Consider the following 57,671-nt stretch of genomic DNA (forward strand, 5'->3'; position numbering starts at 1 on the left):
AAGAATATATGTTGGCGGCCGCGTTGATTTACGCGCGGATTGCGGTGATTTTTTTATTTTTGCCTTTTTTGAATAATAACGTACTCGGACATATGGTAACGCGTAATGCGGTGATTCTACTGTTGATATTCGGGTTGTGGCCTCTAGTGGGGGTCGATGTATCTCAGGTGAATGGGGGGGATTATGCGGTACTGGCTTTAAAAGAAGCTGTAGTTGGTTTGGCTCTGGGTTGTATGGTGGCTTTTCCATTTTGGGTATTTCATGCGATTGGTGCTTATATCGATGTGGCGCGTGGGGCCACTATCAGTAGTTCCATTGATCCGGTGAATGGATTGGAGTCGGCAGAAACCTCCAATCTGTTGAACTTATTTGCAGGGGTGATTTTTTTAGAGGCTGGCGGTATGCAGCTCTTGTTATCGCTGTTAATAGATAGTTATCAACAAGTCGGTTTGCTCAATAGTATCGAAATCCGTTTAGAAACCTTGATCCCCTATTTAGGGCGCTTAGTGGCAAATAGTTTTATGTTGGCGGCTCCTGTATTGCTAACGCTTATTTTGTCTGAAGTGTTACTGGGTTTGTTGTCGCGCTTTACTCCGCAAATGAATGCCTTTTCAGTATCTCTCACGATTAAGAGCATGATTGCCTTTTTTATTTTTATGATTTATTTCGGTCCCGTATTTCCGGGTGAAATGATGAAGATGATGGGCGACTTTGCTGGTTATGAATTATTTGTTAGGGGTGGGCGTTAATGGCAGGGGAAAAAACTGAAAAGCCAACGGCTAAAAAACTACTTGATTCGGCTAAAAAGGGTCAATCTTATAAAAGCCGCGACATGGTCGTGCTGTGTATTTTGGTTGCAGGAGTCGGTTTTACTGCAACGCGCTCTTTTAATACGGTAGTAGAAATGTATTGTGGTTTTATTGAGAAGGGTTTTAAAACACCTCCGGCGGATGCGGCACGAGAGCTTGTTTTTGCATTTCTAACCCTCTCCTTGCCCATTATTTTGGCCTGCGTGGTTGCCACTGTATTGCCATCGTTATGGCAAAGTCGCCTTGTGCTTGCAACTGAGGCAATCAAAATTGATTTTAGTGCTTTGAATCCGGTTGCAGGCTTTAAAAAGCTATTTAGTATGAAAACGGTAAAAGAGTTGGTAAAGGCCGTTTTATATTTATTGCTAACTATTGCAGTGGCTTATGCTTTTTGGGTTTTTCAAAGGCATATGCTGCTAGCTCAACTCTATGTTTCAACTACAGAGGCAGGGGCGGCTTGGGTTAAAGCGGGTGTGATTCTTGTGTTCTATTGCGTAGCGGCCTTTATTTTCATCATTGGCATGGATGCCTGGGTAGATTATTTACTGTATATCAAAAACCTCAAGATGGAAAAGCATGAGGTAAAGCAAGAGTATAAGCAGGCGGAAGTGAGTAGTGAGGTGAAATCACGGCGTCGTGAGGTGCATGAGGAATTGTTGTCCGAGCAAATAAAAAGCGATGTGGCGCAGTCACAGTTTGTGCTTGCTAACCCGACCCATATTGCAATTGGGGTGTATATGGATACGGAGTCGCTACCACTGCCCTTTGTGTCTGTACTGGAAACAGAGCAAAAAGCGCGTGCGGTGATTGCTTATGCAGAAAAAATTGGGGTACCTGTGGTGCGTGATATCCGTTTAACTCGTGCCATTTTTAAAGTGGCAACGCGCTATACCTTTGTACCCTATGAGCTGGTCGAAGAGGTGTACAAGGTACTGTTTTGGTTGCTAGAAGTCGAAAAGGCCCGCGCAGGAAATGGGGATTCTCCTACGTTAGAGTCATGATAAAGGTCATGAATGAGGGGGTATTTGCCTTAATTTAGACCTGCATCATATGCATGACAAAGCTGGGTAAAAAATAAGGGGCTTTTTGTTAAAGCATCTGTCCCAAATAAAAGAAGGCCAGATGGGACATGCTTAGCAAGATGGTAGGTTCAATGCAAGGCATCTCTCTCGATGCAAATCTGTAGATCAAAAAAGCAAAGTTCATTCAGCGCTAGCGCTCGTTAAATCATGCTTGCGTTTTTTTGCTTCGTATTTTTATGAAAGTTTATCTTTTAAAAATTTTAATTCTTTTAAATTATAACGGATACCTCATGTTGAACATGAAGGATATGGGCTTTGCTGTCTGCAGTTTAACTCTTCAATTTAAATATACCTTTTATAAATTAGAAAAAATTTCGTGATTTATGTGAAATAGGTTGTATAGCTTACAAGCTGTGCTTGCTGGTTTAAAGATAGTTCGCTAGAGATGTCTTGGTAAATAAAAAATATAGTCTTTTGCATTAACCCCTCGTATGTACTAAGCGTTGCCTTAAGTAAAAGGGGGCGTGGCTGTTTATTGAATTACTTTCAGGAAGAGGGGGAGTGTCGTTTTTTAATAGTGAGCAATATATCTCCGTGGTTTAATTAACACCGTCAGCCCAGTGGTAAATGGCGGATTAAAGGAAAGCAAGATGAATCGTATGAATGAAAACTTAATGGATGAAGGCGCTGCTGAGGTCTTATGGGAGGCAGTACTTAATGGTGCGTCACTTAAAGATATTCAGGGCATTCCTAGTAATGTAATGGAGGGGATTTATGCCTATGCATTTGAGTTTTATCAGCAGGGGCGCTTGGATGAAGCAGAAACATTTTTTAGGTTTTTGTGTTTGTACGATATGTATGACCCAGACTATGCGATGGGCTTAGCGGCCATTTTTCAGATGCGCAAAGAGTATCTTAAAGCGGCTGGTGCATATTCACTTGCTTTTGCTTTAGGAAAAAATGATTACCGCCCGATGTTTTATGCGGGTCAGTGTAATTTGCATTTGAGAAAGGTAAGCAAGGCAAAGCAGTGTTTTGAGACGGTGCTGTTGCATGGGGCGAAGGGGACATTAACCGAACGGGCACAAGCTTATTTAAATGCTATGCAAAATGTGCCGTCAGAAGCTGAAGTTGAGCCAGAAACTGAGTCTGAAAATGAAATGAAGGAGTTTTTCAATTATGAGAGAAATACTGATCCAGCCAAATCGTTATAGCGTGAATCCTGAGGCGTTAAAGATCAGTCAAGATTTGATCAAGGGGCCGATGGAAGCAGTAGGTGCTATTCATGATTCTTTGGTCAAGATGGAGCTGCTGGCACAAAGTGCGGATGTGGATTTGGGGGCAACCAAGCCTTCTGGGTCTAGTAAAGTTCCGCAATTGACGCCGCCACGTGTATCGGTGGCGCAACGTCAAGCAGAGCCTGATTTGTCGCTTGTTGCGGTAATGGCGCAATTGATGGAAATCATGCAAGACATGTCAGTGAATGGCTTGAAGACCAAATTAGAAGCTTTTAAACAAAGTGCGGATGCGCGTGAAGCTGCTTTGGCGAAAATAGGTTTGGCTCTGGGCGAGGCACAAACAAAGGCCGATACGTTGAATGCTAAGGCAAAAGATCTGGCGAGCAGCCTGCCAACAGCGGCGCAAGTAAAGCAATTTGAGGCTAGTTTGCAGCTTGCGGTTGAGAATAGAGAGCGAGCAAAAAAAGAGCTTTCAAATGCGCTGGAAAATCTTAAACAGGCATTTATTGAGAAGTATGGCCCAAATACACCGTTTTCGGGCGATGCAAGTAAACCAGAATCCCTCGCAGATGGAGCAAAGATTCTCAAAGCCTCAAAGGCTTTGGATGAGGGTATGCGTGGTTTGACAAAGGTTGAGAATGAAGCAAGGGCCGCGTGGAATACAGCTAAAGAGCAATTTCAGCTGGTGCTAAATGCGGGCTCTGCTGCACAGCAGGCACAGGCTGATCTCATCTCTTTGCACTCACAATTTAAAGAGAAGGGGGGTGTGCGGGCGGTACAGAATTTGGGTCAGGTACGCACTGGGGCTGCTGAGCTGACTTTTCTGTTGGGCGTCTTGCAGGACATCATTGGTCAAACTAGCGAAACAGAAATGCAAGATAAATTGGCGTTAATGAAGGCGCGCCAAGCTGAAGTAGTCAAGGATTTGGAAAAAAAAGCGGAGGAATTTGCCGCTGAGCAGCGAAAGGCAGAAGAGCTTAATCGAATTATGGGCTGCGTAGGTAAGATTTTGGGGGCTCTATTGACCATTGCAGCCGTGGTGGGGGCTGTGTTTACTGGCGGAGCCAGCTTAGCTCTGGCAGCGGTTGGCGTTGCACTCATGGTATTGGACACGGTGCTCGAAGCCGCTACAGGAAAAAGCCTGACTGAGCGAGTGCTAAACCCGGTGATGAATGCAGTGGTTAAGCCTTTGCTGGACGCCTTGACTAAGCTAATGAGCGGCCTTTTACAGGGGCTCGGCGTGGATAAAAAGATTGCCGATATTGTTGGAACAGTGCTTGCTGCGGCGGTCTTGGTACTCGCGGTGATTCTTGTGGCGATAGTTGGCAAGGGGGCGGCAGCAAAAATGGCTGAAAAATTTGGTACAGCGATCTCAAATACCATTTCCAAGATGATTCCTGCACTTATTAAGCAGTCCGCAGCAGCGGCCAAAGCTGGCTTTAATGGGCTAAATAAATCTGTGATGCAATCCTTCGGGAAGCTGGCCAATCGTGCAGGTATCAACGTTGGAGATGTGGCTATGAATGCCACACGTTTTAAAACGGCGCAGGTAGTGGCTGGTTTTGCTCAGCAGAGCATACAAGCTGGCGGCCAGATCGGCGTTGGGGTGCACCAAAATAATGCGAGTGATGCGCTTGCAGATATCACTTTTAGCCGTGCTAGCCAAGATGTATTTAAGCGGGCTATTACTGACGCGATTAAGCAAATGAGTGAGCAAATGTCGGTTGTTAATGACTTGATGAAGCAAATGTCTATGACGAATGAGCAGCAACATACCACTGCACAATTTATTTCGCAAAGAACACGTGCTGCTTAAACATTGCATATTTTTTAAATGAAATAGGGCAGCTTTGTCCTAAGCAGTAATTTAGTTTAAAGGTGATTTTATGACGACAGCGATTTCAGCAGCTAAAAGTGCCCCTGTATTTTCTACTTCCGCAGTAGTCCTAAAAAGCGTGGCGGATGTAAAAGGGACTGCCGAGGGCAAAACCCTTAATGCGGCGTTCGAAGCAAAGGCTGCAGCACTACCTAATGCGGCTCCCCGTAGCAGCATCATGGCAGGTGCCCCTGATTTACGCGTGCCGGAGTTGGGCCTAGATGCCGCGGCTACCCAGCAAGTTATTGATGCTTTGGATGTTTTAGCTGACGTACCGCAAGGTGATAGTTTTGCGCTACAAACCTTATTTAGCAGCGACAAAATGCGTGGCGTACCCATGGATAGCGATTTATTACTCGCCTTAATTGTGCAACTGAAGGCTTTGCAACTGGAGCAAAGTGCGAGTGAACGTAACCTAGGGGGGAAGCTCACCGCATTGAGCTTTGATGGCTCTAAGGCAATGGCTGATTCGCATCGTTTATCTGGTAATGCGGCGCTTGGAACGGCCATTAGCAGTGCCGCTATAGGTCTTGGTTTTGCAGGTTTGTCGTTACAAAAAGGCGTGAAAGCGCATCAGACCAATAAAAACTCTTTGATAAACAATCAAGGTAAAGCGAATGAACTGAGGGTGTCGGTAGAGAAAAGCCAATTGCAACTTCGTAATCATCCAGACACACCCAATGAAGTCAAAAAAGCTGTTGGCATGAAAAATGAGGCTAGGCTGGGTGATGTTAATCGCTTGGAGCAAGCACATAGCAAGGAAGTAAGCCGTTCGAGTAAATTGTCTGGCCAAGCCCAAGTTATTGCCACTCTGCCCGTAGGGACTCTCGTTGATGGGGTGGGGCAAACTGTACAAAAAAATGAAGACGCATTGCGTACCATGGGTGATGCAAGTGTGAATGTAATCAATCAGGCGAGCAAAAATACGGATGATGTAGGTAATGGCAGCTTGGATTTAGCGAAGCAATTGCAAGCCATGCTGCGTGATTATGTGCAAAGCAAGCGTGATGCGTTTGCCGCTGTGGCCAGTAAAGTTTAAGCCGATCCGAGGTTTATGGTTTGTACGGCCAGAAGGAGTGAAATTTTACTTTTGTGCCGTGCACCCCTTTTTTTAAAAGGAAGCATGATGTCCATAATGAGTGCTGTGGAGTTAAGGCGGAATGCCTCCTCACTTTCAAGCCAGCAAACACACATAGAAAAGCCTGTCTTTGATACGCCTCTGGCGCAATTGGGGGCGGTGGAAAAATGGGATGCCAGTGTTGCTCGTGTACAGCAGGCTTTGCACAATATCGTTGTACGGCCAGAGGGCCTAAAAGTGGCCTTAGAGGAGCAGGCTTCTGCAGAACAGGTGCTGCAGAGCAAGGTTCGAGAAGTAAGTAGCCAGTTGCCGCTTGAGAGTGCTCACCTTCGTGATAATTTGCCACCTGAGTTTCTGGCATTGCAGCACCAAGTGGGGGGGGGCTTGAATACCGAGAGCACGCTCAAGTTTATGAGTGATCGGGAAATTCTGGCGATTGTTAGCGGCAGTATGGTCGATATAAAAGAAAACTATCAAAAAATATTTGCGAGTGCAACTAGCAAATATGCTGATTTCTTTAAAGATTTTAGTGCAACGATTACCAAGCTGGCTGGCTATTTTAAAGCAGATGGTACAAATGATATGAAGGTTGATGTTGATTCATTGCAAAATGATTTATTAGCCGTTATGTCAAAGCACAAAAACGTGGCCTTAGTAAGTTGTGATACAGAGCAAGAGGCAAAGTACTGGGCTAAGGAGTTGGGTTTAGCTGCCGATGCAGATATTTCAGGGAGCTCATGCCCAGCATATATAAAAATGAAAGATGGAAAATGGTGCGTGTATCCTAATCTGGAGCCTTTGGTGCAGATTCTTGTGGCGAGTAATTATAATAACGCTGGTGACAAGGTTAAGCTTGATCTTTCTCCGAGATATGGTGAGGCGGGTGATCCTGCTTATACAAAGAACAGTGGTGATTGGGCGCGGAGCAGTGGCGCTAAATTAAATAATGCCATTTTTCAGGCTTGGCAAACGTCTCATAGTACTCAAAAAGAACAGATCCAAAGTACGGTGCAAGTTTTGGCTGAAAAATTTGGGCGAGCTAACTCAATATACGACAATATTGTTAAAGTATTGAGTAGCATGACTTCTTCTTTGGAGGAAGCTGCAAAAAATGCTTTGCGGTTTTAATTTCTAGCTGATTGTTTTGTGAGGCGTGCTAGAAAATATACGAGCAGGAAGGTTCGTGGATAAGTTTATGGATATCTTAAACTTTACAAACAATATATATCTTCTGTTAAGTGCGGTGGATATTACAATGCATATGCTTATTTAAAGAAATAAGCATATCGACAAGTTTACATTTTTAATGTTTATTTTTTCATGTTGAAAATGAATGATCCTGTAAATATTTCTGTGTAAATGCCTTTGGAATTACTGGTGGCATTACTTAATATCTGCATATCGGTTAATGCTTTGAGGTGAAGGATCGATTTGATCCGGCTGATACAAATGTTGATATTGCGTTTTTCTAACAAGAATAGCTTCATTACGGCGGCCTTCCAAAACGTTCCTTGCGGTATTGTTTTTGGTAATTAACGTCAATAGATATTTTTCATTTTTTAATCGCGTGATATTGGAACCTATGGCGATTGATAGCATCTCTTTATTTGCAAATGGCGTGTAAAAAAATCCCTGCTTAGGACGGGCACGCTTATTTGTATTAAAAATTCCTAGTAGCCTGCTTATCAGGTTTCGTCTATCTCTTCGCTCGTTTGTGCCAAATAAATACTGCGCTGTATTTGTACAAATTGATATTAACGTTGTTTCTGATATATCCACGCCACGCCACTATTTTAAAAACGAGAGTGCCATTTTAAGTTTTACTAGGCATTTATCGCTATAAAAAAACGATTACTGATTAAATGGTGGCAATCAAAAAAATGGCGATCAAAGGTGAGTAAGTGCGCTGAATATAGAGTTAATCCTATCAGCCCCCATCCGGTTTAGTACCGGTCTGATATTTTTTTCTTGGTTTGGAAGGCACAATGAGTAATCAGTGTGGCGTGTTGAGACAAGGCGATGTTTTTGTCTTGAGATGGGGCGCTAGCTCAGTCCACCAGTGCAATAAACGATCGGGTTTAATGTGCATTAATTAACTTAATAAATTAGGGCAATTCGTGAGTTTTACTTTCAAAGCCTTGTCTGGTCCGTTGAATGGGGTGGAATTTTCTCTAAGTCGTGAGGCCTATTGTATTTGTGTAGGGTCTAAGGGAGAGGAGGATGCCCAGTTGGCTGCGAGTTTGGCACTGACTGAGCGCACCTTGTTTGTTCTGGCTAGTGCACCGCAAATTAATTTCTCGCTGCATTTGGATGAAGATCTCGCTGGGGATGCTTTTAGCGTTACGGTGTATCACCCGGCACAGCATGAAAAAATTCAGCTTAAATACAATGAAATACAGGCGGTTGGGGGCTTGCGTTTTGCAATTAAGCGTTCTGACGAGCTGTGGTGTGATGAGGTATTGCAAGGGAATGGGCTGCAGTTGCTGGTTAGTGAAGCTGCCGCTCAGCCAAGCAAGCTTGTTTGTTCGCCTGCAACGGGCAAGACTGCTTGGGCAGCTTTGGTGCGGCGCCTAGTTGGGGGGTGGGGCTTGGTTGTATTGCTTACTCTCCTTCTTTTGTTGGGTGGCGGTGCGTTGGCTTGGAACGCCCAATCATCAACTCCCAAGATAGAGAATATACATAAAATTTTACATGGTTCGAGCAATGCCTATACGGTGAGCTTCGGGCGTGATCAGATATACACGGTGTTTGCACAGACTGAGCGTGACGCATTGTGGGCGCGCCAAGCTTTGATGCGCAGTAGCTTGCACACTGCTTGGAGAGTGACCACGGCTGCGGATGAAAGAAGGCGTTTAAGCCCTTTGCTGGAGCGCGAAGGTATTCTGTTCTTTACCCTACGCTTTCAAGCACCGTTGCAGCCTACTATATTATTGAGTAGTACTCGTATGAGTAATGACGCCAGCACCCAAGCACGTGTGCGTAGTCTGCTTATGCAGGTCATGCCCTATGCCGAGCAGGTGAGCATGGAGTGGCATAGCGACACAGTCGTTGCGGAGGCCGCACAAGACAGTCTTAAACGGATAGGTTTTGAGTATCGCCTACAGCAGGGTGAAAAAGAGATCGGTTTAATTAGCTCAGTATATGCAGGTGATGTACGTCTGGCTGAGTTTAAGCGTGTCACTGAAGCGTTTTACGCTACTTGGGGCGATCGCTATGTTCATTTTAATGCTGAATTACGTGATGACTGGCTTAAGGATAAATCATTTAAATATGGTGAAGAGGGTTATGTGCGCATGAGTCCCTCGCACTGGTTAATTGGGGAACCAGTAGATCATTCAAGTTAGAAACATTGTTTTCTAATCACGAGGATAATCACCGTCGTTTGTGATTAATATTATTAGTTTAAATTTGGCCCTATATTAGGTGGGGCTTTCTCTGTGAGTGTCCGTTGTTTGGTGCACCTGATTAACTTAATTGGAGTCATAGAAATAGTAATTTCTAATTTTGGTCACCGTGGAGCAATTTTAAATAGATATGCTACAGCAGAGGTCACTACTAAAAATATTAATACGACAGAAAACCTAAGTAGTGAATTGGCTAATTGTTTTTTAGAAAATGTAGTCACCTTTGAAGCAGAAGATTTGAAAGAGCAGAGAGAGAAGGTAATTCAAGATACATATAAAAAATCGTATAAGAAACGCTTTGCAAGTTTAAGGCTCGGTAATTCTATGGATTTTGAGTTTTTTACTGCAGTGAAAACCCCAGAAGAGGTTGCTGCTAATAATGCGGTTCCCGGCGAAAATACAGTGTAACTCACCGATGAGAACGGGCTTTTTTTCTGAGCGCCCTTGGTTTGGCGCACCTTATTAATTTTATTGGAGTAATAAACATGGCAATTCCAAATTTTGGTCACAGCGGTTTGATTTCAAATAGTCAAGCAATGGCAGATGTTGCAACTGAGAATCTTAATGCGGCTAAAAATCCAAGTAGAGCATTGGCTGATTATTTTTCAGAAAATGCAGTGACACTTGAAGCAGAATCTTTGAAAGAGCTGAAAGAAAAGGTATTTCAAGATACATATAAAAAAACTTATGATGAAAAAATAGGGGCTGGTCAATCAGAGGCTGAAGCAAAAAAAGCCGGTGAGGTCGCGGCTAAAGATGCAGTTTCTGGTGACAAAATCAATAATAAACACGCTGGTTATAACGAGGTGTTATTGGCAGTAAAAAGCACACATGTACAGTCCTTTCAAGGTGCCGAGTGGAGTGGTTTTGTTGATACGCTGTCTGCTGGTTTTAATGAGGGTGTGCAGAGTTTGAATAAAGCATTATCTGCAGCGACATCTGGGCTGCAGAACGACCCTACCGACCCATCCAAACTTGCCAAAGTACAATCTGCGCTGAGTGAATATACCATTTACCGTAATTCGCAATCGAATATGAGTAAGGCCTTTAAAGATATTGCATCCTCTGCTGCGCAAAACTTACGCTAGTGTTCGGTTGTGGTGTATGCCTACTACTTACCTAGCATGGTATCTCTCAATTTTTGAATTAAGGAAAAATCATGGCAATGCCTAATTTTGGCCATTCAGGCCTGGTCTCCAATGTTGAAGCTGGCGTTAATGCTGGCAACGGTGCGAAATGGGCTGGGTTTGTTGATCAGCTATCAGGTGAGTTTAATACCGGTGTAAAGGATTTAAACGCAGCTCTTAGCTCGGCGCTCAAGGAGCTTACCGCTAATCCGACCGACCCATCTTTGCTGGCGAAGGTGCAATCGTCTTTGAGTGAATACACAATTTATCGTAATGCACAATCCAATGCTTCTAAGGCTTTTAAGGATATCGCTGCGGGTACTGTGCAAAACTTCCGTTGATACAATGTTTTTAAGGCATGACGGATGTTGTTGGACGATAAGAAAATTTACGCACTCCCCGTTTTTTTGCCGAGGAATGTGAGTTATATGGCCTGTGGAGGGTAGAGCGATGACCAGATTGGCCCCTTCCCTTTTATAAGTAAAAAATACAATGAATATAGTACCTATTTCGCCTGTATCGATGTCGCTTGATAGCAGTATGTCTATTGCTGAGCCTAGTATGGGCTTGGCTGAGCGTGCTAGCCAAGCCTTTGCCCGTATGAGTGTGGATGCTGATGTACGTCGTGGCGCGGTGACTGATGGCATCAATAGTGCTGCTGTGACTAATCCTGCGCAACTCTATGAAATGCAAATGGCGATTGCTAATTACACCCTCGATATTTCACTCGCCAGTACGCTGGCTCGTAAGGCGGTGAGTACTGTTGAAACGCTGGTAAAGGCACAGTAATGTTTAATTGTTTACGTGCCTGCTTGTTGGCGTGTTGTGTGCTGTTGGCGGGCTGTGAGCAAGAGCTATTAAAATCGCTAGATCAGCGCCAGGCCAATGAGGTGTTGGCTGTCTTGCAGCAGGCCAATATAGCAGCAAATAAAAAAGATGCGGGCAAGCTTGGATATGCCATTTTGGTAGATGAAAAAGATTTTAGTGCTGCAGTTGATCTGCTTAAAACGCGAGATTTGCCATCAAAGGCACGTATTGAAATCAGTCAGTTATTCCCCGCCGAATCACTCGTTTCTTCCCCTCGGGCTGAAAAAGCGCGGCTGTATTCAGCCATTGAGCAGCGTCTAGAGCAATCTTTGCTTACGATGCCCGAGATTGTTTCTGCACGCCTGCATTTGAGTTATGACGTGGAAGGGGCGGATACACGTAAGCAAGCTGGCGGAGTGCATTTATCCGCCTTGGTGATTTACCAAAATGATGTGAATGAATCCTTATTGATAAATGAAATTAAGCGATTTCTGAAAAATAGTTTTCAAACTGTAAATTACGATGATATTTCTGTGGTGCTTGCTAAAAAGCCGATTGCTCAGCATTCCTCCCCTTTGGTGAAAACAGCGCTTTCACCTTGGTTGTTGGTGGGGCTTTGTGTGCTTTTTCTCGGGCTAATTAGTGCAGTTCTAACGCTGTGCTGGATTAAATTCGGACGGCGCTTATATCAGTCGAAGCGGGAAGCGCAGCGATGAAGCAGTTATTAAGTGTGCTTTATGCGCCTGCTGATTATATTCATCCTCAGCGTTTTAAATCTCTAGGTAGCCCACAAGGGACAGCTCAGCAGCAGTTGTTAAATTCGCATTTACTAGCCCATTTTGGGTTGTGTAGTGATTTGCCCACTGCTGCTACCAGTGTACTGATGCGTACATTGGTCAGCAACTGGAGGCATTTAAGAACGGCGGCTACTTTGCTTGGTTGTAAGCTTGGGCGGGCTGATTTCGTGCGCAGTGGACAATTGGCCTCACTCAGCTTGATGCAGCAGCGTTACTTGGGATTGCCAATCATTGCTCCTCAAATCGCGCTCCCTGATCAAGGCTGCGTGCAAACCCGTGCGCAAGCACTTGGGGCAAGTTATTTGCTGTTGTTTGTACCGCAATTACCTAATGCGCTTGCGCAGAGGCTGCCGCTGCTGTTTGCACCGGAGCAGCTCAATATTGCTATGCCGTCCGGCCTTGAGCCTAACTACACTTTACTGAATTTTGCCATCGATTATGCCAAGACAAATTACTCTTAATCCACATAGTCACATTCAGCAGGATGTGCTTATACGGCGGCGCCAGTTGGTCGATAGTGAACGCAGCCATGCTACCGTAAGCGAGGCTCAGGCACGTGCTAAAAGCATATTGCGTGAGGCTAGTGAACAAGCTCAGGCAATTTATCAGACGGCCTATACCGATGGATTTAGTACGGGCTTGGTACAGAGTCTAGATGAGGTTTATGCGTACTTGCAGGGGAGTGATCAGTTACAAGCACACATTGAAAGCAGCATTAAAGATGATATGCGTAAGGCTTTGAGTAATGCTTTGGATGTGCCTTCTTTGCTTTTGCAACTTTTGGAAGACTGGCTAAGCAAAGCGCCCAAGGTAACTTCGCTCCGTATTGTTTTACCCCAGCGTGGCAAAGGCCAAGCTCTTCAAATGGCGCGGCGGGTAAGGGAAGTACTGGGGTTTGAGCCTTGTATGCAAATCGATACGGGTGAGCGTTTTATGCTTGAATATGGTGAACATGTACAGGAGTTTTCACCCGCGCATGTGTTGAATGAGATGGATAATAAACTCAAGCAAACCCTAGAAAGTTTGAGCCTAACAGAGCGTTGTGAAGCGCTTAGGGTGAAATCGACGCAAGCCTGGCTGTATCAGCTAGAGGAGCACAAAGGTGCTTCTCAATTAGCGGAAGGAGAAGCCTATGTCGGGCTTTAAAATTATGCCTATAAGCTTGCAGTCTTCGTCTATGCAAGTTATGCCAAGCGGTATTCAAGACCTTGCTGGTCGTGCAGCTGCTTGTTTGGCAAATGTGGCGCAACCCCTTTCCGGTATTCACATTGGCTCAGCAGGCAAAGCGGGCGATGTGCGTAGCACAATCACGGCAGAGGGCCCCAAGCAGATTTTACATGAGAAGCTTTATGCAGAATTAGAAAGCAAATTTGCTGCGGCAACGAAGCACGGGCGGCAGCTTACCTTTAGCGAGATGATCAGCTACGCAAAGTCGATGCAGGGGGGGGATGGACAACTTGCCTTCCCTCGCACTGCTGATTTACAAGCGGCTTTTTCATTTTGTAAGGGCCGTGCTAAGGCAGGTGATGGGCAGAAAGTGCCTATGACCCAGCTGGAAAGTTTATTTCTGGGGGCATGCACCCAATTAACAGCTACAGCTTACTTTTTTGGCCGTTTCTCTGACATGACTTTTTTTCCGGATGAAGACAATGGTGGCACTAAGCTGGAATCTGATTGGTAAGTGCTTTTTCAGGAGTATTTATATTGTTTTGTATCAGTAAAGTTATGTTTTTTGTATTGATGTTTTGGGGTAGTTCGTTAGTACATGCGGGGATTTATGCCTATGTGGATGAGAATGGGCAATTAAGCCTTAGCGCTGAGGGGGCGGATTCACGATTTAAACGCTTCAATCCCCACAAAACGTACCGCTCAATTGTTGTTGAATCAAAGCGCTCTGTTAGAGTCATTAAGCTTTCTGAACAGAAACGTCAGTTATTTCCCATCATTGATGCAATTGCACAAGAAGAGGGGGTGGATCCGCGTTTATTACATGCGGTTATTCGGGTTGAATCGCAATATGATCCAGAGGCTCGCTCGCCTAAAGGGGCGCTCGGTTTAATGCAATTAATTCCTGCCACTGCCAGTCGTTTTGGAGCGAGTGATGCATTGGACCCGAGGGCGAATGTGCGCGCAGGAGCACGCTACCTTAAGTGGTTAAATGGTGCATTTTTAGCTGATTTATCATTAGTCTTAGCCGCTTATAATGCAGGTGAAGGGGCGGTGCGCAAATATGGTAACGCGATTCCTCCTTACCCAGAAACCCAAGCTTATGTACGTAAGGTTTTATCATTTTTGTAATATCCGCAAATGGCCGGGTAATTTTTTGTAGACGCCATAGTGCATCACCAAATTAGGTTAATTAGTTTATATTTAAAACCTCAGCATGTTTTAAAAATAAATAAAATTTATAAATAAGAAGGTTATTGTTTTATTTAATTAATTAATCATTCAATGAAATAGAGGGTATAATAAATTGTCAAGCTCTAATAAAAATACATAGTTAGTTAAGCCTACTTTGGTAGCCCCCTAAAAGACTGCGAAAAAATTCTACTTAAAAATGAGCTGGTTTTTTTGTATTACTCTACAGTATCTAGATTTGCTCTTCGTACAAGTCAGGTCTAATTGAGTTTAATTTAGTATTTATCCAATATATTCTTCTCGTTTTATTCGATAAGCTTGATTTTTAAATTGTTTATTAATTTAAGAACGATTGTTGATAGAGCAGGGCTGTATGGCAAGAAAAAGTTTGTATGACCTTATTTTATTTATTTTATCTAGGGTAGTAATCTGAGCCAGATTAATTCACAAGCTCGGAGGGAGCCATACATCTACGCAGAAATACAGATGTGGATTCGTTCTGCCTGTATCTTAACTAAGCTATGAAATATTACGGTAGTGATTGTGGGGAATAGGAAATTGTACTTTGAGATGAACGAGCTATGGCTAGACTGGAAACTTAAAAATTTCTCTGACGCTAGACGGGAGTTGGGTGTTGTTGAGCGTGTTAAAGCTGGCTTTACCAATTACTGATCCTGATTCTGGAATTGATAAAAAATATACGACACTTGATGTGTACTCGATTTTTACAAGGAGCGTAGATATGGCTGCGTTTGGGATTGATATTATCATTGCAGATGATCATCCTGCCGTTTTATTGGGCGTAGTCGCGAGCTTAGGCGATGCTCCCAGCATTCGGGTTCAAGGGTGTGCAAGTAATTCAACGCAGATCGCTCAGTTGCTTGAATTACATGACTGTAGCGTTTTGGTGAGCGATTACTCAATGCCGGGTGGTGCTTATGGCGATGGGAGCAGTATGTTGAGCGTTTTGAAGCGCCGCTATCCTAAATTGGGCATCGTGGTGATGACTTCAGTGAACAGTAGTTTGGTATTGCGTAGTTTGCTTTCTCAGGGAGTGCGCTGCATTGTGAGTAAGTCTGATGATTTATCTCATTTGGCTCCGGCTATTCATGCTGCATATAGTGGCGGTAGCCATTTCTCGACAACAGTCGCCCGAGTTTTGAGCGAAATTAATGCTGAGACAGCGAGTTTTGACAGAGTGCCTGTGCTGACGGATAGAGAGGTTGAAGTTGTACGACTATTCGTAGGCGGGATGTCGGTGAATGAAATTGCCGCACACTTACATCGGAGCAAGCAAACGATTAGTTCACAAAAAAATAGTGCTATGCGCAAATTGAATACCGAGCGTGATGGTGATTTATTCAAATATGCGGTGGAAGTAGGTCTTGTTACTACTGGCGGATTAGATCAATAAATATTCGTTTTGTTTGCTTGAAATTATGTGACGTGATTTATTTGTATGTCGTTATTATTTGAGGGCGAAATAGCTGATTAAATATTTTGTTTTAGATACTCCTTAGGAAGTGACATGGATTTAGATTTGCAATGGAAGCCATTCCCGCTCATTACCATCATACCCCATGCTACTCAAATGATTTTGTGGAGGCGTTTAAAGTCATCATCTTCGTTGCCATTGAATACACGGTTGTTGAAGCTAGGAGATGCACCATCCAGTACCGTTCTTTTGCAAGTGTATCCTGATGATGGAATAAGCAAGCTAAATATTCAGGAGGGAGAGTACGCTTTATTACCGATGCACGTACTGGCCAAATGCTTGGTTTTTTTGGATTTAGGGTTTAGTGCTCAAATGGTGAGTGCTCCATCAGCGGGGTTATGCATAAGTTTGCCCGCTGATTGTTTGTCTTCGCGTAAAGCACTAGATCAATGGTTTATTGCCGGTGTACTACACGCAGTGCCTGAGCAGTTACAGTTGGCTGCTTTGCTAAGAAAATCTGAAGCTTATCAGTTGGTGCGATTTTTATTTAAAAACTATGGTCAGCACAAAATGGTTGAGTTGCAGCAATCTTATGGCTTATCAAGCAGTTACTTTAGAAAATTGAGTAAGCAAGCTTTGGGGGGGAAAGTAAAGACTGAACTAATGAGTTGGCGTGCGATGGATTCTATGCTTTCTTCCTTGGGAGGCAAAAATGCGTACACGCAGATTGCAGTGGATAATGGTTACGACTCGGCCTCGCACTTTTCTCAAGATATCAAAAAAATATTTGGCGTAGCACCAAGTAAATTAATCTAAGTAATTACATATTAATTCCATGGTCTAATTTATATTTCTATTGTAGTTATATGGTGCGTGATAATACTTGAAAATTCATTCTAATCAATTTCATTTAAATGACATGCGTGTATTGAATGTAATGAGAGGGTTAGGGGCGCACCCTGAAGAATTTGAAGTTTGCTCAAAGAGCCATCTGCCGTATATTAATCAATAGTTATATAAATCCTCTCATTTTCTGTTAATTTCGCATGCAGTTGATGAAGTAATCCCCCCACAAAATCAGCTCATTGGCAAAGCTGAGCGAATTAATGCACAAAGCCATTTTATTGCGGTTTCTTCTATATTTTTAAAATCCTCGCAAGCCAGCTATTTATAACATGCGGTGAAATTATAGCGCTCAATATATTCATATTGCTGAAAATTACTATACCAATCAAGTGCTTTATTTAAAGTGTAATTTCTTACTGGTCATGCGGCATTGGGTTGAAGTTGGGACTTGTCCACTATGTGTGCGGATTTAATGCCGTTACAGTGTGAGTGTGAAATATCACTATGGAAAACAGTAAATCAATATTCACTGGTTATTAATAGGTAATTGTATTTATTTGATATTTTTTTATTGCGTAAAAATTAAATTTTTTAATGTTAAACGAGTTAAATTAATTACATACATTGAACTATACCAGTGAAACTCCTTAATTTTATTTAAACCTATTTTTTTGGATTTTTATTATGCGCTTACCAAAAGTTAGTCCTCGGCCACCTATCATTCCAGTGCAAAATAAGCCTGCTCAGATCCCAAAAGACGAATCTTGCGTTAATTCAAAACTTAGCAGTTTGACAACCAATGAAAAGGAGGTGATAAAACTTTCAGGTTTGGTTCCTCGTCATTGCATTGCTCTAAAGGAGTTTGCCACTCAGAGCAATTGTGTTATTGCGTTCAGGCCAGTAGAGCCAATTTCAACTCAGTTGATCGATGAAAATTACCCTACCAAGAATTTTCATATTAAAGGAAAAAGTTCAACGTGGGGGCCTATGGCTGGTTTTATCGCGGTTGATCAATCATTAAGTAAACTGGAAGGGAGTGATAAAATTGGAGCTTCTAATCAAAAAGTGCAAGAGTGTCTTAAGGATAGATATGCGGTGTCTGGGCCTCTGGAAATTAGTACTGAACGGCTGACATATCTGATAAATGAGGGTGTGTTGCAAAAGCAGGGTGATACTCTTTATACCACCGGCCCGAGTGGCACAAAATATGAGTTTAGCGTATGCGCTAATAAGGATAATGGCATGTTGGCTATTACGCACCGTGATGAGCCCGTAATGGTACTTTGCGATCCAGGAAGCAAAATGCCGTTAACTGCCGACTATGACCTAATGCTAATTGCAACACCATTAGAACAATATGGACCCAAGGATATTCCAGAAAATATTGATATCGATCATGGCCATTTTCTTAAAAGAGTAAGTAGCTACAGTGCACCACTTTCCCTTCAGCTACAGGCGCAAAAAGATTCTCCTGCCCTGTTTTATAATAAGGCAGACAAAGATTTAGGAAATGTGACTAAACGGGTACGTGAATTTATCCCGCAGCTTAATGAGGCGATGGGCTGTCAGCTAGGTAGGGAAGTTGTTCACCATAGTATGGATGCAAACAATCCAGTATCCGATCCTAGTACTAATTATCCAGTAACTTTGTTTTTACCACGTAAATTTGGTGACATTGCAGAAACTATGGTGCTTGCCAGAAACAAGGAAGAGTTGCAGAAAATTATTACCTTGATTAAAGACGAAGGTTTTCATGTGCCGCTTAATCCGCGATGGGAGCCTGAGGTAAACAGCATTAAGCGACCTAGTTTTGTGAAGTCGCAGTCTATGTTTTTCTAAGCGTTAATTAAAATAGTAAGTACAACGCTGGGTGGTTCGTAATTCAGGGGCTTACCCTCGTTGAATCCCTAGGTTGGGATTCGAAATCCAAACGTTCTTGTGGTCGATTGTTTATTTTGTTTAGGGGAGATACCGTACTCTTCCTTGACACGGTTCTGGCACTGTTACCGGCCTCGGTTTGTTTTAAAGTCGCGATAATCTGCCGTTATCAATTGCCCTTGGCTTTCATGTAGAGCTTCTCAAAGGCTGCGAGGAAATGCTATTTAAAGATGAGCTGGTTTTGTGGAGAATTACCGTGTTTGGTGTGGTTATCTGAATAACTGCAAGGCATCTGCGATGCGTTCACTCATGCTTGGCCAAGCTTGACTAAAGGTTTTTAAGTCACCTGCTTTTACGCAGATTTCCAGTTCTATACAGGTCTTCAGAAGGGCATCTAACCCTGCTAATCCAAGGCCGCCTTGGAGTTGATGCAATTCGAGAGCTAGCCCAATAGCATCCTCTTCTTGCAGGGCCGAATGTATTCGCTTAATTGATTTTAAGCTAGTTTCCTGCAACGCAATAAAAACATGAGGGGCAAGAGGCTGTCGCTCCGCAAGATCGTGAAGCTTTACTTGTTTGGTTGTGTTCTTTGAAATGTGTTGGCGCATGGCCCGTGACAGACTGCTTAAGCTTAAAGGCTTGAGCAGCAAGGCATCTATTCCTGCTTCTAGGCAGGCTTGGTGTTCTTCTTCTCCGGCGTAGGCTGTCATGCCCACGATGGGGAGTTTGGCTCCTTGTTCCCGCAGGCAGCGGGCCAAGTCTAGTCCTCCCATTTCTGGCATGGATAAGTCAGTAAGGATTAAGTCATAATGGGTTTCTGAATAGGCCGCCAAGGCTTCGCGCCCGGAAGCCACTATATCCGCAGCATAACCTAACATGCTTAGCTGGTCATATAGCAATGCTTGGCTAGCAGGATGATCTTCGGCTACCAAGATGCTTGATAATGCTGCTATAACTGACGTAGGTTCCTGCAGTATCGGTTGCATGGTTTCTAGATGAGTGGTGCTAAGTGCCTCGCATGGAGGAGCATGTACACGTAAGCTAAATATACTTCCTTGCCCTAGTTCACTTTGTACGCATACCTCACCCTCCATGAGCTGTGCTAGACGTAGGCATAGAGCAAGACCTAGCCCGCTGCCGCCAAAACTATGCTGAATGCTTGCATCTGCTTGTACAAAAGGATTGAATAGGGTTTGCAGTTTATCGGCGGCAATACCAATGCCAGTATCGGCCACACTCAATACATGCTGCTGAGTGCTTTCATCAAAATATAAAGTAATAGTGATTTTACCTGCGTGTGTAAATTTCAAAGCATTACTGAGTAAATTAGCAAGAATTTGGCGCACGCGCTCGCCATCAATCCAGTAATGGCCTAGTGCATTTGGCGCTATTTCATAGGTAAGTGTTATTTTTTTTGCTGTGGCCAGCGGTTCAAATAAACTTGCTAATTCTTGCACAATATTGTCCAAGGCATAGCATTGAGGGGATAAATGCATTTGATGTGCCTCGACTTTTGAGAAGTCAAGAACAGTATTTAATAAATCAAGTAGTGATTTGCTTGCATTACAACTCGCCGCTAATTGTTTTTGAGCCTCTTCAGGTAATGGCTGATAAGCCATTAGTTCTAAATTACCCAATATTGCATTTAAGGGAGTCCTTATTTCATGACTTATGTTGGCTAAAAAATCTGATTTCAGTTTGCTTGCTTGCTCTGCATATTGCCTTGCTGCTTTTAGCCTAGCTTCAATTTCAAATTGCTCGGTAATGTCCTCCATGCAGCATAAAATAACATCTTCATTGTTATAACGTTGAAGTTCAAAGGAACACTTGAAATTTATTTTTGTGTTGTTTAGTGGCAAGCTGATGTAATTATTTTGTTTTGACGTGGTTTCTTTTTCTTTCCAGTTCGTAAACAGTACTTGCCACAGCTCTTCATTAGCATATCTGTTTGCATAGCTAGTAATACAATCGTTAGCCATTATTAAATCGCCAGCTTTTGCATGGATTAGACATATTCCTATCGGTACGTTTTGCATGATAACTTGAGATAGTTGTTCGCTTTCAGCGGCTTGCTTTGCACGATGATAAATCGGTTGTGCAAAACGCTTATGGAGAAACAAAACAAAAAACCAAAAGCTAAATAATATAAATACCATATAAGAGATTAACTTAAGCAAAGTATGGCCACGGGCAATGAGAAAGCTGCGCCAGTCATAGGAATATACTAGGCTCCATCCTTGATTTCCAATAGAGCTAGATAATTGAATTTTACCAAGTTCACTATCTTCTTGTATTTCATTTTTATTTTGCTGAGGTATCGGAGTCTTGTGATTTAATTTATCCCGCGCTGCTGGAATAGAATTCTCTTCTGATTTTAATTCGTTTAGGACATCTCTTCCTTGTGAGTCAAGTAACTTGAAATTGCCATCGTGTTTTTCCCTCTGTAGGGTTTGTTTAAGCAAATCTACAGACACGATGCGTCCCACTACTAAAAATACGTTGTCTTTTTTAAACGCAGGCATCCATAGCTCTAGCCCGCCAATGGGTAGAGATAAATTTCCTTCAAAGGGCATCCAAATGCTCTGCCTGGATTTTTTTAGCTCAGCTTTCTTGATTGGGTCACGTATTTGTGGCAATTGAGGGGCTAAGTGTTTGATTAGATCATAGGTTTCTATATTTGAAAATTTTCTTAGCTCTTGAGGTGAAGGAGCTGGCCAAGTCCCTAGAAAAGTGTAATCAGGGGAAAAAAATACACCGGTTGTTTCGGTGATTAATTGTGAGTTCGTAGTCCGTACTGCCCCAGAATAAATAGATATATAGGTTAAAAAATCAAGTAAACCTTGATTTAATTCTTGACTTTTATGATTTGCTATTACCCAAAGATTGCAGCCGTAAGAAAAGTCAGAATATATGACTGCGTTGTCTTTGCTATGGCATTTTACTTTTGTATTTAAAGGGAAGGGGGGTGTGACAGCAGAAAACCTCTCCGCCAATAATACATTGGTGAGTAGATTCGTTTCTCGACGCTGAATCTCATATTGTAAAAGATGTTTTCCGTTAATCAATGTTGAGCGAGCTTGGGCCATGTAATTGTCAATGGTCCATTTCGCCTCAACAATGACTAAAATAATTAGAAGTAAGCTAAAACAACCACCGCCAATAAAAATGGCAATGCCGTAATACTGTCCCAGTAGTTTTAGTGCGACACTATTTTGCTGCTTGATGCTTTTCCTTTCGTCCAATTTAAGCTCCTTACTAGGGTTTCTCTCTCTGCTGGGGGGCTTATCAATGTCTTTTTAATGAGAGTCTCGAATGCTTCGCGGAGCTCCTCTATTAAACTTGAACCTTACAAAAAAACTGGTTTACTGAGCGATTGCTTGTTGGTTTACACAGAAGTTTGTGTTCTTTATTGAATTTCCCCATCCCTAGGTAACTTAAGCTCCTTTTAGGCATCAAAACGTCTAAAAGTTCATTTCCTTCAATTAGGCTAAATACTTCATATGGAGCGCCATCACCTTTAGTGCGAAGCCTAGCTAATGCGGATTGCTGCGCTATAGCACCAAACGCATGCGAATCTTGGCAAGCCGCTGATAGGAAGTTGCTGACACTCAGATCGCCGTTGTTTTTTTAGCCTTTATGTTGAATCTGGTGGCGACAATTGTTGGTGTTAAGCCACGCTCCGCACTCTAATACTTTGATCTTGCTTAGCAGCACAGAACGGTTTTCCATCTTGATCGAAAGCATGTACCAATTGGCTACTCATGCTAGCGGCGGGCCCTGTTCTTTGTTGGCGAACGGTGCTTCATATCGCTACCTTATAAGTCTAGTTTCAAGTCTACATGATTGGGCTGGTTGGTTTTGATCAAGGTGTCTTTTTACCAAGGGGCATAATTTTACAGGAGCCATATATTTATGGAATGGAGCTTAATGATTTGTAGCACCGTGCATGTTGTCATGTCTAGGCTTTGATAGAGTTTCAGGTCTATTTAAAAATCTCTCTAGTTTGGGTCGGTTTAATGGAGCACGGGACTCTCATCATAGACGCTTCTTAAAGCTTGCAAGATACACCCACTTAAACTGGGCTGAGATGTGAATGCAGCAAGATTTGCGTGGCGTTGATGGCGTTGCGGGGGCTCCTCCGTTGATGGGGTAGCGTTGAATTTGGGACAAGACTTTACTGGGGTGTTTACAAATAGTACTAGTCAGATTTTCCTACTTAGGTGATGACGTAATAATACGAGTCAATCTTGTGGCGAAAGGTTTTTCCTACGGATTCAGAGGATATGATGCGGCTGCTAATGGTCTTAAATAAATATTGAGCTAGATTGAGTGGCTTAAGTGAGTAAATACATTTTATTGATTAGCACATTTTGCAGCAGTTATACAAAGAAATCGGTATTTTACCGAATGAGTTGTTTTGAACGGAATGTGTTAATGAATAAGTTTAAAGTCTTTGGTATTGTATTTCTTTTATGCGTGATGACGCTGGAGGTGCAGGCTGATCCTCTAGTGAGTAAGGTGGAGGATAGTCGTGGGCGGGTTGGATATGTCTCAAAAAATGAGAGTGTGCAATTGCTGCTTAATGCATTGGCAGCAGACATTAAAAAGCCATTTATATTAAGTCCTAAGGCAATGAAAAAGACGGTAACGGGCGAGTTTGATTTCGCGCAGCCGGTGCAGCTATTACATAAAATATCAAATCAAGTTGGTTTGATTTGGTATGACGATGGTGCGAGTTATTATGTTTATGATAATAGCGAGGTAAAAAATGCAGTGCTGTCTTTGCGTAATGCGTCGCTAAATAATCTTAGTGAATTTATGCGACGTACCGGCTTGCTTGATAAGCGCTATCCAATTCGTGGAGACGCAAAGAGCAATACGTTCTATATATCGGGCCCGCCAGTATATGTTGATTTGGTCGCAAATGCGGCAGGCTATTTGGATGATTTATATAAGAATGTAGATCTTACTAAGCAAAAAATTGAGGTCATTCGGCTGCACAACACATTTGTAAATGACCGCTCTTTTGATTTGCGTAGTGAAAAAGTAACCCTACTTGGTATCGCTTCAGTGGTGGGGCTTATGCTGGCGGCCGATGGGGCTGAGCTCATTGAGCGTCCCCGAGAAAAGCCCCCTGTAGGTGTTGAAGCCGCCCCATTAATTGCTGCTGGCCAAGCTTTGGATAGCAAGACATTTAATACTTCACAGGGGCAAGTGAAAATAGCTGCTTATGCTGAAACTAATAGCCTATTGGTAAAGGGGACTCGTGAGCAGGTAGATATTATTCATGGGTTGATTACGCAGCTGGATGTACCTAAGCGCCATATTGAATTGTCACTATGGATTATTGATATTTCTAAAAATAATCTGGATCAATTGGGTGTGAGTTGGCAAGGGGCTATAAATATGGGCAATCAAGTGAAGGTTGCTCTCAATGCGGGCAACGTGCAATTAGCGGGTGGAAATACATCTGTATTAGATGGGGCAAAATTTGTAGCGTCTATTATGGCATTGAGTCAAAAAGGTCAGGCGCAAATTGTTTCACGTCCAATTGTATTGACTCAGGAGAATGTGCCCGCCATTTTTGATAATAACAGTACTTTTTATACCAAACTCGCATCTGAGCGCGCAGTGGCTTTGGAAAGCGTCACCTATGGCACGTTGATCAATGTCTTGCCAAGATTTAGTGCAGAAGGCGAAGAGGTTGAAATGATTCTAAATATTGAAGATGGCAGTGCAGCGTCACCCAGCAGCAATGGTCCAAGTAATGTAAATGGCATGCCCGTGATTACGCGCACTAAGATTAATACGGTAGCGAGGGTGCCAAAAGACAAGAGTTTATTGATTGGTGGTTATAGTCTTGAGCATTATACAAAGACTGAAAGTAAGGTCCCCCTATTGGGTGATTTGCCTTGGATTGGTGGTGCGTTTCGCTCGACTAATGAAGATGTAAAAAAAATGGTGCGGGTATTTTTAATTCAACCGCGACCATTAGATATGGGGAGTACTTGGGATGCTCGACAGTTTACGGCCCCAAGTGTTTTGTACCCTGATGCGGCTTTGGATGACGTAGTTCAGTTGTTGAGACAATCTGCTGGAGACAAGCATGGCCGCCATTGATGGGATTTCATTTCAACGCCATAGGCTTGAGCCAAGGCGGACGGAAGTTCAGGTAGAGCCTGAGCAGGCGGATGGGCGTGAGCGGAGCGATCAGGAGCTGCTGCTGCTGGTTCAGGACGATTTATCTGCTGTCCTGACTCAATTTAGGCGTCAGACGGGTATTGATAAGAAGTCTCAAAGAGTCTCTGAGCAATTTGAACGTATTTTAGAAGATGATGCAGAGCCCAAAGTGGCCAAAGTTTTTGCTTTATTGCGTAGCCAGGGGATGAGCCCCGAGGTGCTACTGGCTTATGCACGCAGTTTATTTCCAGATGACAGTGATCTGGTCCTGATCTTGCGCGAACTTTTAAAAAAGCGTGGTCTTGAAGCTTTGCACTCCGATATTTTGGAGCAGGCTCTTGAGCAGGCCTTGATGCAGGCTGATCCGCAACGATGTCAGGCGGGGATTAATGTTGGATTAAAGGCAAAGTTGCACGGCGCACGTATGCAGGTTAGCCCAAAGGCGTTGCGTGCAGCCTATCGTGATTTCTTAGGCAGCGTAGAAAATGAGGTTGCTCAGTATGAGCAATGGGTCGAGCAATTTGGGTCACAAAAGCGTGGTTGGGTACTGGCATTTTTGGAGTCAGCCTTGATCTTTGATATCCAGGCGCATGACCCTAGTTGTGCACGAGAAGAGTTTGGGCGCTTGTTGCACCACACTGTGAAATTGAAGCGTGTGAAATCTAGCGAGTCTGATTTTATTGGTTCATTTAAAGGTCGGGATCTTGCCACAAAAGCAGGGCTTGATGAGGTGAGCTTATTGTCTTTGTGGTTTGATTTTGTGCGGCGGCCATTTGAATTTGAGGCCTCGGTCAGCCAAGCGATAGCATCAAGTTTGTTGACGTTCTCTATGGCGGATAAAGCGCAATTGTTGCAAATGCTTTTAGCTTCAGTACGAAGTATTGATGAGCAATTGTTTTTTGCTCCTGAGAGCAAGCAGTTGATTCTAGATAAAATTTTAGACTGGGCCAGTGACCATTACGTTAGGGAGGCGCAGGTAGATCATCAGAAGCGCTTTCAGAATAGTTTGTCTGCAGCTAAAGAGTAATCAGAGAACATTAATGACTATGCATTGTTGCAGGGGGCTGAACACCGCTCCTCTTTACTCCACATATTGCTTGTGCTGAGAAAGGCTGTGTCCTAATGCATGGGGGTTTGGTTGGTGTTTTGAATTTAAAAACATTTGGCCAAATCAATTAGAAAAGGTTAGGCATGTTAAAAAGAATTTGGGGTGCTTTGGCAACGCGGCCAGAGCTGATTATTTTGGCGTTGATCGTCATTATTATTGCAATGCTGATTGTCCCTTTACCGACGGTCTTGGTGGATTTACTCATTGGCGTCAATATTGTCATTTCATTATTGATCTTGCTGGGTTCATTTTATATTGAAAGAGTTTTGAACTTCTCATCGTTCCCCTCATTACTTTTGATTACAACGCTATTTCGCTTGGCTCTATCAATTAGCACGAGTCGCTTGATTTTATTGGATGCCGATGCTGGGCATATTGTGAGCACTTTTGGCGAGTATGTTATTGGCGATAGTTTGGTGGTGGGGTTTGTAGTGTTTGCAATTGTCACGGTGGTGCAGTTTATCGTGATTACCAAGGGATCGGAACGGGTTGCCGAAGTGGCTGCCCGCTTTTCTTTGGATGGTATGCCTGGTAAGCAGATGAGTATTGATGCGGATTTGCGCGCTGGTATTTTAGATGCCGAAAGTGCAAAGGAGCGGCGTGCGACGGTAGAAAAAGAAAGTCAGCTTTACGGCTCGTTTGATGGGGCGATGAAGTTTATTAAAGGCGACGCCATCGCAGGTATTGTTATTATTTTTGTGAATTTTATTGGTGGTATTACCGTTGGTATGGTGCAACGTGGTACTTCGTTTTCTGATGCTTTGAGTGTTTATACCAAGTTGACCATTGGGGATGGCTTAGTTGCACAAATCCCCGCTTTGCTTATTTCGATTGCAGCAGGTTTTGTGGTGACCCGAGTCAATGGGGAAAGCAAGAACTTAGGGCATAGCATTGTAAGTCAATTATTTCAAAATCCATTCGTGATTTTAGTGACCGCTATTTTAACCCTTTCAATGGGAATGTTGCCGGGCTTTCCGCTTCCTGTGTTTATTGTTCTTTCGGGGGCGATGGCGTTTTTGTACTGGCGGCGAACTCAGGCAGCACAGGTACAGGCATCTTCAGAAGGGGGGGCGGCTACTTTCATTGATGAGCATGGCAATGTGGAAACCGATCAATCAACTCTAGATACGGGCAAGATGAGTGCCGAAACAGTGCCCCTTATTTTTGTGGTGGCGGAGCGCAATAAATCTTATTGGATTAGTAAAAATATTTTACAAAATATAACGAATCGTTTTTTCCTGGATTATGGAATTCGTTTGCCTCAAGCGGTTGTGAGTTATTCGGCATCTGCTGATGAGAATAAGGTTGGGGTGTTTGTAAATGAAGTGAGGGCCGCGGAGTTTGATAGTCCATGCGGGCAATTTCATATTATGGATTATCGAGATGAATTAAGTCAGCTAGATATCAATGTGAAACTTATACAAGGTGGCGCACACACCAGTGCTTGGGTGAGTGAAGCGGATGCGCCTCAGGTGGAAAAAATGGGCTATGCCCTGCGCAGTGATGTGGATGAGCTGTATCAAAATGTGGCGGGGCTGTTGGCTCGTAATGTGCAAGAGTATTTTGGTATTCAGGAAGCAAAAAATCTATTAGATGAGCTTGAAGGAAAATACCCGGAATTACTGAAAGAAACCTATCGACATGCTTCTGTACAAAAGATTTCAGAAGTATTGCAAAGGTTATTGCTGGAACGTATTTCTGTCCGGAATATGAAGTTGATTTTAGAGTCTCTGGCGAAGTGGGCCCCGAAAGAAAAGGATGTCATTACCTTGGTGGAACATATCCGCTCGTCTTTGGGGCGTTATATCTCGGATAAATTTGCTGCGCAGGGAAAGATCAGGGCCATTGTCGTGTCGCCAGGGGTGGAAGAGATGGTGCGCAAAGGCGTGAGGCAAACCAATGCGGGAGTATTTTTAAACTTGGACCCAGCAGAGGCGGAAGAAATCATGGATTTATTTGCGGTGGGGCTAAATGGGCTTTCTATTGCGCATAAAGATATGGTGTTGCTGGCATCGGTGGATATTCGACGTTTTGTGAAACGCTTGATTGAAAGTCAATATGGCGAGTTAGAAGTATTATCGTTTGGCGAAATAAGCGATTCAATATCAATTGATGTTTTAAGGACGATTTAAGATGGATATGCAAAATTTAGATATTGCTACTTTGGTAAAGGCGGCGTTGCAGCATTTAGGTTTCCCTGGCGGCCCAGTTAAGGATATTGATGGACATTCGACCATCTGTTTCAATTTTGATGATGCACCAAGTATTTACTTGGTCAAGGATGAATATAGTGTGTGGTTATGGAGCAGGATTTCCGAATTTAATGAAAGTGCTATGGCCCAGTATGGTAATGATTTACTAACACACTTAATGGAGCCACAAGCCTATTTGCAAATGGGGCAGCCTATCTTGGCTGAGCGCGATGGCTATTTGGAGTATCGCGGTGCATTACATCAGGATTTTTTGCAATCACCGGAATCTTTCGGCTTTTCCTTGCAAAGTTTTTTTAATTCGATGTCTGATGCCCACGAGATTGTAAATCGATGAAATTTACATCGTTGTGGTGCCACTATGCGCATCCACATCACTTGCGCGGGCCAATGATCGAGGCGCCTTTGCCTGATGTGTTTGTGGGCGAGCTGTGTGAGCTGCGTGATTCACTGATGTCTACTCAGGTTAGCGTCCGGGCTAGGGTGGTCGGTTTTAGCGGGGATCAGACCATGCTTAGTATACTTGGCTCTACAGCGGGTCTGTCGCGTCAGATGCTCGTAATGCCTACCGGTAAGAGCCAGTGTATTGAAGTGAGCGATGCAATGCTGGGGGCGGTGCTTGACGCCAATGGCGACATTGTGGAGCGCCTCAGTCCTGAGCGTGTTTCTTGTGGATACACTCGCCAGATTGACGCTTTACCTCCAAGTTATTTGGAGCGGGCATCTATTGATGCCGTCTTACCAACAGGCATACGCGCTTTAGATAGCTTGCTTACTTGCGGCGTAGGCCAACGGGTGGGAATTTTTGCACCTGCCGGCTGCGGTAAGACCACCCTGATGAATATGCTTATTGAACACGCTGACGCAGATGTATTTGTGGTGGGGCTCGTTGGAGAGCGTGGACGTGAGGTTGCAGAGTTTAGCGAATGGCTGCGAAATACTCAGCATAAAGACCGCACGGTTTTGGTGTACTCAACTTCAGATGCTGCCTCGGTAGATCGCTGTAATGCGGCACAGATCGCGACCACAATCGCAGAGCATTTTCGGGATGAAGGTAAAAAAGTCATTCTACTTTTGGATTCATTAACTCGGTATGCACGTGCTTTGCGTGATCTCGCCCTTGCAGCAGGTGAGATGCCCGCCCGCCGCGGCTACCCTGCGTCCGTGTTTGATGCTTTGCCTAAGTTATTAGAGCGTTCAGGCAAGACTCTGCATGGCAGTATCACAGCGTTTTACACCGTTTTATTAGAGTCGGAAGAAGAAGCCGATCCTATCGGAGATGAAATTCGCTCTATTTTGGATGGGCATATTTATTTAACTCAAAAATTAGCGGGTCAGGGGCATTTTCCTGCTATTGACGTTTTGCGCAGCAACAGCCGCTTGTTTGCTCAGATCACTACACCAGCACATCAGGCTCTGGCAGTAAAAGTGCGTACGCTATTAACAAAGCTTGAAGAGATGCAGCTTTATGTGGATCTGGGCGAATATCGGGCAGGAGAAAATGCCGAGAATGATCACGCATTTTCTTGTAAGCCAGCACTGTTTGATGTATTGCGTCAGCCTGTGCAAGAGCACAGCGAGTTTGATCACACCTTAAAGGCGTTGCATGCCGCTGTGGCATAAGGGCCGAAAACTGCTGACGCTGTCTGAGCGAAAAACTCAAATACAGCAGCGTCTGTTGAGCCTGCAGATGCAGGCGGTGGCCACGCAAGAAGCTCAGCTGCTTGTTATCGAAACAAGCTTGCTAAATGTGCAAACTACGCTAAAGGCTCAATGCTTAAATGCAATTGCAGTGAGTAAAGCTCAATTATTTGAGCACCGTCGGCAACAGGCTGTGTTGCTGAGTGAAATTCAGAAATTGCGCCTTGAGCAATTGCAATGCAAGCAGCAGTGTGAATTGCTAAAAGAGCAACTGGAAACGATACGAATCCGCTTGCGAGAGTTGGATTATAAGACGATGAAGTTTGAACGTTGGACACAAGCCGAAAAACAGCGTTGGAATCTGCAAGCGTTGAGTAGCGAGGAGGCAGAAGGGCAAGAAACAATGCCTTGGAGAGGGTTATCGTATTAATCTAACGAAGCCCTCTCATTCTGTTGATGATGTGCAAGAGCGGACTGATACCTTGGGTATTTAATTATGCCGAGTCATTTAAGAACGATTTTTGATAGTTATAAAGATCGCATAGTCTGTACAATTTTTTCATTTTGGAAATCAACATGAAAATTAGTTTACCTTCAAGAGTACTTGCGTTTTCCAAGAAATTCGCAGATCAGATTCAATCATTAAAATTGATGAGCCACCGGCGATAAAACATTGGCTACTAGAAGATGGTAAACATAGCGAAGATATTTACTTGTAATTTTTTATTTTAAGTCAATTGCTGATTGGTTGTTATGTTTTGTGCTTAATTACGTTAAATGTACAGACATAAAACACGTGGCGATTAATTGAATTTTATATTTTAATCCGTTATGTGTACGTTGGTTTTTTTAGTACTTGTCTTATGGTTTTGTATGCTTGATTTACTTATAATTAAGATTCTTATTGGCTTGGTGGATGGTATTTAATTTATATTGTTCAAGTTTTTGTTTTAATTATTCGTTCATCAAGTTGATTGTGTGTTATTTAATAGTAGAGTGAAATTATGCAAAATAATCTCAATGTAAATTCTTTAAGTTCTTCACGTTCTGTTTGTTCATTAGATACTTCTATTAACTCATCATCGGCTAAAGCTAATCATCTTGATCCGCGTGCTCAGGGGCTGCTTGAGCGTTGCATGAATTCCACTGCGAGCGCTTGCACGTCTCTGAAAGATAAAGTGGTCAATTTTGCGAGTGGCATTAAGGCGAGCATAAGCGACTTATGCTCCCGTCTTTTTGGCTTAGACGTTCCAGCTACTTCAGCTGCCACTAATTCAAGTGGCGCTACAAATCAAGTGTCGTTCCATCCTACTTCAATTGATTATTTGAAAGCGATGCAGGCTTCGCTTGCAGAGGGTGATCTATCGGGGCTGTTTAGAGAGGCTTCAAACAAGAATGATGCCGTTGTGTTTGAGACTGCGTTGAGTCAAGGCAAGAGCCCGTCCCTTGATACGGTGTCGCGAAATGTTATTGCTGATCATTTAAAGAAGGAGCTTCGGGAATTCAAAATGACTGCTCCTTTGTTTGAAACTTTGGGCGATTTGAAAGAAAAATGGCTCTCTGCTCCTGAGGGGGATAAGCGGCAAATTGCTAAAGAGGCTGTTGCGTCGTATGTTGAGAGTTTTTCTGATACGAAGAAGGCTACTGTACTGCTGCAGATATTCGCTGGTTGCTTGAATCTAGTGTCAGATGCGCCTGGTAGTACGTTCCCTCGGAATTCTTTTGATACTTGCATTGTGCCAAACATTATGCATCCAGAGCATTCGAATAGTATGCAGGGCTATACTGAGCGCCAGGCGAGTGGGGTTCAAATTTTTGATATGTTAATGAAAGGGGTTTCTCCTCTGACTCCGATTCGTGCGCCAGAAACAAAGCTTAGTGCCTCCAACTAAGTTTTCTTAGAAGAGGCGCTCGCTCAGTATGGAGCGCTTCTTTTTGTTCCTTATATACGCATCTAATATTTTGCTTTTGTGTGGAGGCTTATGCCGCGACCTGTGGTGTTTAATGCCTTTGCTCGCTAGATATCCCAAATAGGGGTATTTGGCTTGTGGTAGCGGCCTGTCCTGCTGAGTTGAATGTACTTCGTTTTAATTGATCTACTTTAGGAAATATGTAATGTCTTTAAATTTTAATGAGGCTATTAATAGTCTTTGTCTTCGTCTTGATTTACCATTTCCTGCTCAACAGAACGATATGGTTAATTTATCAATTGGAGAACACGCGATTCATATTACAGCACAGCCTTCGCAGATGATCTTAATGTTTTGTTGTATCGATAGTGCAAAAATTATCGATTCATTGTCGCTATTGCAATTGAATTTATTTGGTGAAAATAGTTTAAAGCCTATTCTTAGTCAAGATGCGCATAGCAATGACTGGGTGTTATGGAGCCGTCAGCTATTGGATAGTGCTAGTGCTGATAGCTTGTATGAGCAGCTGGAATTGCTGAGTGATTTTGCAGACAAATTAGTGGCTGGAGAGTGTTAATGAATTTTGCCACTTAAAAGCATGACCAAATGCAAAGTTGGCATGTTCGGCGGAAATACAGCTGGCTAAGTCACAGTATGCTTGGCGTGTGTCAATAATAAGTGGCAAGAGGGCGGGTTAAAAACGTTACACGGGACTCGCACTCATTTTGTAATGCCAATTCAAATTATTTTGAATAAAAGTTAAAGATAATAAAATCTATTTTATTAAATAGAAAAGAGTCTGTAACTAAAATTGTGTAAATGCCTTTGGCCGATTAATCTCTTTCCGGAGAAAATTCATGTCAGGCATCACAATGGATCGTCAAAAATTACAGGTTCTTGCCGCTGAACTCGCTAAAGATATCAAAACTGAAGCGGATTTAAATGCGCTCTCGCGTGAACTACTCAAACTCACCGTCGAAACCGCACTGAACGCAGAATTAACTGACCATCTCGGCGACGAGAAACACGCTAGCACAGTGGGTGAACGTGGGTTAAAAGGCTTCCCCGATGCGATTGCGGTTGAATTTCCGCACACGCGGGTTCAGCTTTGTATCGTGCTCATGGTGTGCAACAGCATAAGATCTGTTTTTTGGAAGGATTACAAAGCCGTTACCGCGGATTTGAAACGGCTTTATCAGTCCAGTACGGAAGAGCAAGCGCTGATGGAATTGGAGCGCTTTACTCAGACCTGGCAAGCCAATTACCCTTTGATTTCCAAGTCGTGGACGGCGAACTGGGCTCATTTACGCACGATCTTTGAATATCCGCCAGAAAGTCGCAAAGCGATTTATACGACCAATGCCATTGAGTTGCTCAACAGCATGATTCGCTCTGCCACCAAGCGGGTCAGCTTTGTAGGGAGGGTTAGCCGCAGGCGTAATCCGCGATTCAGCTATGGTCGTAGGCTAAGCGGTAATCGATAAGGTGGTTTGTGATTGGCTGTTCAGCGCGGGTTGATAAGCCTAACCCGCCCTACAGGGCTGGGTCAGGTTTCATGGGCATAGGACAACAGGCTAGCAACATTGCGCCTGAAGGTGGCTTTGGAGTCAGGGATAACTTTATCTGGTGAAGAGTAGCCCATGTATTGATAGTAATGGCCAACGTCACTTCCGTCTTCACCGTACTGGTAGATTTTCCAAACATGATCAAAGCCACGGAGTTTGAACCATGGAACGAATGGACGGAAACTTTCTACGGCGGTCTGCAATGCGGGAAAGATGGCGTGGAGTTTTCTGTCAACGGCGTTTCCGTCACTCGGCCATTCCTTGGGCTCGGGGTAAAGACCAACAAAGAGAGTAAGCACGCTGGATCGGAAGGCCGTGTTGGCGGCAACGCGGCGGGCGTGACGATCTCGCCAGAAAGAGAGGCGATGCGTGGCGAAAGAGGCAAAGAGAACTCCAGCGAGAGCTATCAATGCGGCGATTATTGTGGTCTCTATTTTCCGCTCCCTCTTTGGGTCATGGGCTACTGGATTGCGTTATCGCCAGCAATGCGTTGAACTATGAAACCTAACTGTTTGAGATGAGAGGCGGCGCCCGGCTTGTCGGGTGATGTCCTCTCTATCGAAGGGTTAGCCATCACACCAACTTTGCAAGCCTGAGTTTTTGCCGCTTGTACTGTAGAAGCATTTCATCAAACAAGGGGTGAAGCGCAGCTACTAAAGCGGTGTTGATGTCTATGAACTCCGCCTTCCGTCGAGTAGTAAAACTCCGAACTCGTTCTGCACGATGGGTAACCAGCCTCTCATAGGTGAGCTTGCCGTCATCTGGCCATGTCTCCTTGGAGTGCATGTACAGCAGTTCGATCTTTCGGAGATCTCTGTCCATGTGCGAGTGCCTATGAATCAACTGATGCCTGTCTTGCGCATGCTCATCGATGGACTTCTTTACTGCCTTCAGCAGCTTGGGAACAGGTGTCCGTGAAACGTGGAGGTTACTAACAATCAGGCCGTGGTTTACCAGTTCGTCGGACGTGCAGATATGAAAGATTGCGTTCGTAAGTTGAAGGCAGCGGTCATAAGTTGACTGCAACCTAATCAGGTAGTTTTCAATGTTGTACAGAAGATGTGCTGGCCGCTTGATGTGCAGTTCTTTAGCTTTCTTAGTGTGCCCAAAATCGGTCATGTAGAAAACGGCTTGATGAAGCTGCTCCACCCAGCCAAGAGCATGCGAAAGCGCAAAACCAACTCGCATGACATAGAACTGAAGCTCATCGATCGTGGTTGAGTCATCAAGCTCGTCCATCAGCCCGAGGCCCAGTGCCTTTTGCAAGTCTGTACCGTCTTGTGTGACTTGCTTGAAAAGCGGATGCTCGTACAGGTCTTCGAATGCCATGACCTTCCTTCGTGATGGCTAACAAGATATAGACACCCTAAAACGGTAGAAAAACCACCGTCTCGTGATACATAAAAACACCACTCTCAGAGACATAAAGCTAAATAATTTTCACAGTATAGTATCAGTAATTAGTAAGTAATTCATGTTAACTCTTACATTAAATACTAATTTAATAATCAATTTTTGTAATTAATGCTTGGGCTAAAGCTCTATCCGCCCAACTTTGTATCTCGAGAAATGTGCTGGCAGATAAAACCTGCCCAATCTACCGTGCTACTTAATATAAAAAAGCCGCTAGCAAATTGCTTAGCGGCCTTCTTCTTTATATCTATCAAACTAATCAAAAAAATTAACTAACTACCCCCTCACTCCACCGTAACACTCTTAGCCAAATTTCTCGGTTTATCTACATCCGTCCCGCGTGCCAGTGCCGTGTGATAGGCCAGCAGTTGTAATGGCACGGTGTGCAGGATGGGGGAGAGTAGGCCGTAGTGTTCGGGTAGGCGGATGACGTGGACGCCTTCGCTGGCGGTGATGCGCGAATCGGCGTCGGCAAATACGTATAGCTCGCCGCCGCGGGCGCGTACTTCTTGCATATTGGATTTTAGTTTTTCGATCAGGGTGTCGTTAGGGGCCACGGTAACGACGGGCATTTCTTTGGTTACCAGCGCCAGCGGGCCGTGTTTTAGCTCGCCTGCTGGGTAGGCTTCGGCGTGGATATAGGAGATTTCTTTCAGCTTAAGCGCGCCTTCCAGAGCAATTGGGTAGTGCAGGCCACGGCCTAGGAAGAGGGCGTTTTCTTTGATGGCAAATTGCTCGGCCCATGCAATGATTTGCGGCTCTAGTGCTAGCACGGCGCTGATGGCAACGGGCAGGTGGCGCATGGCTTTGATGTGTTCGGCTTCTTGCTCGTCGCTGAGTCTGCCTTTGATTTGCGCTAAAGACAGCGCTAGCAGGAATAGTGCTGCCAATTGGGTGGTAAAGGCTTTGGTGGAGGCCACGCCGACTTCTACCCCGGCATGGGTGATATAGGCCAGCTCGCATTCGCGCACCATGGCGCTGGTGGCTACATTGCAGATGGTCAGCGTGTGCAGCATGCCTAGGCTACGGGCGTGTTTTAGCGCGGCAAGGGTGTCGGCCGTTTCGCCGCTTTGGCTGATGGTCACGACTAGGCTTTTAGGATTAGGCACGCTATCGCGGTAGCGGTATTCGCTGGCGATTTCTACATTCACCGTAATTTTGGCGATGGATTCAATCCAGTATTTGGCGGTTAGCCCGGCGTAGTAGCTGGTGCCGCAGGCCAGAATCAGTACCGAATCAATGTCTTTAAAAATGCCGTAGGCTTTGTCGCCAAATAGCTCGGGCATGATATTGGTGACATTTTCTAAGGTGTCGGCAATGGCGCGTGGCTGCTCAAAAATTTCTTTTTGCATGTAATGGCGGTAAGGGCCAAGCTCGGCACCGCCGCTATGGGCGTGAACGGTGCGAATCTCGCGCTGCACCGATGTGCCTTGGCTGTCTACAATCCAACATTTTTGTAATTGCAGATCAACTACATCGCCTTCTTCCAGATAAATAATCTGATCGGTCGTGCCCGCTAGGGCCATCGCATCAGAGGCAATAAAGTTTTCACCTTTGCCCACGCCCACAATCAGGGGGGAGCCTAAACGTGCGCCCACTACGCGGTGCGGCTCGTCGCGGCAGAATACGGCGATGGCAAAAGCGCCAGTTAAGCGTTTGACTGCTTGCTGTACGGTCTCAAATAAATCACCTTGATAAAGATGATCGATCAGATGCGCGATCACTTCGGTATCGGTTTGGCTTTCAAATACATAGCCAGCGGCGGTTAGCTCGGCGCGCAGCTCTTCATGGTTTTCGATAATGCCGTTGTGCACCAGCGCAATTCGCTCGCGCGAGAAATGTGGGTGAGCATTGGCCGATGAAGGCACGCCGTGGGTGGCCCATCGGGTGTGGGCAATGCCGGTAAAGCCTGCTAAACCAGTCTGATCGATTTGTGCTTGCAGCTCGGTCACGCGGGAGGTGCTGCGCGAGCGTTGCAGCTTGCCATCCACATGCAAGGCCACGCCGCAGGAATCGTAGCCACGGTATTCAAGCCGTTTAAGCCCTTCTAGCAAAATAGGGGTGATATTACGCTGGGCAACTGCACCGACAATACCGCACATAGAAACCTCGAAAGAGAAGATAAATGGGAAGGTTGTAAATCATGTATGGCGGGTGGAACCCGCTCCAATCAACTTCAGCGAAACGTTACTTGTAGGGCGGGTGCAACCCGCGAGCAATGCCTAAAAATACGCGGGTTGCACCCGCCCTACGATGATTCAATGTTTGTAGTAGTTGTTAGGGTTGGAGTAAAACCCGCCATGTTTAAGCTGGATGATTTCAAAACGGCGGGTAAGCACCTGCCCTAGGAAATAAATGAAGCAATCTCCTTATCCTAAATGGTTTTGTGTGAATATATCTTTCAAAATTTAATGTATTATGAAATAAATAGATAACCATCTATTTGTATGAATTTTTATTTCATTTTTATAAATTTTGTGAATTTATATGACATCGACCATGGTATTAGATGAGCTGGATAAACGCATCTTGCAACAATTACAGCAAGATTCTTCACTAAGTAATCAAGATCTGGCCGCCAAGGTGCACGCCTCGCCGCCCACCTGCTTGCGCCGCGTAAAGCGCTTAATAGATACGGGGGTGATTGCCAAGCAAGTAGCGATTTTAGCGCCAGAGAAAGTCGGCGCAGGCTTAACCGCCATCGTTGAAATCACGCTGGATGTGCAAACATCAGAAAAGATGCAGGAGTTTGAGCAGCTCGCCGCAGCAGAAAAAACCGTGCAGCAATGCTATCGCGTCTCGCCGGGGCCGGATTTTGTGCTGATTATTCAGGTGGCGGATATGAATGCCTATCACCAGCTAGCCCACCGCCTTTTTGCCACTCAATCGAATATCCGCAATGTAAGAAGCTTTTTTTCGATGTTTAGAAGCAAGTTTGAAACGTACTTGGCGTTGTGAAGGGACGCTTTATTTATTGAAGAATATTCATTGGATGCGGATGCTTTTCGTAGGGCGGGTGCAACCCGCCGTTTTTAAGTATTTGATGCGATAGCTGGCGGGTTGCACACCATAGGCGCTAACCAAAATCAAAAAGACCTTTTTAGTGCCTTCGGCACGTTGATTTTGGAGCGCTTGGCCACCGCGGGGGCCTTCCTTTCTTGAACGGCCAAGAAACGAAGCCAAGCCACAACCTCAAGAACACGAAGGCCCCTCCGCTGCGGACAATCTAGTCGGCGGCAGGCGGGATTGGCTCGCTGCCTCGCTCCCTGGCCGAAACCCCGCCCCGCTTGTTCCTCGCTCCGGCGTGTTTCAAGGGGACTTTAAAAAGCCCTATGCAAAGAGCGTGGTTGTTATGCTTTTTCGCTGTTTATATAATAAAAAACAATTTGGTTAGGGCGTATGGGGTTTCACCCGCCCTACGAATAAGCTAATACTCACAATGCTGTTTTGCTAGCCGCTTGTATTAGCCATTTTTCAACAATGGTAACCGCCGCAGCAGCAGGTTTCAGTGCCGAGCGTACAAGGTGATAGGCCAGCCCTTCGACGATTGGCGTTAGAGGGACTTCTAGCAGGCCCATTGCTATTTCTTCTTTGACTAATTCTAAGCTCAGTAGCGCAACACCTTGCCCGGCAAGGGCGGCTTGGATGGCGTGGCTTTCTTCTGAGTAGCGAATTCCTGCTGTGCTATCCAGATCACTTATCCCTGCATTTTGTAGCCAGCCTGCCCATGTTAAATGCATTGGTGGCGGGCTGTGCCAGTCAAAGTGAATCAGCGGATGCAGGCTTAAATCGGATAACTGCCGGATGTGCAGCAGCTTGCTGGCAACGGGCGCAAAGTGGTCTTGTAATAGGCGCGTTGCCAGCAAATCGTGATAGCTTCCCTGGCCATAACGAATGGCTAAATCAACCGCTCCCGAGTGTAAATCTACCTGTTGATTTGAGGCGTGAATATGCAGATCGATTTCAGGGTGCGCTGCTTGAAACGCTGCCATGCGGGGCACCAGCCATTTTGCGGTAAAGGCAGGCGTCGCTGAAAGCGTAACGGTGCTGCGCTGCCTTACTCGCAAGCGCTCAACGCCCGCCGCAATACAATCAAAGCCTTCTTTTGTGGCGGCGTAGAGTAATTCACCCTCTGCACTTAAATCTACTTTGCGCGTTTGGCGTACAAAAAGCGCACAAGACAAGCTGTCTTCTAGTGCCCGGATTTGATGGCTAATTGCTGTGGGGCTGACGGATAGCGCTTCTGCTGCCAGCTTAAAGCTCTTTAAACGTGCGGCTGCTTCAAAGGCTCGCAGGGCAGAAAGGGAGGGGAGTCTGGGTTTCATCCTTAAAGAATACATGAATTTAAATCAGCTATGGCTACAAAAATACTCGTTTGTATGGCTTAAATAATTGAAACAAACTAAGGCATGAATGAATTTAATCACTGATTGGAGTTTTAAACATGCCGACCTTATTACATATTGATTCAAGTGCGCGTAGTGGTCTTTCTGGGGCAGATCCCCATGGCTCGCACACCCGTCGTCTGAGTGCCCGTTTTGTGAAGCAATGGCAAAGCCAGCATCCTCATGGGCGGGTAATTTATCGCGATCTTGGTGCTGCACCGCCTGCGTTTATTACTGGGCAATGGATACATGCAGCGTTTACGCCTGCTGATGCCCGAGAGCCGTGGATGCACGATGCGCTGGCCGAAAGTGATTTATTGATCAGTGAATTGCTCGCTGCCGATGTCATTGTGGCGGGTGTGCCGATGTATAACTTTGGCCCACCTGCGCAATTTAAGGCGTATATCGACAATATTGTGCGGGTTGGAGTGACTTTTGGTTTTGATCGCACACGCAAAGGCCAACCTTACTGGCCCATGCTGAGCGAGCAAGGCAAGCAGCTCGTATTGTTATCTGCCCGAGGTGATTTTGGCTACGATGCAGGCGGGAAAATGGCGGCAAGCAATCATGTGGAAGCAGCGGTGCGTACAGCCTTTGCCTATATCGGCATCACCCAAGTAAATAGTGTGGCGATTGAATACGATGAGTTCGCAGACGAGCGCCTAGCGCAGTCGATTAGGCATGCGGAAGGAAAGGTGGATGAGCTGCTTATTGGTTTAAGGGGTGTTAAGCAGCCTTTGAAAAACGCGAGTAAGACGCCATTGATACAAAAGATAGAGTGCTAAACCTTGAACCACAGAGGAAAACGAGGGCACAGAGCACACAGAGAAAACTATCTAATCATTGATTTTCTCAGTGTGCTCTGTGATTCAATATTTGGCTCTGGGTAATATATCCCGCCGATTACTTAACGCTTACTGGCTTGGCTTGTACGTTAAATGATTTGTGGGTGATTTTCCATTCGCCCTCTATTTTTAGCAGCGCCATATAGTCTACAAATTTGATGCTTGGGTAATCGAGCATGACTTTGGCGATGGCGGCGTCGCCTGTGATATCGATGATTTCAAAGCTGCGTTTGCGTTGTGCTTCATCGCTGGCGGCTTTGCCATTAAAGCGCCCAGCGTATTGCTCTACGCTCCATGAAATTAAATTGCCGCTGATATGGCCAACGATTTTTGCATCGTTACTAAATGCTTTACGTACAAAATCTGCGTTTCCGGTTTCATGCGCCCGAATATAGTTTTGCAATGGTAGCTTTGCGGCTTCTAGTTCAGTGTCTTGTGCAAAAACACGCGGTGCAAAAACCATTGTTGCCAGAAAAATAGGCATACATAAAATGAGCTTGAGTTTCATATCGAGTATGCCTTTATGGGTTTATTCGCTTGTTTCGCTTGTTTCGCTTGTTTGAGCAGGGGCTTTTTTTGTTTTTCTAAATCTACGAATTAATAAAACAATCGCTGCAATCACTAGCCATAAAGGCCAGATTCTCATGAGCTCGATACTGGCATCCAGCCCCCAATACCAGCCTGATTGAATGGCTTGGCCAAGGCGGTAGAAGAAATTTGGGCGGGCTTGTTTGATGATTGCTTCTGTATCACTGACTTCTGCCTGATTGATTTGGGACGCTTGATCTAGAAATAATGTGATTTTGCTAAAGGCTACCTGGTCGGCAAATTCTTTTTCCAGAATGATGGCATGGTCTCTGGCTTGTTTGCTGCTGTCTTGCGCATCAATCGCGATGGCTTTTTCTTCCGCATTGCCGCTGCCTTTGGCGGCTTTACCCATTTGGCTTTGTGTTTCTTGATTGCGGCGGATACCTAGTCTTTGTTTGAGTAATTCAAATTGTGCATCTTGGGCAAGGAAAGTCCGTTCATTTAAAAAAATAATTTGCCCGGCCATTTGGCGCAGGAAGTCTTGGGTTTTTTCGCTGGGCACTCGAATAATCAATGCGCCTGTTACCGCGTATTCGGTGAGTTTCAATTTCTTATTGTCGCCAATAGGCTCAAAGTGAATTTGGGCTATTTCTGATTTAATTGCATTTTTTTCAACAAAGCCACCCAGCTGGGCGGCAATATCTTCAATGATTAGTGCAGATTTATAAACGTCTTTTACTTGAAATTTAGCATCGGCGGTGCGAATAAATTGGCGGGTGCTATCGCTATAAGTATTGGCACTGGAGCTAAGTTGCTCTTTGCTGCTGACTGGTGCGGAATCTGCTGCCGATTCGGCAACTGCATTTGCGGCGGGCATTTCGCCCATTTCTTCTTTTTTACCGCAGGCACCGAGCAGGACGATAGTAAGGCATAGAAAGAGCGTTTTGATCTGCAAGGCTAGATTTCCTAATGGTTTTACGATTTTTTAGGCAGGCTGACGCGTAGCATACAGAGAGATATATTGATTGGGCAGGAATATAAAGTGGGCGTGGTTTTTATGTGCCATTTATCAAGAAAAGATAATGGCGAGCAGAGATTTATAAGGAGAGATGGGGCTTGTGGTGAGGGCGTTTGCAGCTGAAGCCGCTGCAAACGCCCTCACCATTTCATACGTTTAGCGCTTATTTGCCGCTAGCAATGCGGTTTTGAATATTTTTAGCGCGATCAGCAGATGCCGGGTGCGAGCTCAACATGCTGTGATCGCCGCCACCTAGTTTTTCCAGTTTTTGGAATGCAGTGGCTAAGGCTTCACGGTTTAGTTTTTTCTGGGTTAATACATCAAAAGAGAAGTTATCTGCGTCTGATTCTTGCGATTGCGAGAATTGGGCGTTGATCAGGCCTTCAGTAAATTCGCCTAAATCGGAGCCATTAAGCTGAGCCACGGTAGCATTGCCGGATGAGCTTGCTGCGGTGCGGGCTGCAGCAACAGCGTAGGCTGTTTGCATGGCTTTTTTGGAGTGGCCCAGTGCCACATGGCCCATTTCGTGGCCCACTACGCCGATCACTTCATCGTCTGTCATCAGATCCATCAGGCCGCTGTAGACGCGGATGCAGCCATTGGCCATCGCCCATGCGTTTACATCACTGGTTAAATACACTTTGTAATTAACAGCTTGGCCATTGATATCCGTGCCCAGTTTTTTGGAAATGGCATCCATGCGTTTGCTGTATTTGTTTTTAGCGGGTGCAATTTTTGATTCAGAATCGCTTTGCACGCAAGCTTGGTTGGCCAGTGATTTGACATCGGTATCTGACAGCGTAGCGGCTTGAAATGCTTGCTCGCCTGCTTTGATAAGGCCGCCAAGATCAAATGCAGAGGCAGCAGGGGCTAGTAAACAGGTAAAGAGACCAGTCAGGGCGATAGAACGCAGTTTCATACAAACTTCCTTAGTTAAATAAGTGTATTGCTCAAAATAACCACTTGTTTTGAGCAATGATTGATATCACGCGGCCATCCGTGTATTTAAAAAAACGTGCTGTGATTGGGCAATGCAGTCGTGGCGAGTAGTACCGGGTAGGTTGGGAATTGCTCCCCTTTCCTGATTGACTTAGCAATACACTGTTTTTGGGCAGTGCCTGATCAATTCACCATTCTGATGGCATAGATGGCGCAAGGCGTGCTTTATAACTCTGTAAGAGTGTATCTGTAAATAAGTTAAGAACATTATTATTTTTACTTACGTTGATAAACAATAATAGCGGCCGCTTTGGGGTGCTATTGATTGAAAATTGATGAAGAAGTGCGAGGGGCTGGGCGCTTCTCCATCTTGCCGCTAAAAAGCGCTGGATCAGTGCTGCGCTTCAGACAACATGTTGTGCAGTGCTTGCAAGCCCACCTGCCGCGAAGCCGCAATATGCATGCAGGCTTGGATAATCGACATAACCAAATTGTGATCCAGGCTTTTGAGAAAATCTTCCGGCGATAATTGGCCAGAAAAAAAGTGCCGTGCCAGAGACCAGGCTTGAAATGTGCCCTGATGGCCTAGGCTGCGATAGAGATAGGCGGTGAGTGGGGAGGCATTCAGATCAGAGTAGGTTTCCTCTGAGCGGCCTTGTTCAAAAATTTGCAGCAGTGCCGGGCGAACATCGCTGGCCGTATGGGCAGGCGGAAGAAAATTCTCGGCCCGATCTGGCGCGCTGCTTATGCCGTGGATGTCACCAAGAAACATTGATACCGGGCAATCGCCGCCAGTTGCCAGGGCCATCGCTTCAATCAGGGCGATGGAGGTGAGTTTGGAGGCCAGAAAGTCACAGGAAAAAACAATATTCCTACGTGCCGCTTCAGTAAGCCGTTGGTATTCCGCATCGCTTGGCAGATCGGCATATTGGTGAAAAACAACTTCTGCTTTAAGCCCGTGCAGGAATTCTTCCATCCGCAATAAGGCCATGCGATAGTCTTGCAGGGTATACACGCCTACCGTGTTGAGCGGGGTATTGGCTTCTTCGATGAGCAGCCAGGTTGCGGATAAGAATTTACCGGGGTTGGGCTCCGCAAAGCCACCTACATCGATATTGCTCAGGCTTATCGCTTCTTGCATCACTTGTGCAAGGTATTCATCGGCTTCTGCATCGGTGAGTTCCGTCAGCCATTTTTTGCTTTGAATGCTTACTTTTTCTGCCAGTAGCTCAGAGCAATCTTTGCCATTTTCATCAGATCCCCGGAAAGGGATCGTGGCTTCAATGCAGGCCACAATGGCAATCAGATCGCTCATAGGCAAATAGGGCTGCATCAGCCTGACAGCGACAACGGCACTTAAAAACTCATTCATTCCCCCATAGAGTGGCAGGGCCTGATGGGGCTTGAAATTAAAAATATCGGCACACATGACCAGTGCGTCATTATTTAGCTCTTGCAAAATAAAGCCGCCATTTTCGATATGGCATACATTGTTGAGCAAGGGGGCTATTTTTTTTGGGAAGCTGCCATCCAGTTGGTAATACACCAGATCATGAAAAAGTGCCGCAAGCTGTGGCCTGGCACTGAGGTCTTCGCAAAGCTCGAATATATGCGCCGCGGTGTGGTATTTGCGTGTTCTATTTTCCATCACACGGTGTACCAGTACGGCTAAGTGCTCGATCTCAGGCATCGCGATGGATACCGATAATTGGGCAAAAGCATCGCTAAAGATTTGGATAAAGCGGTTGATTTTTGCGGTGCTCATTGGGGCCTCTTACTTTTCTGCCATAACAATCAGATCGCCTTTTTCGCCTTTACTAAGCCGCTGATGGTGCAAAGCAAGCAAGGGATCATGGGGGTAGCTTAGGGCAAGAACGCTAAAGTCGCTGGCGGCGCTCGATGCTTCCTGAGCCATGGCCTGGTAGGCGCTGCAATACAATTCTAGCGGTGCATAGTTTGCTAAGCGTGCTTCGGTGAGCGGCTCAAACACCTGTAGTGCCCGATTTTTCCCCTTGAGAACAAGGCGGCCAACAGGGCGTACTAAGGCGTCCGGGCAGCCCGATAGTGTAGCTTCAGATATGCAGATATGGGTGCCTAGGTGTTTGTTTACGCTCTCTAATCGCGCTGCGGTGTTAACTGGATCACCCAATGCCCGATAATCAAAAATAGTGGAGCCGCCAAAGTTGCCCACGATGACTTCCCCTGAATGAATACCAATCCGGGTTTTGCCAAACTGAAAGCCTTTTGCCTGAAGCGTATCGGAATAGTTGCTGGCAAAAGCATCCATTTCCATCGCGCAGCCGAGGGCGCGGGCGCGGTGATCGGCTTGCGTAAGCGGCGCGGAGAACATAATCGCCACCGCATCGCCTACAATTCGATCCAGTGTGCCTTCATGTTTAAAGGCAATGGCGATCATCTGATCGAGGTAGTCGTTTAGTAAAGTAACGGCCTGAGCAGGGTCGATGCTCTCCATCAGGCTGGTGAAATCGGCTAAATCAGTAAAAATAAAGCTGCATTCTTGTCGCCGTCCGCCCAGTGCCATTGAATCCGGGTGCTCGATCAGATGGCTGACGCGGTTGGGGGAGACATAACGGGAAAACGCTTGCTTAATCCAGCGCTGCTCACGCTCACTCATCCAGTGATGCAGCAGGCTACCAAGGATAAATGTGGCGGTAAAAGCCAATGCAGGCGTTACGGTATTGATAAGCAGTGTGTGCTCGCGAAAGGCATACCAGCCACTAAGCAGTACCAGCGCCAGTAAGGCCAGCGTGGTGCTGGCCGCAATCAGTGCCCGGCTGCGTGTTGCAATCAGGCCGATAGCCAGGCAACCCAGTAGGGTGCTGATAATTTCGGCAAAGCTGGCCCAGCCGGGGCGCTGCAGGAGATGGCCGCTCGTAATTTGCTCCAGCAGCTGAGCGTGTGCTTCTACACCGGGCAAAATACGGCCAAGCGGGCTAAAGCGCAAATCCATTAAGCCCTGTGCCGAGCTGCCAATCAAAATCATTTTGCCTTTAAGTTGCTCTGCAGGAATTTGCCCTGCGATCAGCTTCCAGGCAGGTAAATAACGCTGGGGTGACTCGCGTGAGTAATGCATCCAGACTTCGCCACTGCGGGTGGTTGGGATCTGAAACTGGCCTATTTTTATTTCACTGATGCCCAGTGCCTGTGTTTTTAAAACATAATTTTGAGTACCCTGAGCCACTCGCAGAATTTCTGCTGCAAGGGTGGGGACAGGCTCGTCTGCTAGTTGTAATAAAAGAGGAATCCGCCGCACTACGCCATCGTTGTCTGGCACAAAATTAAGCGCACCATTGCCCTTGGCTGCACTTTCGAGCTCTGGCCGTGCAAGGATGGCACTTTGAAAAGTGTGCAGCCAGCTCGTGGGGGGCGGGCCTGCGTAAATATAGCGAAACGGGCGATGGCTGAGTGCGGTAGCGCTTGCCGTGCTGAGTTCACCTGTCAGTGTGCCACGCTGCACAGTAAATCCCAGTACAATATTGGCCTTGCTGATGCTTTGTGCAAAGGCCTGATCGTGGTCGGGCAGAGCTTCAAGCTCGCTGCGTAAAGGGCCTTTAAGTGACCAAAGATCGGCCATTGCCCGTGGTGCAGTACGATCTGCCTCAGCAAAAACCACATCAAAACCGATGGCAGCAACACCTGCACTTTGCAATTGATCCGTTAGTTGAGCTAATCGCGTACGTGGCCAGGGCCATTGGCCGAGGCGGCGCAGACTTTCATCATCAATATCAATAATGCGCACCGCTGTGTTGATATTGATGCGCGGATACCAGCGCTGATATTGATCAAATAGGTTGTTGCGTAAGGATTGCAGTGGCGATGCATCTGTTAGTAGCAGTGCCAAGCCTAAAAAAGCAGAGGCGAGCGGGAGGAAAAAACCAAGGCGTTTGAGTGATTGATTGATCATGGTTTGTTTTTAGTGGGGTTTTCTTACGCCAAGAGCGAGCTGATATTCAGCTTAGTTTATTGTGAGTCGAGAGGCCTGGTAAAAGCCATACTTCATCTGTAATCGGCATAGCGTAGTCTGCTTGGGGGCAGTATGTGTTTTGGAGCTTGATTGAATAAGCAAAATATACCTTAGATCTGCTGGATTTAACCGTTTGGAGTAAGTTGCTTACGGCTGTCAGCATGCTAGGGAGATGGGTATTAAACGTTGATTCATGCGTGTTAAGCTGACAATGTTTCATACCTGCTCATCAGTGTGATGGAGGAGAAGTTATGTTTAAATTAGCTTTTATGTGCGGGCTGCTATTATCCTCAGCGGGCTGGGCCGCTGAAACGCCTATTGCCTACGTGAAAAACGTGATGGGTGAGGCTTCTGTAACGACGGCAGGCAAGGTAGTCAAAGCCGAAGTAGGTACTGCAGTGCTGCAGGGTAGCATTTTGAAAACGGCAGCAAAAAGCAGCATGGGCCTTACTTTTAAGGACGAAACTGTGATGTCTTTTGGCCCCGATACTGAGCTTACTGTGGATGAGTATCTTTATGCACCGGCCCAAGGCAAGTTAAAAATTGTGAGCATGCTGGCCAAGGGAACGATGAACTATGTTTCTGGAATCATCGCTAAATTGCAGCCTGATGCCGTTGCTATTCGCACTCCTGCCGGCATGATCGGGGTACGGGGCACACAGTTTTTGGTGAAAGTTGAGGAGTAATACATGCCTTTGAACCTTATAAATGGGGCCAAGCGCCCCATTTCATTTTTGATGCTCATGATGTTTATTGCGGTTTTATTGCTGCAAGGGTGCGCATCGAATTCTTATATCGTTTTGCTTGAAAATCCTGATGGGCGCACCGGCGAGGTGGTGATTAAAGGAGATAAAGGCGAGCAAGCGATTAAAACGGCAGGCCATGGTGCGCTTCTTGACGGCTCTGAAGCACCTGCCGCAATTGATCAGGAAAAAATCAAAGAGGATTTTGGCGATGCAATGGCAGCCCGGCCTAAAATACCGCGGCATTACCTGATTTATTTCCAGGTTGATACCATGCTGACCCATGAATCTGAGCTGTTGCTGTCAGAAATTATTGCAGAGGCCACAAAATGGCCGGCGGTGGACATTTCGGTGCTGGGGCATACCGATACATTAGGCAAGGCTGAGGTGAACGAAGAGCTGGCCTTGGTGCGCGCCACTCTGGTTGCAGAAATGCTGAAGCAAAAGGGGCTGAAATATAATTCGCTGACGGTAGAATCACACGGCGAGCGCAATTTATTAGTCTTAACGCCTGATGAGGTGCTTGAGCCTAGAAATAGGCGAGTTGAAGTATCTATTCGCTGATGATTGCTAAGCTTCAAATAAAAGCCCGCTTCTGTATAAGAAGCGGGCTTTTTTATTGGGAGTAAATGGTTCTGCTTTAAACCGAAGGCAGTAAACCCGGCAAGCTAAATGAGTTGTAAGCCGCGCGGCTGATCAGGGCCGCTGCTTTTTCGATATCAGGCGCAAAGTAGCGGTCTTTATCGTAGAAAGTCACCTCGGCGCGCAGCAGGGCTTTAGCGGCTTCCAGCTTATCGGAGGCTTTGTTTGGCGCTCTGAAATCAATTCCTTGGCAGGCTGCGAGTAATTCCACCGCCAGAATACCTGCGGTGTTTTCGCTCATGTCTTTAAGGCGGCGCGCAGCAAAAGTGGCCATGGAAACGTGATCTTCCTGATTGGCGGACGTAGGCAGGCTGTCTACCGATGCGGGATGAGCCAGCGATTTATTTTCAGAAGCCAGCGCAGCACCTGTCACTTGGGCAATCATAAAGCCCGAATTCACGCCGCCGTTGTTCACCAAAAAGGCCGGTAATTTAGAAAGATTATTGTCGATCAACAGCGCCATACGGCGTTCAGACAAAGAGCCGATTTCGGCAATCGCCAGCGCCAGATTATCCGCAGCAAAGGCCACCGGCTCGGCGTGGAAATTGCCGCCAGACAGAATCACATTGTCGTCAGAGAATACCAGCGGGTTATCCGATACGGCATTGGCTTCCACCAACAAAGTTTCTGCCGAATTGCGGATTTGCGTTAGGCATGCGCCCATCACCTGTGGCTGGCAGCGTAGTGAGTACGGGTCTTGCACCTTGCCGCAGTTGGCGTGGGCCTGGGCAATTTCGCTGGTGTCCCCTAGCAAGTCACGGTAAAGCTTGGCCGAATCAATTTGCCCAGCATGGCCGCGTACCGCATGAATACGAGCATCGAATGGTGTGCGGCTGCCCATGGCAGCTTCGACCGATAAGCTGCCTGCAACGGAGGCGGCGATAAATAAATCTTCAGCAGCAAATAAGCCTTCCAGCGCAAAGGCGGTCGATGCCTGTGTGCCGTTTAATAGTGCCAAGCCTTCTTTTGGGGCGAGCACGATAGGATCAAGGTTGGCGGCTTGCATCGCTGCCGCGCCAGTGACGCGTTTGCCATCAACAAAGGCTTCGCCTTCGCCGATCAAAACGGCGCTCATATGGGATAGCGGGGCTAAATCGCCCGATGCGCCGACTGAGCCTTTTTGCGGGATCACTGGATAAATCTGATGGTTAAATAGGGTAATCAGCGCTTCGATCACCGAGCGGCGAATGCCGGAAAAACCGCGGGCCAGCGAGTTGATTTTTAGCGCCATCAGCAAACGCACTGTGCCGTTTTCCATCGGCTTGCCAATCCCCGCCGCGTGAGAAAGCACGATGGAGCGTTGCAGTAGCTCCAGCTCTTCCGTAGCAATCTTGGTGCTGGCAAGCAGGCCAAAGCCGGTGTTAATGCCATACACCGTGCGCCCTTCAGTCAGAACACGTGCCACGGTAGCGGCAGCGGCATCGATGCCAGCATGGGAAGATGCATCAAGGCTAAGGGTGATGCTTTCATCACGAGCGATCTTGCGTAAATCAGCAAGCGTCAATTGGCCGGGCTTGATATTAAATGTGCTCATTGTGTGATCCAGTGTGTGTTTTTGTAGGGTGGTGCGCGCTAAAAAGTTCTGTAGACACAGAGATCAGTGAGAACACAGAGCTCACGGAGAAAAACAAAAGGAAAAATATAATTTTTGTGCTTCCTCAAGGGTTTCTCCGTGTTCTAGTTTTTAACTCCGAGTGCTCTGTGTCTGCAGATCTTAGGGTTTATATCGCTGCCTTTTACTTCATCATCGGCAAATCTAAGCCCTGCTCTTTAGCGCAGTTTTTGGCGATGTCGTAGCCTGCGTCGGCGTGGCGCATGACGCCGGTACCGGGGTCGTTCCACAATACGCGGCCTAAGCGTTTGGCGGCGGCATCTGTACCGTCAGCCACAATCACCACGCCTGAATGCTGGGAAAAGCCCATGCCTACGCCGCCGCCGTGGTGTAGCGACACCCAAGTTGCGCCGCCTGCGGTATTTAAGAGCGCGTTCAAGAGTGGCCAGTCGGATACGGCGTCCGAGCCATCGAGCATGGCTTCGGTTTCACGATTCGGTGAGGCTACCGAGCCAGAGTCTAGGTGATCGCGGCCGATCACAATCGGGGCTTTCAGCTCGCCATTTTTAACCATCTCATTAAATGCCAGCGCAAGACGGGCGCGATCTTTGAGGCCTACCCAGCAAATACGCGCTGGCAAGCCTTGGAAGGCGATACGTTCACGCGCCATATCCAGCCAGTTGTGCAGGTGCGGATTATCCGGGATCAGCTCTTTAACCTTGGCATCGGTTTTGTAGATGTCTTCTGGGTCACCAGATAGTGCTACCCAGCGGAAAGGGCCGATGCCTTCGCAAAACAGCGGGCGTACATAGGCGGGTACAAAGCCGGGGAAGTCGAATGCGTTGCTTACGCCTTCTTCCAGCGCCATCTGGCGGATGTTATTGCCGTAATCGACGGTTGCCGCGCCGCGCGCTTGTAAATCCAGCATCGCTTGTACTTGCTTGGCCATCGATTGCTTGGCAGCCTTGGTGACGCCAGCCGGATCAGTTTTTTGTGCCTCACGCCATTTGGCAATATCCCAGCCCTGCGGCAAATAGCCGTGTACTGGGTCGTGCGCCGAAGTTTGATCTGTGACGACATCGGGGGTAATGCCACGGGCAACCAGCTCGGCAAACACATCAGCGGCATTGCCTAATAGTCCAACGGATACCGGCTTACCGGTCTCTTTGGCATCGGCCACGATGGCCAGCGCTTCATCCAGCGTGGTGGCTTTGCGGTCTACATAGCGCGTCTTCAGGCGGAAATCGATGCGGGTTTCATCGCACTCTACGGCGATCATTGAGAAGCCTGCCATCGTTGCGGCCAGTGGCTGAGCGCCGCCCATGCCGCCCAAGCCGCCGGTTAAGACCCAGCGCCCCTGTGCTACACCGCCAAAATGCTGTTTGGCCATCGCCACAAAAGTCTCGTAAGTGCCTTGCACAATGCCCTGGCTGCCGATGTAAATCCAGCTGCCTGCAGTCATCTGGCCGTACATCATCAGGCCTTTTTTATCTAACTCATTGAAGTGTTCCCAATTAGCCCAGTGAGGCACAAGATTGGAGTTAGCCAGCAGCACGCGCGGAGCATCGGGGTGCGATGGAAACACGCCAACCGGTTTGCCTGATTGAATCAGCAGCGTTTGATCGTCTTCCAGACGGGTCAGCACTTCCAGAATCTTGTCGTAGCATTCCCAATTGCGTGCCGCACGGCCAATCCCGCCGTAAACCACTAAGGATTGCGGATACTCGGCCACTTCGGCGTCGAGATTGTTCTGAATCATGCGAAAAGCGGCTTCAGTCAGCCAGCTTTTACAAGTCAACTCGCTACCGCGTGGCGCGCGAATGACGCGGGAAGGATCATGGCGTGGGTCAGTCATTTTCAGGCTCCGATTGATGAGATGGCGGGTAAGTCAGTAAGGTCAAAAAGTTCTGTAGACACAGAGATCAGTGAGAACATAGAGCACACAGAGAAAAACAAAACATAAAACTTAACTTTTTGTATTTCTCAAGGTTTTCTCTGTGTTCTGTTTTTAAACTCCGTGTTCTCCGTGTCTACAGAACTTAGGTTTTTAAAGGTTTAAAGCTTCTGCAAATGCTCCATGCCAGTCTGGCGGCGGCTTTTGCGCCGTGGCTGTCGGTATCAAACAGGGGATTGAATTCCACTAAATCTGCTGCGACGAGTTTTCCACTGGCTGCAAGCAGCCGGCTAAGATGCTCGATCACACTGATTTCCACGCCAAAGCCTGCGGGGGCAGAGACTGCAGGCATTTGCGCCGCAGGCAATACATCCAAATCAATCGTCAGATAAACCACGTCGACCTGATTGATAAAGCCTTGTAGCTGCGCCTGTGTTTCTGTCAGCTGCCACGGTGTCATGTCGGTGTCGAGCCGCCATGAGGCTTGCAGTTGCCGCGCTTTATTAAACAGCGCCTCGGTATTGGCGGTTTCGGCCACGCCCATGCAGAGGTAATTAAAATCCTGCCCACGCTGGGCGCATGTAGCGGCTATCTGGGCAAAGGGTGTGCCGGATGTGGCCTCAGAGGCTTCGCGCAAATCAAAATGCGCGTCGAAATTGACAATGCCGATGCGCTGGTTTGGATGAGCGTTGGCAATCCCCAGCCAATGGCCAAAAGCCGTTTCATGCCCGCCACCGAGTACCAGCGAAAAATGACCTTCCTGAATATTTTGGCTCACCGCAGCCGCCAAGCGTTGATGAGCGGCATCCAAATCGCCATCTTCACAAGCCACATCCCCCGCATCATAAAGCGGCAGAGTGGGGTGATAAGCCAGATTCGCCAGTGCTTTACGCAAAGCCACCGGCCCCGCCACCGCCCCCACCCGCCCCTGATTGCGACGTACACCTTCATCACAGGCAAAGCCAAGCAGGGCAATGCCTGCGGGCTGATTCGTAGATAAGGGCTGCACTACCTGATGCCAGCGCCGCGCTGCATCCCCTTCAGCAGCATCAATACGCCCAGTCCAGACGGTCATGGTTTTATCCTGTTAAAAATTATTCGAGTGCTAAGTTGGTGAAGCATAAAGTGTTGCGGGTGCTAAATCTTGAACCACAGAGAGCACAGAGGACACAGAGTTTCACAGAGAAATACAAAGACAGATGACTAGCTATTGATAGGTGAAACAGGTGGCCTGCACGCTTTTACAGATCTGGTGATTAACTGAAAGCGAGTCAGATTTTCTCTGTGGAACTCTGTGCTCTCTGTGTCCTCTGTGGTTCAGGGTTTAACAATATTCCTAAGACCTCTAAACACTCGCTGTTTGAGCAGGGGCGTGCCTAGGCTGTAGATGATTTCTGCCGGGTGGTCGATATTCCAGACTAAAAAGTCTGCGACAAATCCTGCGGCCAGCTGGCCGTGTGTGGCTGCGCGCCCCAGTGCTTGAGCTGCGTGGCGAGTGGTGCCGGTGAGGGCTTCTTCGGGCGTTAAGGCAAATAGCACGCAGGCTTGGTTCATCGCGAGGCGGATGGAAGCGAAGGGGCTGGTGCCGGGGTTGAGGTCGGTGGATACCGCCATCGGCACGCCTGCAGCTCGTAGCGCCGCAATAGGGGGCTTTTGTGTTTCACGCAAAAAGTAAAACGCGCCGGGCAGAAGCACCGCCACCGTGCCAGCGGCTTGCATTGCGGCAATGCCTGCATCGTCTAGGTATTCGATATGGTCGGCGGATAAGCCGTTAAACTCGGCGACTAGCGCCGCGCCGTGCAAATTAGAGAGCTGCTCTACATGGCCTTTTACACGCAAGCCATGCGCTTTGGCGGCAGCAAATACGCGGCGGGTTTGGGCGGGGCTAAAGCCGACGCCTTCACAGAACACATCTACTGCTTCGGCCAGATCTTCGCTGGCGGCGGCAGGCAGAATGCGCGAAATCACTTCATCAATATATTCATCACTGCGGCCGGCAAATTCGGGCGGCAGGGCGTGGGCGGCGAGCAGGGTGGGAGCAATTTCAATAGGGTGATTTTCGCCAAACTGGCGGGCCACGCGCAGCTGTTTTAATTCATCATAAAGGCGCAGGCCATAGCCGGATTTTATCTCCAGCGTGGTGACGCCTTCATCCATCAGGGCCAAGAGGCGCGGCAGGCTTTGTGTTGCGAGGTCAGCTTGCGATAAATCCCGCGTGGCGTTCACCGTAGAAACAATCCCGCCACCTTCGGCGGCAATTTGCTGGTAAGGCACGCCGGTCAGGCGCTTTTCCCATTCCGCTGCGCGGTTGCCGCCATAAACCAGATGGGTATGGCAATCAATTAGACCTGGGGTAATCCATGAGCCAGCCACATCGATGATTTCTCCTCTGCCCGCAAACTCGGCCAAGGCCTCGTCCTGAGGCAAAATCGCATGGATGACTTCGCCCTTAATCCACAAAGCATGACCATGCAGCGCGCCGTAAGCGGCGTTGTGTTTGGTCGCCAGGGTAGCAAGGCGGGCGTTAATCCAAAGCGATTCTGTAGTGTGGGTCATCATCGACAGCCGGCTGTGTAATTGTATATACATTTGCGCATTTTGCTGTTGATGTCAAGCAGGGAAAGGTCTAATAAGGCTGGATTGATTGCTAATTGGCGGGGTGCTGAGGCGTTTTTGTATAGATAGATGAGGCGCTGGTGGAGCGCTAGGCCTTGAACTCGTAGGGCGGATGAAACCTTATGCGCGCTAACCAATTTGCTTTTTCCTTAGCAAGTAGCGGAAAAACATAATGACCACGTTCTCTGCATGGGGCTTAAAAATCCCCTTGAAGCACGCCGAAGCGAGGAATAAGCGGCTCGGGGTTTCGGAAAAGGGGTAGCGAGGCAGCGAGCGAGCAGCCTTTTTCGCTGGGCCGATTATCCGCAGTGAGGGGCTTTCGTGCTGGTCGGGGTGGCCTTCTTTGGCTTCGTTTCTTGGCCACACAAGAAAGGAAGGTCCCGCGGGACCCCCGCACCTAAATCAATGTGCCGAAGGCACTAAAAAGGTCTTTTTTTGTTTTGGTTAGCGCACGTGGGGTGAAACCCGCCATTTCCATAGCATTTCGGGTCAAAGTCTGGCGGGTTTCACCCGCCCTACGATGATACGATGTTCGTGCTGTGCGTTCGAATTATGACAAATACCTAATTTGATTCCTATCGTGGACATAAAAGCATGTCCACTACGAATTTACTTTTTCACTCTTGTTTGCGAGCGCAGTTTATAGCTGTTGCCAGGGTGCAACAGGCGGCTGAAGCTGACTAGATGCTTATGTGACCAAGTGCGGCGCAGTACGCGCAGGCAGGGCTCGGTGGCGGCGATATTGAGTAAGGTTTGTTCGGTGGTGTTGGGTAGTACGGCTTCTACCGTGTGCTCGATATCGGTCAGCGGGCAGCTTTTCATTAAATAAGCGTTCGGCGTTTCGATGCTGAAATCCTGCTGCAGATAATCCGGCGCAAAAGCGGGGTTAACGTAGCGATCTTCGATCTGGATTGCTTTGTCATTTTCAAAATGCACAATCAGCGAGTGAAACAGCGTTTCCCCTGTCACGAGGCCCAGCCAGAGTGCGATTTCGTCTTGAGCTGGCTCGGCGCGCAGCAGCTCCACCGATGCGCGATAGCGGTGGCCACGGTAGGCAATTTCTTCCGCAATATTATTGATATCCAGCAGCGGCGATTCGGCTTTGCGCTCGGCTACATAAGTGCCGTCCCCCGCAAAGCGGATCAGCACACCTTCGCTGGCTAAATCACGCACCGCCTTATTGACGGTCATTCTGGACACGCCAAATTGCAAAACCAGCTCGGCTTCGGTGGGGATTTTTGCGCCTGGCAAAAAGCGCCGTTCGCGTATGCCTTCCAGAATAAATTGGCGGATACGTAAGTGAATGGGTTTGTTCATGGCAGCATTGTAGCGTGATGCGGGAAGCTGGGGAAAAGTAGAAATAAGATTATGAATGAGGATCATTCATTGGGTAAGTTATATGTATTAATTTATATAGCCTACATATATATAGCCTTATTTTTCTATTTTGTTATTGAAATTTAATGTCAGTTTTATCGGTGAGATGTGTGCCATGAGCATGGCATGCTTCAGTGATTTAAAGGAAAAAGCAGCGATTGCAGAGCCGCATACGGCCTTGCATTCGTTAAGCCGGCAGTTGCTCGGCGGGCTTTTATTACTGGGCTTAATCTCGCTGTTGCTGATTGGCGGGCTAGGCTATCAGCGTTTGTGTGAGAAAACTGAACTTTATCTGAGCACTCAGGCAGAAAGCATTATCGATAAAATTGATAGAAATTTATTTGAGCGTTATGCCTATGTGCGGGCCTATGGTTTTTATGATTTGATGATTGCCGTTGTAATTGCTGAGCGTAATATGAAGAGATTCTTTTTGATATTTAGGGCGATTTTAGTTAAATGATGATGTTCTATGTAATTTGTTTGCAATTGTTTATTGTTTTAAACCGGAGGGAATGAGGCAAAAGGGGAGTGCATGGGCAGTAGGCTACCCATGCTTTAAATCAGGGTGCGGTGCTTATTTTTTAAGTAAATCGCGAATTTCGCGTAGTAGCTCAATATCTTCGGGTGTAGCAGCAGGCGCTGCAGGCGCAATGGCCTCTTCGCGTTTAAGCTTGTTCAGGCCTTTAATGACCACAAATATTGCAAAAGTTACGATCACAAAGCTGATCATCACATTAATAAATACACCGTAATTGAGTGTGACCGCACCCGCTTTTTGCGCGGCATCTAAAGTAGCGTAAGGCGCAGGGGTCTTGCCTTCAGATAATAAGAAATACAGATTAGCAAAATCTACCTTGCCCATGAGCATGGCAATGGGCGGCATGATGATGTCTTTTACCAGAGAATCAACAATCTTGCCAAAAGCCGCACCAATGATAATACCAACGGCTAAATCAATTACATTACCGCGCATTGCAAATTCTTTGAATTCTTTAAACATGCGATACCCCTGTTGCTTAGTGACTAACAATGGACAAACTCTCTTTTAAAAAATAGGTAGGTGTTTTAAGGGGGAGTCGCAATCCTGTCAACTTAGCTAGATGCTGCCGCACAATGGCAAGCATTGAGCATTGTAGGGCGGGTGAAATCCGCGTATTTTTCAGCACCCGCCCTACGAAAAACATTTCGCCTCAGTTGATGGGGTTGGCGTTACCCCCTCTAGTACAATAATTTAACGTTTAATTTTAGTTAAATAGCAGGTGACTTCTTCGCGGTCGTGATACAGATGGCGGGCACGGATCTGGTAGCGAATCCCTGCACCATCGAGCGCATCATCAATAATCTCTAAGCAGCGTTGCAATTCATTCCAGCGTTTTTTCATCGGCAATTTAAAGTTAAAAATCGCCTGGCGGGCATGGCCTTTCACTAGCCAGTCTGAGATCAGCGCAGCAATACGGGCAGGTTGCTCAACCATATCGCAAACCAGCCAATCCACCGGGCTTTTCGGGCGATATTTAAAGCCGTCTTCACGCAGATGCTTAACGCTAGGGTGAATCGCCATACTGCCTTTCATGGGGCCGTTATCAATGGCAAAAATCTTGGTGCAACCACGGCTCACCATTTGCCAAGTCCAGCCGCCGGGGGCCGCGCCTAAGTCTACTGCGCTCATGCCGGGCTTAACCTGACCAGATTCGGGCACCAGCATCATAAACGCTTCAGCCAGCTTTAAAGTAGAGCGGCTGGGGGCGTCGGTTGGCATACGCAGGCGTGGAATGCCCAACTGCCAGTTCACAGAAAAATCAGGGCGGGTAAAGCCGATATAAACGCGTTCTAAAGTTGGGAAAAATAAATGCAGGCGCGCTTTGGCGTCGGGTTTATTGGCTAAGCCTTTTGCTGCGAGTTTTGCATCAAGCAGTGCACCAAATTTACGGCTGAATGAGGAGATCTCCTTGCCGTCATTGGTGTCCGGATACTCAATCCATACATCGCGCCAAGGGCCTTTGTGTGCTTCGTGCAAGCTATCAATGGCTGTTAAAATAGGCGTGAGGCGGTCTTTAGGCGGCAGATTGAGCGCTTCAACCACAAAAATAATCTGGCGAGGGAAAACCCAGTCGCCGCATTCTAATGTGCGGTAAAGCTTGTCCCAATCGGCGGGGCGCTTAGGTAGGAAGATACAAAAACCTTGGCCAATTTCCCATTTACCAGGGATATCAGCTTTAAAGGTGAATTCGGCCTCCACATCGGCTTCGAAACCGGGGCGGCAATAAAAAAGAATGGCATGTGTCATGGGCGTAAGGATACCAGATTATTGCTGTTTTTAGCTGGGTTTGCCTTCCTTAGGCAGGGGGGCAATCAGGGGGAAGCAGGCGATAAAGCAAGTGCCTTTGCCTTGTTCGGAATTCACAATCAGGGTGCCGCCTAAGGTTTGCGTGACTAAATTAAACA

At 46.4% G+C, this 57,671-nt stretch carries 51 protein-coding genes and 1 pseudogene (2 of these 52 running past the window's edge); 34 read left to right on the top strand and 18 right to left on the bottom strand.

All coding sequences use genetic code 11. From position 1 onward, the window contains the following. The 6 genes from sctT to VN23_RS02565 form a co-directional block, all read left to right on the top strand. Positions 1 to 749: the 3' portion of a type III secretion system export apparatus subunit SctT gene (gene sctT / locus VN23_RS02540; RefSeq protein ID WP_046353351.1), read on the top strand. 25 nt of this gene lie to the left of the window's left edge; the window shows 749 of its 774 coding nt (coding positions 26–774); the start codon falls outside the window, past its left edge; the stop codon is at positions 747 to 749. Beyond that, positions 749 to 1,810, top strand: coding sequence for an EscU/YscU/HrcU family type III secretion system export apparatus switch protein (locus tag VN23_RS02545; RefSeq protein WP_046353350.1), 1,062 nt, complete (start codon positions 749 to 751; stop codon positions 1,808 to 1,810). Before sctT ends, VN23_RS02545 begins: the two co-directional genes overlap by 1 nt. 671 nt (positions 1,811 to 2,481) lie before the next feature. Further along, complete coding sequence (sicA, locus tag VN23_RS02550; RefSeq protein ID WP_046353349.1) at positions 2,482 to 3,045, top strand: type III secretion system translocator chaperone SicA; 564 nt, start codon at positions 2,482 to 2,484, stop codon at positions 3,043 to 3,045. Beyond that, a complete protein-coding gene (sctE, locus tag VN23_RS02555) occupies positions 3,011 to 4,885 on the top strand; it encodes a type III secretion system translocon subunit SctE (RefSeq protein WP_052746770.1) in 1,875 nt (624 codons plus the stop codon). Before sicA ends, sctE begins: the two co-directional genes overlap by 35 nt. Positions 4,886 to 4,955: 70 nt before the next feature. Next, the gene (locus tag VN23_RS02560; RefSeq protein ID WP_046353348.1) at positions 4,956 to 5,984 is read left to right on the top strand and encodes an IpaC/SipC family type III secretion system effector; all 1,029 of its coding nucleotides are present in this window, start codon (positions 4,956 to 4,958) and stop codon (positions 5,982 to 5,984) included. Positions 5,985 to 6,068: 84 nt separating this feature from the next. Beyond that, a complete protein-coding gene (locus VN23_RS02565; protein WP_197433006.1) occupies positions 6,069 to 7,151 on the top strand; it encodes an IpaD/SipD/SspD family type III secretion system needle tip protein in 1,083 nt (360 codons plus the stop codon). 255 nt (positions 7,152 to 7,406) lie between these two features. On the opposite strand, the gene VN23_RS21675 is transcribed toward VN23_RS02565, so the two are convergent. Then, positions 7,407 to 7,802, bottom strand: coding sequence for a hypothetical protein (locus VN23_RS21675; RefSeq protein WP_156455100.1), 396 nt, complete (start codon positions 7,800 to 7,802; stop codon positions 7,407 to 7,409). A 338-nt stretch (positions 7,803 to 8,140) separates the two neighbouring features. Between VN23_RS21675 and VN23_RS02575 the strand changes: the two genes are divergently transcribed. The 13 genes from VN23_RS02575 to VN23_RS02635 all read left to right on the top strand — a co-directional run bounded on the left by VN23_RS02575 (position 8,141) and on the right by VN23_RS02635 (position 18,636). After that, positions 8,141 to 9,367: a PrgH/EprH family type III secretion apparatus protein gene (locus VN23_RS02575; RefSeq protein WP_082752561.1), complete on the top strand. Its 1,227-nt coding sequence runs from the start codon at positions 8,141 to 8,143 to the stop codon at positions 9,365 to 9,367. Between the two features lie 93 nt (positions 9,368 to 9,460). Next, positions 9,461 to 9,835, top strand: a complete 375-nt coding sequence (locus VN23_RS02580) for a hypothetical protein (protein WP_156455101.1) — start codon at positions 9,461 to 9,463, stop codon at positions 9,833 to 9,835. Positions 9,836 to 9,912: 77 nt separating this feature from the next. Then, positions 9,913 to 10,515: a type III secretion system needle filament subunit SctF gene (gene sctF, locus VN23_RS21250; RefSeq protein ID WP_197433007.1), complete on the top strand. Its 603-nt coding sequence runs from the start codon at positions 9,913 to 9,915 to the stop codon at positions 10,513 to 10,515. A 71-nt stretch (positions 10,516 to 10,586) separates the two neighbouring features. Continuing rightward, on the top strand, positions 10,587 to 10,895 hold the full coding sequence (locus VN23_RS02590; RefSeq protein ID WP_231743326.1) for a type III secretion system needle complex protein: 309 nt from the start codon (positions 10,587 to 10,589) through the stop codon (positions 10,893 to 10,895). 151 nt (positions 10,896 to 11,046) lie between these two features. After that, complete coding sequence (gene sctI / locus VN23_RS22040) at positions 11,047 to 11,343, top strand: type III secretion system inner rod subunit SctI (RefSeq protein WP_143449552.1); 297 nt, start codon at positions 11,047 to 11,049, stop codon at positions 11,341 to 11,343. After that, on the top strand, positions 11,343 to 12,077 hold the full coding sequence (locus VN23_RS02600) for an EscJ/YscJ/HrcJ family type III secretion inner membrane ring protein (protein ID WP_046353343.1): 735 nt from the start codon (positions 11,343 to 11,345) through the stop codon (positions 12,075 to 12,077). The genes sctI and VN23_RS02600 overlap by 1 nt, the downstream gene beginning before the upstream one ends. After that, entirely contained in the window at positions 12,074 to 12,619 is a 546-nt protein-coding gene (locus VN23_RS02605) for a hypothetical protein (protein WP_046353342.1), read from the top strand. The genes VN23_RS02600 and VN23_RS02605 overlap by 4 nt, the downstream gene beginning before the upstream one ends. Positions 12,620 to 12,644: 25 nt before the next feature. Then, positions 12,645 to 13,304 (top strand): hypothetical protein, encoded by a 660-nt coding sequence (locus VN23_RS02610; protein WP_231743327.1) that lies wholly within the window; start codon positions 12,645 to 12,647, stop codon positions 13,302 to 13,304. Then, positions 13,291 to 13,839 carry a hypothetical protein gene (locus VN23_RS02615; protein ID WP_046353340.1) on the top strand — a complete coding sequence of 183 codons (549 nt, stop codon included), beginning with the start codon at positions 13,291 to 13,293 and terminating at the stop codon, positions 13,837 to 13,839. Before VN23_RS02610 ends, VN23_RS02615 begins: the two co-directional genes overlap by 14 nt. Next, positions 13,833 to 14,456 (top strand): lytic transglycosylase domain-containing protein, encoded by a 624-nt coding sequence (locus VN23_RS02620; protein WP_231743328.1) that lies wholly within the window; start codon positions 13,833 to 13,835, stop codon positions 14,454 to 14,456. Before VN23_RS02615 ends, VN23_RS02620 begins: the two co-directional genes overlap by 7 nt. Before the next feature lie 802 nt (positions 14,457 to 15,258). Continuing rightward, entirely contained in the window at positions 15,259 to 15,930 is a 672-nt protein-coding gene (locus VN23_RS02625; RefSeq protein WP_046353338.1) for a response regulator transcription factor, read from the top strand. 114 nt (positions 15,931 to 16,044) lie between these two features. After that, on the top strand, positions 16,045 to 16,767 hold the full coding sequence (locus VN23_RS02630) for a helix-turn-helix domain-containing protein (protein WP_156455102.1): 723 nt from the start codon (positions 16,045 to 16,047) through the stop codon (positions 16,765 to 16,767). Positions 16,768 to 17,481: 714 nt separating this feature from the next. Then, entirely contained in the window at positions 17,482 to 18,636 is a 1,155-nt protein-coding gene (locus VN23_RS02635) for an anthrax toxin-like adenylyl cyclase domain-containing protein (RefSeq protein WP_052746767.1), read from the top strand. 308 nt (positions 18,637 to 18,944) lie between these two features. Here VN23_RS02635 and VN23_RS02640 read toward each other — a convergent pair whose 3' ends face one another. Further along, positions 18,945 to 21,917 (bottom strand): ATP-binding protein, encoded by a 2,973-nt coding sequence (locus tag VN23_RS02640; protein ID WP_046353337.1) that lies wholly within the window; start codon positions 21,915 to 21,917, stop codon positions 18,945 to 18,947. Positions 21,918 to 23,109: 1,192 nt separating this feature from the next. Here VN23_RS02640 and sctC point away from each other — a divergent pair. From sctC to VN23_RS02690, 10 genes and pseudogenes are all read left to right on the top strand, one after another. Continuing rightward, positions 23,110 to 24,795: a type III secretion system outer membrane ring subunit SctC gene (gene sctC / locus VN23_RS02645; protein WP_052746766.1), complete on the top strand. Its 1,686-nt coding sequence runs from the start codon at positions 23,110 to 23,112 to the stop codon at positions 24,793 to 24,795. Next, on the top strand, positions 24,782 to 25,882 hold the full coding sequence (sctW, locus tag VN23_RS02650) for a type III secretion system gatekeeper subunit SctW (protein ID WP_052746765.1): 1,101 nt from the start codon (positions 24,782 to 24,784) through the stop codon (positions 25,880 to 25,882). The genes sctC and sctW overlap by 14 nt, the downstream gene beginning before the upstream one ends. A 221-nt stretch (positions 25,883 to 26,103) precedes the next feature. Continuing rightward, positions 26,104 to 28,095, top strand: coding sequence for an EscV/YscV/HrcV family type III secretion system export apparatus protein (locus tag VN23_RS02655; protein WP_442905413.1), 1,992 nt, complete (start codon positions 26,104 to 26,106; stop codon positions 28,093 to 28,095). A 1-nt stretch (position 28,096) separates the two neighbouring features. Then, the gene (locus VN23_RS02660; protein WP_046353335.1) at positions 28,097 to 28,510 is read left to right on the top strand and encodes a hypothetical protein; all 414 of its coding nucleotides are present in this window, start codon (positions 28,097 to 28,099) and stop codon (positions 28,508 to 28,510) included. Then, positions 28,507 to 29,796, top strand: coding sequence for a type III secretion system ATPase SctN (gene sctN / locus VN23_RS02665; protein ID WP_046353334.1), 1,290 nt, complete (start codon positions 28,507 to 28,509; stop codon positions 29,794 to 29,796). Before VN23_RS02660 ends, sctN begins: the two co-directional genes overlap by 4 nt. Then, complete coding sequence (locus VN23_RS02670; RefSeq protein ID WP_046353333.1) at positions 29,780 to 30,244, top strand: hypothetical protein; 465 nt, start codon at positions 29,780 to 29,782, stop codon at positions 30,242 to 30,244. The genes sctN and VN23_RS02670 overlap by 17 nt, the downstream gene beginning before the upstream one ends. A gap of 574 nt (positions 30,245 to 30,818) precedes the next feature. Next, positions 30,819 to 31,706: a hypothetical protein gene (locus tag VN23_RS02675; protein WP_156455104.1), complete on the top strand. Its 888-nt coding sequence runs from the start codon at positions 30,819 to 30,821 to the stop codon at positions 31,704 to 31,706. A 223-nt stretch (positions 31,707 to 31,929) separates the two neighbouring features. Further along, positions 31,930 to 32,301, top strand: coding sequence for a CesT family type III secretion system chaperone (locus tag VN23_RS02680; RefSeq protein ID WP_052746764.1), 372 nt, complete (start codon positions 31,930 to 31,932; stop codon positions 32,299 to 32,301). A 472-nt stretch (positions 32,302 to 32,773) separates the two neighbouring features. Next, a pseudogene (locus VN23_RS02685) lies at positions 32,774 to 33,130 on the top strand (transposase); the annotation flags it as partial. Positions 33,131 to 33,378: 248 nt separating this feature from the next. Beyond that, positions 33,379 to 33,783: a hypothetical protein gene (locus VN23_RS02690; protein WP_046353331.1), complete on the top strand. Its 405-nt coding sequence runs from the start codon at positions 33,379 to 33,381 to the stop codon at positions 33,781 to 33,783. Between the two features lie 79 nt (positions 33,784 to 33,862). Here the strand turns inward: VN23_RS02690 and VN23_RS02695 are convergent, their stop codons facing one another. Together VN23_RS02695 and glmS are read right to left on the bottom strand one after the other, a co-directional pair. Then, positions 33,863 to 34,618 carry a Cthe_2314 family HEPN domain-containing protein gene (locus VN23_RS02695; RefSeq protein WP_046353330.1) on the bottom strand — a complete coding sequence of 252 codons (756 nt, stop codon included), beginning with the start codon at positions 34,616 to 34,618 and terminating at the stop codon, positions 33,863 to 33,865. A gap of 368 nt (positions 34,619 to 34,986) precedes the next feature. Further along, complete coding sequence (gene glmS, locus VN23_RS02700; RefSeq protein WP_046353329.1) at positions 34,987 to 36,804, bottom strand: glutamine--fructose-6-phosphate transaminase (isomerizing); 1,818 nt, start codon at positions 36,802 to 36,804, stop codon at positions 34,987 to 34,989. Positions 36,805 to 37,189: 385 nt separating this feature from the next. On the opposite strand from glmS, the gene VN23_RS02710 reads away from it, so the two are divergent. Then, the gene (locus VN23_RS02710) at positions 37,190 to 37,660 is read left to right on the top strand and encodes an Lrp/AsnC family transcriptional regulator (protein WP_046353327.1); all 471 of its coding nucleotides are present in this window, start codon (positions 37,190 to 37,192) and stop codon (positions 37,658 to 37,660) included. A gap of 476 nt (positions 37,661 to 38,136) precedes the next feature. Here VN23_RS02710 and VN23_RS02720 read toward each other — a convergent pair whose 3' ends face one another. After that, positions 38,137 to 39,027, bottom strand: coding sequence for a LysR substrate-binding domain-containing protein (locus VN23_RS02720; RefSeq protein WP_046353325.1), 891 nt, complete (start codon positions 39,025 to 39,027; stop codon positions 38,137 to 38,139). 119 nt (positions 39,028 to 39,146) lie between these two features. Between VN23_RS02720 and VN23_RS02725 the strand changes: the two genes are divergently transcribed. Continuing rightward, positions 39,147 to 39,872, top strand: coding sequence for an FMN-dependent NADH-azoreductase (locus VN23_RS02725; RefSeq protein ID WP_046353324.1), 726 nt, complete (start codon positions 39,147 to 39,149; stop codon positions 39,870 to 39,872). Positions 39,873 to 39,990: 118 nt separating this feature from the next. On the opposite strand, the gene VN23_RS02730 is transcribed toward VN23_RS02725, so the two are convergent. The 5 genes from VN23_RS02730 to VN23_RS02750 form a co-directional block, all read right to left on the bottom strand. Next, positions 39,991 to 40,440, bottom strand: coding sequence for a nuclear transport factor 2 family protein (locus VN23_RS02730; protein WP_231743329.1), 450 nt, complete (start codon positions 40,438 to 40,440; stop codon positions 39,991 to 39,993). A gap of 21 nt (positions 40,441 to 40,461) precedes the next feature. Then, complete coding sequence (locus VN23_RS02735; RefSeq protein WP_046353323.1) at positions 40,462 to 41,415, bottom strand: DUF4349 domain-containing protein; 954 nt, start codon at positions 41,413 to 41,415, stop codon at positions 40,462 to 40,464. 226 nt (positions 41,416 to 41,641) lie between these two features. Beyond that, the gene (locus VN23_RS02740) at positions 41,642 to 42,397 is read right to left on the bottom strand and encodes a M48 family metalloprotease (RefSeq protein ID WP_046353322.1); all 756 of its coding nucleotides are present in this window, start codon (positions 42,395 to 42,397) and stop codon (positions 41,642 to 41,644) included. A 411-nt stretch (positions 42,398 to 42,808) separates the two neighbouring features. After that, entirely contained in the window at positions 42,809 to 44,182 is a 1,374-nt protein-coding gene (locus VN23_RS02745; protein ID WP_046353321.1) for a hypothetical protein, read from the bottom strand. Positions 44,183 to 44,191: 9 nt separating this feature from the next. Next, positions 44,192 to 46,342 carry a CHASE2 domain-containing protein gene (locus VN23_RS02750; RefSeq protein ID WP_046353320.1) on the bottom strand — a complete coding sequence of 717 codons (2,151 nt, stop codon included), beginning with the start codon at positions 46,340 to 46,342 and terminating at the stop codon, positions 44,192 to 44,194. 311 nt (positions 46,343 to 46,653) lie between these two features. Here VN23_RS02750 and VN23_RS02755 point away from each other — a divergent pair, with 311 nt between their 5' ends. Both VN23_RS02755 and VN23_RS02760 read left to right on the top strand, forming a co-directional pair. Next, the gene (locus VN23_RS02755; RefSeq protein WP_052746762.1) at positions 46,654 to 47,088 is read left to right on the top strand and encodes a FecR family protein; all 435 of its coding nucleotides are present in this window, start codon (positions 46,654 to 46,656) and stop codon (positions 47,086 to 47,088) included. A gap of 3 nt (positions 47,089 to 47,091) precedes the next feature. Continuing rightward, on the top strand, positions 47,092 to 47,709 hold the full coding sequence (locus tag VN23_RS02760) for an OmpA family protein (RefSeq protein WP_052746761.1): 618 nt from the start codon (positions 47,092 to 47,094) through the stop codon (positions 47,707 to 47,709). A gap of 76 nt (positions 47,710 to 47,785) precedes the next feature. Here the strand turns inward: VN23_RS02760 and hutH are convergent, their stop codons facing one another. The 5 genes from hutH to hutC all read right to left on the bottom strand — a co-directional run bounded on the left by hutH (position 47,786) and on the right by hutC (position 55,166). Beyond that, positions 47,786 to 49,321 carry a histidine ammonia-lyase gene (hutH, locus tag VN23_RS02765; RefSeq protein ID WP_046353319.1) on the bottom strand — a complete coding sequence of 512 codons (1,536 nt, stop codon included), beginning with the start codon at positions 49,319 to 49,321 and terminating at the stop codon, positions 47,786 to 47,788. Positions 49,322 to 49,523: 202 nt separating this feature from the next. Further along, on the bottom strand, positions 49,524 to 51,194 hold the full coding sequence (hutU, locus tag VN23_RS02770) for a urocanate hydratase (RefSeq protein WP_046353318.1): 1,671 nt from the start codon (positions 51,192 to 51,194) through the stop codon (positions 49,524 to 49,526). A gap of 184 nt (positions 51,195 to 51,378) precedes the next feature. Next, positions 51,379 to 52,308: a formimidoylglutamase gene (gene hutG, locus VN23_RS02775; protein ID WP_046353317.1), complete on the bottom strand. Its 930-nt coding sequence runs from the start codon at positions 52,306 to 52,308 to the stop codon at positions 51,379 to 51,381. A 242-nt stretch (positions 52,309 to 52,550) separates the two neighbouring features. Then, the gene (gene hutI, locus VN23_RS02780) at positions 52,551 to 53,792 is read right to left on the bottom strand and encodes an imidazolonepropionase (RefSeq protein WP_442905414.1); all 1,242 of its coding nucleotides are present in this window, start codon (positions 53,790 to 53,792) and stop codon (positions 52,551 to 52,553) included. 666 nt (positions 53,793 to 54,458) lie between these two features. Continuing rightward, positions 54,459 to 55,166: a histidine utilization repressor gene (gene hutC, locus VN23_RS02785; RefSeq protein ID WP_046353516.1), complete on the bottom strand. Its 708-nt coding sequence runs from the start codon at positions 55,164 to 55,166 to the stop codon at positions 54,459 to 54,461. A 175-nt stretch (positions 55,167 to 55,341) separates the two neighbouring features. Between hutC and VN23_RS02790 the strand changes: the two genes are divergently transcribed. After that, positions 55,342 to 55,686, top strand: coding sequence for a hypothetical protein (locus tag VN23_RS02790; protein WP_046353316.1), 345 nt, complete (start codon positions 55,342 to 55,344; stop codon positions 55,684 to 55,686). A gap of 114 nt (positions 55,687 to 55,800) precedes the next feature. On the opposite strand, the gene mscL is transcribed toward VN23_RS02790, so the two are convergent. From mscL to VN23_RS02805, 3 genes are all read right to left on the bottom strand, one after another. Beyond that, positions 55,801 to 56,226 (bottom strand): large conductance mechanosensitive channel protein MscL, encoded by a 426-nt coding sequence (gene mscL, locus VN23_RS02795; RefSeq protein ID WP_046353315.1) that lies wholly within the window; start codon positions 56,224 to 56,226, stop codon positions 55,801 to 55,803. A gap of 231 nt (positions 56,227 to 56,457) precedes the next feature. Next, complete coding sequence (rlmM, locus tag VN23_RS02800; protein ID WP_046353314.1) at positions 56,458 to 57,513, bottom strand: 23S rRNA (cytidine(2498)-2'-O)-methyltransferase RlmM; 1,056 nt, start codon at positions 57,511 to 57,513, stop codon at positions 56,458 to 56,460. Positions 57,514 to 57,543: 30 nt separating this feature from the next. Further along, positions 57,544 to 57,671 carry the final stretch of a sensor histidine kinase gene (locus tag VN23_RS02805; protein WP_046353313.1) on the bottom strand. 1,417 nt of this gene lie beyond the right edge of the window, so the window shows 128 of its 1,545 coding nt (coding positions 1,418–1,545); the start codon falls outside the window, past its right edge; it ends in the stop codon at positions 57,544 to 57,546.

This window comes from Janthinobacterium sp. B9-8, from assembly GCF_000969645.2.
Classification (GTDB): Bacteria; Pseudomonadota; Gammaproteobacteria; order Burkholderiales; family Chitinibacteraceae; genus Iodobacter.

What these genes read in the sequence shown, in the direction of transcription:
- VN23_RS02745 (WP_046353321.1), bottom strand. Translation starts at nt 44,182, where the DNA reads ATGAGCACCGCAAAAATCAACCGCTTTATCCAAATCTTTAGCGATGCT.
- VN23_RS02560 (WP_046353348.1), top strand. Translation starts at nt 4,956, where the DNA reads ATGACGACAGCGATTTCAGCAGCTAAAAGTGCCCCTGTATTTTCTACT.
- sicA (WP_046353349.1), top strand. Translation starts at nt 2,482, where the DNA reads ATGAATCGTATGAATGAAAACTTAATGGATGAAGGCGCTGCTGAGGTC.
- VN23_RS02790 (WP_046353316.1), top strand. Translation starts at nt 55,342, where the DNA reads ATGAGCATGGCATGCTTCAGTGATTTAAAGGAAAAAGCAGCGATTGCA.
- sctI (WP_143449552.1), top strand. Translation starts at nt 11,047, where the DNA reads ATGAATATAGTACCTATTTCGCCTGTATCGATGTCGCTTGATAGCAGT.
- VN23_RS02725 (WP_046353324.1), top strand. Translation starts at nt 39,147, where the DNA reads ATGCCGACCTTATTACATATTGATTCAAGTGCGCGTAGTGGTCTTTCT.
- VN23_RS02635 (WP_052746767.1), top strand. Translation starts at nt 17,482, where the DNA reads ATGCGCTTACCAAAAGTTAGTCCTCGGCCACCTATCATTCCAGTGCAA.
- VN23_RS02615 (WP_046353340.1), top strand. Translation starts at nt 13,291, where the DNA reads ATGTCGGGCTTTAAAATTATGCCTATAAGCTTGCAGTCTTCGTCTATG.
- VN23_RS02690 (WP_046353331.1), top strand. Translation starts at nt 33,379, where the DNA reads ATGGCCAACGTCACTTCCGTCTTCACCGTACTGGTAGATTTTCCAAAC.
- VN23_RS02760 (WP_052746761.1), top strand. Translation starts at nt 47,092, where the DNA reads ATGCCTTTGAACCTTATAAATGGGGCCAAGCGCCCCATTTCATTTTTG.
- hutI (WP_442905414.1), bottom strand. Translation starts at nt 53,792, where the DNA reads ATGATGACCCACACTACAGAATCGCTTTGGATTAACGCCCGCCTTGCT.
- VN23_RS02600 (WP_046353343.1), top strand. Translation starts at nt 11,343, where the DNA reads ATGTTTAATTGTTTACGTGCCTGCTTGTTGGCGTGTTGTGTGCTGTTG.
- hutH (WP_046353319.1), bottom strand. Translation starts at nt 49,321, where the DNA reads ATGAGCACATTTAATATCAAGCCCGGCCAATTGACGCTTGCTGATTTA.
- rlmM (WP_046353314.1), bottom strand. Translation starts at nt 57,513, where the DNA reads ATGACACATGCCATTCTTTTTTATTGCCGCCCCGGTTTCGAAGCCGAT.
- VN23_RS02625 (WP_046353338.1), top strand. Translation starts at nt 15,259, where the DNA reads ATGGCTGCGTTTGGGATTGATATTATCATTGCAGATGATCATCCTGCC.
- mscL (WP_046353315.1), bottom strand. Translation starts at nt 56,226, where the DNA reads ATGTTTAAAGAATTCAAAGAATTTGCAATGCGCGGTAATGTAATTGAT.
- VN23_RS02565 (WP_197433006.1), top strand. Translation starts at nt 6,069, where the DNA reads ATGATGTCCATAATGAGTGCTGTGGAGTTAAGGCGGAATGCCTCCTCA.
- VN23_RS02675 (WP_156455104.1), top strand. Translation starts at nt 30,819, where the DNA reads ATGCAAAATAATCTCAATGTAAATTCTTTAAGTTCTTCACGTTCTGTT.
- VN23_RS02660 (WP_046353335.1), top strand. Translation starts at nt 28,097, where the DNA reads ATGGATATGCAAAATTTAGATATTGCTACTTTGGTAAAGGCGGCGTTG.
- glmS (WP_046353329.1), bottom strand. Translation starts at nt 36,804, where the DNA reads ATGTGCGGTATTGTCGGTGCAGTTGCCCAGCGTAATATCACCCCTATT.
- sctC (WP_052746766.1), top strand. Translation starts at nt 23,110, where the DNA reads ATGAATAAGTTTAAAGTCTTTGGTATTGTATTTCTTTTATGCGTGATG.
- sctF (WP_197433007.1), top strand. Translation starts at nt 9,913, where the DNA reads ATGGCAATTCCAAATTTTGGTCACAGCGGTTTGATTTCAAATAGTCAA.
- hutG (WP_046353317.1), bottom strand. Translation starts at nt 52,308, where the DNA reads ATGACCGTCTGGACTGGGCGTATTGATGCTGCTGAAGGGGATGCAGCG.
- VN23_RS02630 (WP_156455102.1), top strand. Translation starts at nt 16,045, where the DNA reads ATGGATTTAGATTTGCAATGGAAGCCATTCCCGCTCATTACCATCATA.
- VN23_RS02720 (WP_046353325.1), bottom strand. Translation starts at nt 39,027, where the DNA reads ATGAAACCCAGACTCCCCTCCCTTTCTGCCCTGCGAGCCTTTGAAGCA.
- VN23_RS02680 (WP_052746764.1), top strand. Translation starts at nt 31,930, where the DNA reads ATGTCTTTAAATTTTAATGAGGCTATTAATAGTCTTTGTCTTCGTCTT.
- VN23_RS02695 (WP_046353330.1), bottom strand. Translation starts at nt 34,618, where the DNA reads ATGGCATTCGAAGACCTGTACGAGCATCCGCTTTTCAAGCAAGTCACA.
- VN23_RS02740 (WP_046353322.1), bottom strand. Translation starts at nt 42,397, where the DNA reads ATGAAACTGCGTTCTATCGCCCTGACTGGTCTCTTTACCTGTTTACTA.
- VN23_RS02545 (WP_046353350.1), top strand. Translation starts at nt 749, where the DNA reads ATGGCAGGGGAAAAAACTGAAAAGCCAACGGCTAAAAAACTACTTGAT.
- VN23_RS02730 (WP_231743329.1), bottom strand. Translation starts at nt 40,440, where the DNA reads ATGAAACTCAAGCTCATTTTATGTATGCCTATTTTTCTGGCAACAATG.
- hutU (WP_046353318.1), bottom strand. Translation starts at nt 51,194, where the DNA reads ATGACTGACCCACGCCATGATCCTTCCCGCGTCATTCGCGCGCCACGC.
- VN23_RS02755 (WP_052746762.1), top strand. Translation starts at nt 46,654, where the DNA reads ATGTTTAAATTAGCTTTTATGTGCGGGCTGCTATTATCCTCAGCGGGC.
- hutC (WP_046353516.1), bottom strand. Translation starts at nt 55,166, where the DNA reads ATGAACAAACCCATTCACTTACGTATCCGCCAATTTATTCTGGAAGGC.
- sctN (WP_046353334.1), top strand. Translation starts at nt 28,507, where the DNA reads ATGAAATTTACATCGTTGTGGTGCCACTATGCGCATCCACATCACTTG.
- VN23_RS02750 (WP_046353320.1), bottom strand. Translation starts at nt 46,342, where the DNA reads ATGATCAATCAATCACTCAAACGCCTTGGTTTTTTCCTCCCGCTCGCC.
- VN23_RS02670 (WP_046353333.1), top strand. Translation starts at nt 29,780, where the DNA reads ATGCCGCTGTGGCATAAGGGCCGAAAACTGCTGACGCTGTCTGAGCGA.
- sctE (WP_052746770.1), top strand. Translation starts at nt 3,011, where the DNA reads ATGAGAGAAATACTGATCCAGCCAAATCGTTATAGCGTGAATCCTGAG.
- VN23_RS02605 (WP_046353342.1), top strand. Translation starts at nt 12,074, where the DNA reads ATGAAGCAGTTATTAAGTGTGCTTTATGCGCCTGCTGATTATATTCAT.
- VN23_RS02710 (WP_046353327.1), top strand. Translation starts at nt 37,190, where the DNA reads ATGACATCGACCATGGTATTAGATGAGCTGGATAAACGCATCTTGCAA.
- VN23_RS02590 (WP_231743326.1), top strand. Translation starts at nt 10,587, where the DNA reads ATGGCAATGCCTAATTTTGGCCATTCAGGCCTGGTCTCCAATGTTGAA.
- sctW (WP_052746765.1), top strand. Translation starts at nt 24,782, where the DNA reads ATGGCCGCCATTGATGGGATTTCATTTCAACGCCATAGGCTTGAGCCA.